The sequence below is a fragment of the Sphingobium sp. LF-16 genome (assembly GCF_003711185.1).
Classification (GTDB): domain Bacteria; phylum Pseudomonadota; class Alphaproteobacteria; order Sphingomonadales; family Sphingomonadaceae; genus Sphingobium; species Sphingobium yanoikuyae_A.
Genome location: NZ_CP029335.1, coordinates 3,435,001 through 3,490,981, shown reverse-complemented (window position 1 = coordinate 3,490,981; position 55,981 = coordinate 3,435,001). Strand labels below are relative to the sequence as shown.

Genomic DNA, 55,981 nt, shown 5'->3' with positions numbered 1-55,981 from the left:
ATCAATGGCGGCTTCGATTTCCATGCCCCCTTTGGCGGTTACAAGCGCAGTGGCAATGGCCGCGAATGGGGCGAGCATGGCTTCCTCGAATATCTCGAAGTGAAGTCGCTGCTGGGCTACGCCTGAGATGGCGGTCCAGTCCGGGCGCTATGGCGCCGCCAGTGCTGCGATCGCTGCCGAGGGCTGGTCCCTCGCGCGATTGACCCCGCCCAGTCGCCTGCACGGCGCCAATGGTCTGGCCACCGGACCGGACGGGCGCCTCTATGTCGCGCAGGTCGGTGGCAGCCAGGTCAGCGCGATCGATGTCGACAGCGGCGCGATCGAGACGATCAGCGCGATGGGCGGCGCCATCGTCGCCCCCGACGATCTGGTGTTCGATGATGCCGGCAACCTCTATCTGACCGAGATTACCGAGGGCCGGGTCGCGATGCGCACGCCATCGGGCGACGTGCGGGTGGTGCGCGGCGACATTCCGGTCGCCAACCCGATCACCTGGCATCAGGGCCGGCTGATCGCGGGCGAATGCCGGATCGGCGCGCGGATCATGGAACTGGATCTGGATGGCGGCGAACCGCGCGTCATCCTCGACAATGTGCCGATGGCGAACGCCTTTCAGGTAGGCCCGGACGGCAAGCTCTATTTTCCCGTGATGGGCGCCAACGAGATATGGCGGGTGGACCTGAATGGCGGCGCACCCGAGGTGGTGGCCGGCGATCTGGGCGTGCCGGATTCGGTGAAGTTCGACAGCAAGGGGCGGATCGTCACGACGCAGGTGGCCAGCGGCCAGGTGCTGCGGCTCGACCTGGTGAGCGGCACGCGCGAAGTGCTGGCCGATCTTGGCCCCGGCCTCGACAATGTCAGCTTCATCGGCGACCGCATCTTCGTGTCGAGCATTCCGGGCGAAATCACCGAATTGCTGGGCGACGGCAAGGTGCGATCGGTGGTGCCGCGCGCACTGCAATGGCCGCTGGGCCTGGCCATGGGTGCGGACGGCGCGCTGTTCGTCGCCGACGGCACCTTCGGTTACACGCTGCAACCCGGCGAGGCACTGACCCTGGCCGGCATGATCTTCTACCCCGGCTGTCCCGGCTATATGCGCGGTGTCGCGGCGGGCGCGCAGGCGGGCGAATGGATCATCAGCACCGGGCTTGGCGCGGTGGCGCGCTATCGGCCGGGGCAGGGGGAAAGCGATTTCCTCGCCACCGGCCTCGACCAGTTGATGGGTGTGGCGGTCGCGCCGGGCGGGGCGGTGGCCGTCGCCGAATATGGCACCGGCCGGCTGCTCTCGATCGAGAATGGCGCGGTCAGCGAACTGGCCACCGGCCTCGATAAGCCGATGGGCGTGGCGCTGGCGCTGGATGGGACAGCCTATGTCGCCGAGGGCGGGGCGGGGCGCGTGCTGCGCATCGCGGGCGGCCGCAGCGAGACAATCATCGACGGGCTCGGCCGGCCGGAAGGGCTGACGATCCATGATGGGAAGCTGTTCGTCGTCGATACGCGGGCCAAGACATTGGTCGCCACCGACCTGTCGGGCGGCGCGCGCGCGACGATCGCCAGCGCCCTGCCGGTGGGGGCGCCGGCTGGCGTCACACCCAAATTCCTGGGGTCGATCGGTGACATGGCCGGGCCGATGATCAATTTCGCCGATGTGACGGCGGGACCGGACGGCACGCTCTATGTGTCGGGCGACGCTGAAGGCAGCGTGCTGGCGTTACGCCGCCGGTAAGGGACGGTCGCCGCTGAGCTGCTCGCTGAGCGCGTCCGCCGCCTCGACCAGCGCCTGTTGCAATGCGCCCAGCCCCTCGCGCTGCAGCGCGGCGCCGATGCCGATCGCCACCAGCGCATGGACCGGGCGGCCCGCGCCCTTCCACACCGGCGCGGAGACGACGGTGACGCCAGCAATATATTGGCCCTCGTCCACCGCGAAGCCCTGCGCGCGGGTCTGGCGCAATTGCTCCATCCAGTCGGCGAAGGGCGGCGGATCGTCCCAGCGCAATGTGTCGAACCGCGCCTTCAGTTCCTTCTCGCCATAATCGCCAAAGGCGGCGATGCAGCGGCCGGTGGCGCTGATGAGGGCAGGAAAGCGGCTGCCGACTTGGGCGCTCAACTGAAAGCCGCTGCCCGACTGCGCCATGGCGACGACGATCATATGATCGAGGCCCACCGCCTGCACCCCCAGCATGGTGAGGCCGAAGCGCTGGGCCAGCCGATCCAGCACCGGCTGGGCAAGGTCGTTGAAGGCGTCGCGGCGCAGCCAGTTGCGCGCCAGCGTCAGCACGCCGGCCTGCAGCGCATAGCGTTTGGTGTCGGGATCGAAGGCGACCAGTTCCTCCTCCACCAGCGCGCGCAGCACATAGAGGCAGGTGCTGGGCACCAGCCCCAGTTCCTTGGCGATCGCCTGTACGCCGAGCGGCCGGTCGCTCTTGCCCAGCAGGCGCAGGATCGCGGCGGCACGGGCGATGGCGGGCGCCTTGCTCTCCTGCACGGCCTTGGCGACCTTGCGGACGGTGGAGGGCGGGCGGGGCGTGGTGCGGCTGTCGGTCATGGCGTCATCCTATCGCGACGCCGATGGCCCGTCATTCGAAATATAGAACATCATTCACCATTTACAACAAATGAGTCGCTGTGACATCGCTTGTTGCAAGCAGCGACGGGCTTCCGACCCGTTCGCCCGGTTGAATACCGGACCGATGGGATGGGATGATGGCGAAGCTAACCGACTATCGCAGCTATGCCGATGCACAGGCGCATGCGACCTCAGCGGCGCTGTGGGATCTGTTCGACGGCGACCGCGAAGACCTGAACATTGCCCATGAATGCATCACCCGCCATGCCGACGGATCGGGCCGCGCCGCCGTGCGCATCGCACATGCCGCCAATGGTGATGATGGCGGCCGCGACGAGATATTGAGCTTCGACGCGATCGCGGCAGGCGCTGCGCGCTTCGCCCATTGGCTGGACGCTGAGGGCATTCAGCCGGGCGAACGCATCGCCTTCATGCTGGAGCCTTCGCTGCCCTTCTATGTCTGCCTGTTCGGGGCGATGCAGACCGGCGCGATCTCGGTGCCGCTCTTCACCCTGTTCGGCCCGGATGCGCTGCGGCTGCGGGTGGATGATTGCAAGCCGACCATCCTCATCACCAATGCGGAAAAGGCGGAACTGGCGCGCAGCATGGACGGCCCGCGCGTGATCGTCGCCGACGACGCATTGCTGGCCGACCTTGCCCGCTTCCCGGCGAGCTACAGCCCGAAGACCAAGGCCAATGACCTGGCCGTCTTCCAATATACATCGGGCACCACGCGCGAACTGCCGGAGGCGGTCAAGCACAGCCACCGCGCGCTGGTGACCTTGATGTTCGCCGCCCTCTACGGCACCGGCATCCGGCCGGGCGACGAATTTTTCTGCCCCTCCTCGCCGGCCTGGGGTCATGGCCTGTGGCATGGCACGCTGGCGCCGCTGGGGCTGGGCGTGACCACCGGCACCTTTGCCGGCCGCTTCGATCCGGTACGGCTGATGCAGGCGCTGGATGCCTATGGCATCACCAACATGTCGGCCGCCGCGACCCATTATCGCATGATGAAGAATAGCGGCCGGGCCGCCGACTTCGCCTTCCATTTCGATAAGCTGTCCTACACCGGCGAGCCGATCGACCCGGCGACGCTGGAGTTCATCGACGCCCATTTCAAGGTGCCGGCCTGTTCCATGTACGGCACGACCGAGATTGGCGTGGTGCTGGTCAATTATCCCGGTGCGCAGGATTTCAAGGTGAAGCCGGGTTCGCTGGGCAAGGCGGTGCCGGGCCAGAAGCTGGAAGTGCAGCGCCCCGATGGCAGCGCCTGCGACCCCGGCGAGATTGGCGAACTGATGCTGTGGCGGCGCGACCGGTGGGAAACCACCAAGGACCGGGCGAAGATCGACGCCGACGGCTATTTTTACCATTGCGGCCGCGCCGACGACGTCATCATCTCGGCCGGCTGGACGATGAGCGCGGTCGAGATCGAGAATACGCTGCTCAAGCATGAGGCGGTGCTGGAATGCGCGGTGATCGGCGTGCCCGACGACAAGCGCGGCCAGGTGGTGAAGGCCTTCATCATCCTCAATCGCGACGGCAGCGACGCGCTGGTCCGCGAATTGCAGGACTTCACCCGCGAAAAGCTCGCCCAGCATGAATTCCCCCGCATCGTGGAATTCGTGACCGACCTGCCCAAGACGCCGGCCGGCAAGGTCCACCGCAAGATTTTGAGAGATCGTGAGGCCGCCAAGGCGGTCGAACTCGCCAACTGAAGTCAGGAGAAGAGAGATGGCAACATTGGCCGAAGCGCCCGTGAACAAATTCCCCAAGATCACCGAGGAGGGGCTGGACGACCTGCGCAAGCGCATTGGCGTCAAGATCGAGAATACGGTCGAACCGTGGAATTACGAAGCCACGCGCGACGCGATCCGCCATTATGCCCATGGTATCGGTGACGATAATCCGCTGTGGTGCGATCCGGCCTATGCCGAAAAGACCAAGCATGGTTCGCTGGTCGCGCTGCCCAGCTTCCTGTTCACCACCAGCCGTATCATCTCGGGCTATTGCGGTGGCCTGTCGGGCGTCCATGCGATGTGGGCGGGCGCCGACTGGACCTGGCACAAGCCGGTGCTGCGCAACGACACCATCCGCACCGAGGCCTATTTGAAGGATCTGATCGAACATCAGACCAAGTTCGCCGGTCGCAGCTTCCAGCAGATCTATCATGTCGATTTCTTCAACCAGTCGGGCGACAAGGTCGCCGAAGGCGACAGCTGGGTGTTCCGCACCGATCGCGACGAAGCGCGCGAGCGTGGCACCAAATATACCGAAGCCCGCGGCCGGGTGGAGCCCTTCACCGACGAACAGCTGGCCGAGATGTACAAGCTGTACGAGAAAGAAGAAATTCGCGGCGCCACGCCCCGTTATTGGGAAGATGTGCAGGTCGGCGACGAGCTGCCGCGCATGATGAAGGGGCCGATGACCGTCACCGGCTTCATCTGCTACGCGCAGGGCTGGGGCGGCCTCTATATCCGCGCCAACAAGCTGGCGTGGAAGATGCAGCAGAAGCATCCCGGCACCGGCATCAAGAACCGCTTCAACGTGCCCGACTGCCCGGAACGCGTCCATTGGGACGAGGCGTTCGCGCTCGAAGTCGGCGCGCCGGGCGCCTATGACTATGGTCCGGAACGCTGCAGCTGGCTGACCCATCAGGTTACCAACTGGATCGGCGACGACGGCTTCCTGCACAAGAGCAAGTGCCAGATCCGCCGCCACAATCCCGATGGCGACGTGATCTTCATCGACGGCAGCGTGATCCGCAAGTTCGAGGAGAACGGCAAGAAATATGTCGAGATCCAGCAGCGCGCGGAAACCCATCGCGGCGAAGTCTCGGCCTTCGGCACCTCGATTGCCGAACTGCCCAGCCGCCCGGCCTGATCCGGGCGCTGCGGGCCGTTCCTTCCCCCCTGGGGAGGATTTGGGATGGGACGGCCCACCGAAAGAGGCATGATGGACAGCCACGAAAAGAGTGAATGGGCAGGGCCGCTGGCCGGGGTGCGGGTGCTGGATTTCACTCGCGTCCTGGCCGGCCCCTCGGCTGCATTGGCGCTCGCGGATCTGGGCGCGGAGGTGATCAAGGTGGAGCCGCCGGGCAGCGGCGATGATACCCGCAGCTTTCCGCCGCTGCGTGAAGGCGAGAGCCATTATTTCCTCAGCGTCAATCGCGGCAAGAAGAGCATCGTGCTCGACCTCAAGGCCCCCGAGGGGCTGGCGATTGCCCGCGATCTGGCGGCGAAGTCCGACATCGTCATCGAAAATTACCGGCCCGGCGTGATGGACCGGCTGGGCCTTGGCTATGAGGCGCTGTCGGCGCTCAACCCAGGCCTCATCTATTGCGCCATTTCCGGCTTCGGCATGACCGGACCGCTCAAGGACCGGCCGTCCTTCGACATCGTGCTCCAGGCCATGTCCGGCGCGCTCAGCGTCAATGGTGAGCCGGGCGGGCTGCCGACCAAGCTCGGCATGCCGCTGGGCGATCTGGTCGGCGGCATCAACGGGCCGATCGCGATCCTCGCCGCCCTGCACGAACGCCATGCGACCGGGCGCGGCCGGCTGATCGACATCAGCCTGATGGACGGGATGATCGGCCTGCTCGGCTATCTGGCACAATTGAGCTTCTTCACCGGGCAGGATCCGGTGCCGCAGGGATCGCAACATCCCAATCTGGTCCCCTATGGCGTCTTCCCGGCCAGCGACGGGTCGATCGTCATCGCCTGCCTCACCAATCATTTCTGGGGCAAAATCTGCGCCGCGCTGGGGCTGGACGCGCTGGCCGACGATCCGCGCTACGACATGCTCGACAAGAGGCGCGAGCGGCGGGGGGAGGTGAACGCCCTGCTGTCGGCGGTGACCCAGACCCGCACCGTGGCCGACCTTGCCGATCTGTTCGCCGCGCATCAGGTGCCCCATGCGCCGATCCTGACCATCAGTGAGGCGCTGGCTCAGCCGCAGACGCTGGCCCGCAACATGGTGGTGGAGACCGAGCATAAGAGTTTGGGCACGATCCCGATCATCAACCGTCCCTTCCGCTTCCCCGGCGCCGAGCAGCCGGTGCCGAGCGCCCCGCCGGTTCTGGGCGAGCATAGCGACGCGGTGCTGGCAGACTTGCTGGGGATGGACGCGGGCACCATCGCCCGACTGCGGGACGCCGGCATCGTCGCCTGAGCGATCATTTCCCCGCCCGCTTGGGGCGACGGCACCGCCCCCGCTAAGCTCCCCGCCAATCATCATCCGGGAGAGAGACTATCATGCTGCGATTTGACGACCGCGTCGCCCTGATCACCGGCGCCGGGCGTGGCCTTGGCCGGGCTTATGCGCTGCTGCTGGCGGCGCGCGGCGCGAAGGTGGTGGTCAATGATCCCGGCGTCAGCATGCAGGGCGAAGGGACCGATGCCGGCCCGGCCCAGTCGGTGGTGGACGAAATCCGCGCCGCCGGGGGCCAGGCGATCGCCTCGACCGACAGCGTCGCCACGCCTGAAGGCGGGCAGGCGATGATCGACCTCGCCCGCGACCATTTCGGCAGCATCGACATCCTCATCCACAATGCCGGCATCGTCCGGCGCGGCGGCCTAGCGGAACTCAGCTATGCCGATTTCGAGACGGTACTCGACGTTCATTTGCGCGGCGCCTTCCATGTCGTGCGCGCCGCCTTCCCACATATGTGCGCGGCGAACTATGGCCGCATCGTCCTGACCGGATCGATCAACGGCCTTTATGGCAATGCCGGCGTGGTCAATTACAGCGTCGCCAAGGCGGGGATGATCGGCCTGGCCAATGTCGCCGCGATCGAAGGCGCGGCCCATGGCGTGAAGAGCAACATCATCCTGCCCGGCGCCGTCACCCGCATGGCTGAAGGGCTCGACACCAGCGCCTATCCGCCGATGGACCCGGAACTGGTCGCGCCCGCCGTCGGCTATCTCGCGCATCAGGATTGCGCGGTCAGCGGTGAGATGCTGATCGCCATGGCCGGGCGCGTCGCGCGGGCCTACACGATGGAAACGGTCGGCGTGTTCCAGCCCGACTGGACGATCGAGCAGATCGCCGATCGGCTGGAGGGGATACGCGACACGCAGGACGCGTTGCTCTTCCCACCGGTCCCGACCGGCCATCTCGACCATCTGCGCTACAGCTTCGCGATGGCCAGCGAGGGCATGAAACAGGGCTGATCGCTCAGCCCTGTTTGGCCGCCATCATCGCCTGGATCAGCGGCTTGATCTGGGCTTCCACCGGCGCCGGGTTGAAATGCTCGGCGACCGACGCGATCCGGCCGTCGCGGATGCGCAGCAGGAAGACATAGCGATTGGCGAAGGGCTCGCCATTCACCAGTGTGCCCGCCGACCGCACCTCGGCCGCGACCCGGTCCGCTTCCGCCGTCAGCGAATCGACGGTGAAGCTCAGCCCGCCCTGGAACAGCGACCCCAGCATCGCCACGCCGCGCTGATAGGATGCGCGCGGTGCATCGACGCCCGATGTCGTCGTCCAGGCGGTCATGTCGTCGGTCAGCAATTCGTCCGGCAGTGCCGCCGCCGACAGGGCGGCGAAGAAGCGGCGGGCGAGATCATGATGTGTCTGCGCCATCGGATCAGGCCTTCACGGGAATCGAGAAGCGGTCGGTATAGGCCTTGAAATGGGCGTGAATCTGCGCCCGATCGAGGCCATAATCGGCCAGGTCATAGCTGTGCTTGCCATGCTTGCCCTGTGGATTGGCGGCCAGCATCGCGCTCATGCCGGCCTGCGCTTCCGCCGTGAACGGTTCGTCGAACCGGGCATAGAGCTTGCGCATCTCGCCGATCGGGTCGCGCAGCTGGTCGTCATACTGGATGTCGTGGATCGCATCCTGGCCATGCTTGGCGCGATAGGCCAGCATCCGCTCGATCATCAGGTCGAAGGTGCGCAGCTGCGAGCGGCCGACCTCGACCGGGTCGACATCGGCGCTGAACATCTTGCGCACCTGATAGACGAGGGAGCAGGCCGAGCCGACGACATCGGCCGGATCGCGATGGGTCATCACCAGCTGGGCGTCGGGATAGACGCTGGTCAGGTCGTCCAGGAACAGCGGATGCCAGGGATTCTTCAGCGTCCAGCGGCCGCCATTTTCCGCCTGCAGCAATTGCAGCAGCCGCTTGTGATAGCGGAAGGCGGGCAGGTAGCTCGTGGCGAACAGCCATTTCTGATAGCTCGGGATGTGCAGGACCGAGTCATAATATTGGGCGCAGAAGGACGGTGCCATGGCGAACTGGCACTCGGTCGGGCTGTCGGCATCCTCATGATGGATGGCCGAGATATGCGGCGCATATTTGAGCGACATGTCGAGCCGCGCCTGTTCCGCGACATAGCGCGGATCGCTGCTGAGCGTGCCGGCGGCGGCGGGCGGCGCCGAATTGAACGCTTCCCAGCGCAGGAAGGACCGGCGGGCCGGATCTGCGTTCAGCAGGTTGATGGTCAAGGTTGTGCCGGTGCGCGGCAGGCCGAAGACGAACATCGGCTTCTCGATCGGGGCGTCGAGCAGGTCTGGATGGCGGGCGAGCCAGTCCTCGACCTGCAGCCGGTTGGCGAGCGTCGCGGTCAGCTGCTGCGCCCAGCGGCCCTGCGCCGCCTCGGTGAGGTTGGCCTCGCGGTTGATCGCATCGACCAGCACGTCCAGACCTTCCAATATGGCGTCGTCGCCCAGATCGGTGAGGCCGGTCTGTGCGCGCGCGGCGGCGACCAGGGCGTCGGCGTCGAGGCCGATGGTGTCGGTGGTCATGATCCTCTTCCCTTCTGTTCTTCAGGCGGCCTGCGCCGCGATCTCGGCCAAGGCCTCCAGCACCGCATCAGCATGTTCATGCCGACAGATGAGGAGGTCGGGCATGTAGGTGTCTTCTTGGTTGTAGATGAGCGGCGATCCGTCGATTCGGGATGCGTGGAGGCCGTGAGCGAGTGCGACGGCGGCGGGCGCGCAGCTGTCCCATTCATATTGGCCGCCGGCATGGAGATAGATGTCGGCCTGGCCCAGGATGACCGCCATGGCCTTGGCGCCGGCGCTGCCCATGGGCACCAGTTCGGCGCCGAGCGCCTCTGCGACCGCGACCGCCTGGGGGGCGGGGCGGGTGCGGGAGACGACCATGCGCAGTTTCTCGGGCGCCGGCGGGATTGCGCGCGGCTGGTCGGTGCGCAGGACGATGCCCTGCTCATGGCCCGGCAGCGCGACCGCACCGATGGTCGGCACGCCGTCGATAGCAAGGCCGACATGGACAGCCCAGTCGGCACGCGCCTCGCCATATTCGCGGGTGCCGTCGACCGGATCGACGATCCACACGCGGCTGCGGGTAAGCCGAGCGCCGTCGCAGGCCATCTCCTCGGAGAGCAACCCATCCTCGGCCCGCTGTTCCCGCAGCGCATGGACGAGGAACTGGTTGGCGGTCTGGTCGCCGGCCTTGCCGAGCGCCTTGGCGCTGAACAGGCCCGAGGCGCGGACCTCCAGCAACAGGCGGCCGGCGGTGTCGGCGAGATGGGCGGCGAGGTCCGCGTCTGTCATGCTGCCCTCTCTCATTTGAGCGGCATGATCTTGCGGATGATATGCTCGGCGGCCTCTTCCGGCGTCATCTCGACGGTGTTGACCCGTATCTCGGGGCTGGTGGGCGCCTCATAGGGACTGTCGATGCCGGTGAAGTTCTTGAGGCTGCCCGAGCGCGCCTTCTTGTAGAGACCCTTGACGTCGCGCGCCTCGGCGACCTCCAGCGGGGTATCGACGAAGATCTCGATGAACTCGCCGTCCGGCAGCATCTCGCGCACCATCTCGCGCTCGGCGCGGAAGGGGGAGATGAAGGCGGTCAGCACGATCAGGCCCGCATCCGCCATCAGCTTGGCAACCTCGCCGACGCGGCGGATATTCTCGATCCGGTCGGCCTCGGTAAAGCCCAGATCCTTGTTGAGGCCATGGCGGATATTGTCGCCATCGAGCAGGAAGGTGTGGCGGTTCATCAGCGCGAGCCGCTTTTCCACCTCATTGGCGATGGTCGACTTGCCCGAGCCCGAGAGACCGGTGAACCAGAGGATGCGGGGAAGCTGGTTCTTGAGCGCGGCATGGGCCTCGCGGCCGATGTCGGTCGCCTGCCAATGGACATTCTGGGCGCGGCGCAGCGAGAAGTGGAGCATGCCCGCCGCCACGGTGCGGTTGCTGATCTTGTCGATCAGAATGAAGCCGCCGAGCGTCCGGTTATCGGCATAGGGCTCGAACGTGATCGGCTTGTCGGTCGCCAGTTCGGCAACGCCAATGGCATTCAAGTCCAGCGTCTTGGCGGCCAGATGCTCCATCGTGTTGACGTTGACGACATATTTGGGCGCCTGGACGGTGGCCGACACGCTCTGCGTGCCGATCTTGAGCCAATAGGGCCGGCCCGGCAGCATCGCCTCGTCATCCATCCACACGATGGTCGCCTCGAACTGGCTGGAGACCTCCGGCGGATTGTCGGCGACGGCGATGACGTCGCCGCGCGAACAGTCGATCTCGTCGGCGAAGCAGAGCGTCACTGACTGGCCGGCAATCGCTTCGTCGAGGTCGCCATCAAGGGTAACGATGCGCGAGATGGTGCTGGTCTTGCCCGAGGGCAGCACCCGCACGGCGTCGCCCGGCTTGACCGATCCGCTGGCGATCAGGCCGGCAAAGCCGCGAAAATCGAGATTGGGGCGATTGACCCACTGGACCGGCATGCGGAACGGCTTGGCCGCCGCAGTGGTGGCATCGACCTCGACGCTTTCGAGATGCGCCATGAGCGTGGGCCCCTGATACCAGGGGGTGTTGTCGGACCGGGCGGTGATATTGTCGCCCTTGAAGCCGGAGATGGGGATCGGCGTGAAGGCGCTGATGCCGATGCTCTGCGCGAACGCGGCATAATCGGCGACGATCTTGTCGAACACGGCCTGGTCATAGCCGACCAGGTCCATCTTGTTGACGGCCAGCACGATGTTGCGGATGCCGATCAGGTGGGCGAGGTAGCTGTGGCGCCGCGTCTGGGTGAGGATGCCCTTGCGCGCGTCGATCAGGATGACGGCCAGGTCGGCGGTGGAGGCACCGGTGACCATGTTGCGGGTATATTGTTCATGGCCGGGCGTATCGGCGACGATGAACTTGCGCTTCTCGGTGGCGAAGAAGCGATAGGCGACGTCGATGGTGATGCCCTGTTCGCGCTCGGCGGCGAGGCCATCGACCAGCAGGGCGAAGTCGATCTCGCCGCCTTGCGTGCCGACGCGCTTGCTATCCGCCTGCAGCGCTTCGAGCTGATCCTCGAAGATCATCTTCGAATCATAGAGCAGCCGCCCGATCAGGGTGGACTTGCCATCATCGACGCTGCCGCAGGTGATGAAGCGCAGCATGGTCTTGTGCTGGTGGACGTCGAGATAGGCGTCGATGTCCTGCGCGATCAGCGCATCGGTCTGGTAGACGGGGTCCTGTGTGATCACGTCGGACATCAGAAATACCCCTCCTGCTTCTTCTTCTCCATGCCGGCGCCGCCGGCATCCTTGTCGATGGCACGGCCCTGGCGCTCGGATGTGGTGGTGAGCAGCATCTCCTGGATCACCTCCGACAGGGTGCTGGCCTCGCTCTCGACCGCGCCGGTGAGGGGATAGCAGCCCAGGGTGCGGAAGCGGATCGATCGCTCGACCGGCACTTCGCCCGGTTCAAGCGGGAAGCGGTCATCATCGACCATCAGCAGCATGCCGTCGCGCTCGACGGTGGGGCGCGGCGCGGCGAAATAGAGCGGCACGATCTCGATGCCCTCGAGCTGGATATATTGCCAGATGTCGAGCTCGGTCCAGTTGCTGATCGGGAAGACGCGGATGCTCTCGCCCTTGGCCTTCTTCGCGTTGTAGAGGTTCCACAGTTCGGGCCGCTGGTTCTTGGGGTCCCAGCCGTGCGACGCGGTGCGGAAGGAGAAGATGCGCTCCTTGGCGCGGCTCTTCTCCTCGTCGCGGCGCGCGCCGCCGAATGCCGCGTCGAAGCCGAACTTGTCGAGCGCCTGCTTCAACCCTTCCGTCTTCCACATGTCGGTATGGAGCGCGCCATGGTCGAACGGGTTGATGCCGCGCGCTTGGGCCTCGGGATTATGATGGACCAGCAGTTCCATCCCTGCGTCACGCGCGGCCTTGTCGCGCAGGTCGTACATCGCGCGGAACTTCCAGGTGGTATCGACATGGAGCAGCGGGAAGGGCGGCGGCGAGGGATAGAAGGCCTTCTTGGCCAGATGCAGCATCACCGCCGAATCCTTGCCCACCGAGTACAGCATCACAGGCCGATCCGCCTCCGACACTACCTCCCGCAATATATGTATACTCTCCGCCTCAAGGCGTTCGAGGTGCGTAAGACTGCGTGCCATGATTATGCTTCCTGAAATGGGGGTCAGGCGGCCGGGAGCCGCTTTTCGGCGTCGGCGATTTCCGCCTTCAGCCACATGGTTTCGGACAGGTTGGTGCCGCCGCTGCGGGCGAGCAATTGTTCGAGCGCCGCCTTCTTGACGGTCAGCGCTGCCTCATGGTCGGGCGCGACGCCCAGCGCGATGTCAAGCAGGTGCAGCGCCTCGAGCGGGCGCCCCGCCGCGGCATGGACATGGGCGCGGGCGGCGAGCGCCCCGGCGCCGCCGGCCAGTTCCACAAGGTCGGGATAGACGGTCGGGCGCGGCACGCCATAAAGGGCAGTGGTGCCATCCTCATAATGGAACCAGCCGGCATTTTCCTCCCAGATGGCGCGCACCACCCAACTGGTCTTGCCATGGAATTCGCCGATGCGGATCTCCTCGGGCAGGACGATCTCGCGCATCAGATCCTGGACATGCCGGCCGGCATTCATGCCGGCGATCGTCTCGCGCTCGATATAGGTGACGGCGGCATGCATCCGGTCGAGATCGGCGCGGATCGTGTCTGCGCCACGGATCGGATCGCCATGGCCGGTGATGACCAGTTCGGGCGCCAGCGACCGGACATGCTCCAGCGACTGGAGATAGGCGCGCACCAGCCGGGGGCGGTCGCCGCGCATCGTCACCAGATTGGGCATGGAGCGCCACACCGGGCCGAACAGATTGCCGGTGAAAATGATCTTTTCCTCGGGCATCCAGACGAACACCGAGCAGAGCGTCTCGCCGCCCGGCGTCTTCACCACCTCGAACTTGCGGCCGCCCTGTTCAAAGGCATGGACGGTCTCGACCATGCGGTCGGGGACGATGCGCGGCGGCTTGGGCGGTGGGCCGTCGCGCCGGGTCATCGACGCCCAGAGCTTGCCCGATCGGATGCCGAGGAACGGGCCGAGCCGGTCGAAATAGTCTTCGGTGTCAACGAAATTGACACCCGTGATCACCTCCGTACCCGGCTCCTGCTGGTCGGGCAGGGCGCCATAATGGTCGGGATGGGCCTGGGTGACGATGATGCGCTTCAGCGCGCCGGTGCGGTGGGGCGCGAACAGCCCCTTGTTGCGCGCGCCATTGCCGAGGAAGCCGGTATTGACCAGCAGGTCGCCATCGCCCGTCGTCACCAGATAGGCGTTGGAAATATCCTTCACCATGAAGATGCTGTCGGTAATGGCTTCGGCGTCGGTCTGGCCCTGTCCGGCCATGACGAGGGCACCCAAAGGTGTCTGCGGCTTCTCTGCAGTGGATTGCGTGCTCATGCGTCGGCTCCCTCGAACTCGATCATGACCTTGGCGGATTGCGGGCGGGCGGCGATTTCCAGCCCCTCCATCACCTGCGCGAAGGGCAGCTTGTGGCTGATCAGCGCCGCGATCTTGTCCTTGAGGCGCGGCATGGCGGCGATCACGTCGGGCATTTCGGTCGGATAGCCGACCGCCGTGGTGATCGTCATTTCCGTCGTCAGCATCGGGCCGGCGGGCAGCTCGATCGGCTTCATATAGGCGGCGGTGATGACATGGCGGGCATGGGTCTTGGCCATGGCGATCACGTCGGACAGGATGGAGGGCGCGCCGGCCGCATCGATATAGGCGTCGGTCTGCGCCTTTTCGCGGCCGAACACGGTGGTGGTGCCATGGATCGCCTTGATCCGGGCGATCACATCTTCCTTGGCCGGATTGATCGTGTGGGCGCCGAGCGCGCGGGCGCGTTCCAGCCGTTCCTCGGCCAGGTCGAGCGCGATCACATCCTGGCATCCCCGGTCGATCGCCCACAGCACCATGCCAAGGCCGATCGGGCCGCAACCGAAGATGACGACCTTGTCGCCGGCCTTGGCCTGCGCCCGGTTGACGCCGTGCATCGCCACCGACAGCGGTTCGCACATGGCGGCGACATCATAGGATATGCCGTCCGGGATCGGCAGCAGGCTGTCGCCCAGCCGCGCGTCGCGGACCAGCAATTCCTCGGTAAAGGCGCCCTCCGGTCCGCCGCTGCCGATGAAGCTGGGCGTCATCATCGGGTTGATGATGACGCTCTGGCCGACGCTGACGCCCGTGACCTCGTCACCCACAATCATGATCTCGCCCGCGCCCTCATGGCCGAGCGCGGTCAGCTTGCCGGGGCCGGGAATGCCGCCATTCTTGATATAGCTGAGGTCGCTGCCGCAAATGCCGCAGGCCTTCATCTTCACGACGACGTCTTTCGGGCCGGGCTCGGGCCGCTGATAGGCGTCGAGCCGGACGTCGTTCACATCATGGATGTTGAGCAGGTGCATCGGGGCGCTCCTTCGATCGGCTCAGAAGGCGTAGGGCGGGTAGACGAGGCTGCCGCCGTCGATGACGATCGTGTCGCCGCTATGATAGCGCGACGCGTCGGAGGCGAGATAGGCGCCGATGCCTTCGAAATCTTCGATCGTGCCGGGGCGATGGATCGGCGTCTTGGCCGAGAAATGCGCGTCGACGGCGGCCATGCGGGCCTTCATCTCCTCGCTCATTTCGCCATCGCCGCCGATGCCGGTCTTGATATAGCCGGGCGCAATGCTGTTGGCGCGGATCTCATATTTGCCCAGCTCGGCCGCCATGCCGCGCACGGCTGCGCCCATGCCGCCCTTCGATGCGGCATAATTGTTGATACCGGCAATGCCATGGAACATCGACAGGCTGCCGCAATAAACCAGGCTGCCGCCCGGTTCGCCGGCCTCGGCGCGGGCGACCATCGCCTTGGCCCCTTCGCGCAGGGTGAAGAAGGCGCCGTGCAGGTTGACCGCCAGCAGATCATGCCATTCCGCCGCATCCAGCGTCAGCACCGAGCGCGAGCGCGAGGCGCGACCCGAATTGGCGAAAACGCAGTCGATGCGGCCGAAATCGGCGAGCAATTTGGCATAGCCGTCGACGATCGCCTCTTCCGACGCGACATCGACCTGATAGGTTTCGACCCGGCCGGCGCCCGCCGCGCGCAGGGCGGCAGCGGCGGCTTCGTTCTTGTCCGCATTGCGCGCCCAGATGGCGATGTCGCCGCCCATCTTGGCGACGCCCATGGCGAAGCCCAGGCCAATGCCGCCATTGCCGCCGGTGACCAGCGTGACCTTGCCCGTGCAGTCGAAAAGACCCTTAGCCATTCATCTCTCTCCATAGGGTGCCGCATCGTTGGCGGCTTGCCTGATGGCCCAAGGATGGGGGCGACTCCGGCGCCGACGCAATTGACCAGACTGTCGAGAATGAGCCATAGTGCAGCGATAGGGCCAAACATGGCCAGAGAGCGGGGGAGCGATGGCGGAATCCTATGCCAGGTCGGTTTTCGAGGCCGAGATTGCAGTGCCGCAGGCGCAGGCGCGGATCATGCGGCTCGACCTGGCGGGGCCGACCGACCGCATTTTCCGGCGCGAGCGCCATTATTGGCTCGACATGTGCCTGACCCCCCGGCCTGAGCGGGTGCGCGGCTGCTATGCCGAGCATTGGGGGCCGCATCGCTATGAGCGGCTGGGCGAGATTTTCCTGGTGCCGCCGGGGCAAGCCTTGCGGTTGCGGACCGAAGGGCAGGGCAGCCAGTCTTCGGTCGTGTGCGAGATCAAGGCGGAGGCGATCGACCGCTGGCTCGACGGCCCGATCGAATGGACCGACAGTCGGCTCGCGGCCTGTCTCGACATCGCCCATCCGCATATGCGCGCCTGCCTGTTCCGCCTGGCGGAGGAGGTGAACCGGCCGGGGCCGGGCAGCATCGTGCTGACCGAACTGATCGCCGGGCAACTGGCGATCGAGGTGGCGCGCTATTGCCAGGCGATCGCCGAGGGACCGGCGACCGGAGGGCTTGCCACCTGGCGGCTGCGGCGGATCGACGAGCGGCTGCAACTGGGCGGCGCGTCGCCCTCGCTGGAGGAGCTGGCGACTCTGTGCAACCTGTCGGTGCGGCAACTGACGCGCGGCTTCCGCGCCAGCCGGGGCTGTTCGATCGGCGACTATATCGTCCAGTGCCGGATCGATGTCGCCAAACGCTATCTGGGGTCGAGCGAGAGCATCAAGGAGATCGCCTTCGCGCTCGGATTCGCCTCGCCTTCCAGCTTCGCCTTCGCCTTTCGCCGCGCCACCGGGGCGACGCCGCGCCAGTTTCGCCAGCATCTGACATCGCGCCCGCGATAGGGGGTGGCTGCGCGCTTCTGATATGGCCCGATGTCGATAGTCCGTCCCGTTCACTTGATCGGGCAGCATTGGCGCGCCTCGCCCGGCTGCCCATGATGGCGGCAAAAGACATCAGGAGAGACATGCCATGGGCGCTGCTTTGGTTGCCGACGCGCTGATCGACCGTGCGATCAAGGCCACCGGCCTCGATCGCTTCGATTCCGACAGTTATCGTGAAGGGCTGGACATATTGCTGGCCGACGCGAACCAGGCCGGCCTGTCGGACAGCGGCCATGCGCGGATGGAGGCCAATGTCGTTGACCTCCTGTCCAATCGCCTCAGGACCACCGACTATCTGGCGCAGCGGCCCGAACTGCTGGAACGGCCGGTCGAACGGCCGGTCTTCGTCTTCGGCATTCCGCGCACCGGCACGACCCTGCTCAGCAATCTGCTGGCCTGCGATCCGGCCCGGCGCTCGCCGCTGACCTGGGAGATTGACGAACCGGTACCGCCAGCGACCAGCGCGACGCTCAAGAGCGACCCGCGTGCCATCGCCCGGCTTGAGCAGGAAAAGGCGATGCTCGCCGCCCGGCCGGAAATGGGCAAATATTATCGCAATTCGGCCGTCTATCCCAATGAATGCATCTTTTTCATGGCGCATGATTTCAAGGCGCTGGCGCTGGAATCGCGGGGGAAGCTGCCCAATTATCGCGACTGGCTGTTCTCGACCGACATGACGTCGGCTTACGCCTATCACAAACGCTTCCTGCAATTGCTGCAGGCCGATGCGCCGGGCGTGTGGAACCTCAAAATGCCGAGCCACAGCCTGTGGATCGAGACGATCCGCAAAATCTATCCCGACGCCCGCTTCATCTGGACCCATCGCGATCCCTACACCGCCATGGGCAGCTTCTGCTCGATCATCAGCCTGGGGCAGATGGCCTTTACCGGCCGGGTCGATCCCGAATGGCTGGCGGAAAATTGCACCTATCAGGCAAAGCTGCATGCCGACCGGATCATGGATGCGCGCGAGCGGCTGGGCGAGGACAGCATGGTCGACGTCCATTATGCCGACCTCACCAGCGATCCGATCGGCACGATGCGCCGGCTCTACGCGGCGCTGGGCGATGCCTTCACGCCGGAAGCAGAGGCGGCGATGCAAGCCTGGCTGGACGATAATCCGCAGGGCAAGTTCGGTCGCCACGACTATAAGCTCGCCCAATATGGCCTGTCGGTGGAGCAATTGGCGCCGCATTTCGAGCGCTATCTTTCGCGCTATGACGTCGCGCGGGAGGGCTGAGCCATGCTGACCGGCCATCATTTCCAGAACGCCTATGTCACCCGCAATGTCGACAAGGCCGTCGCCCAGTTCCGCGATCAGGCGGATGTCCGCTCCCTGTCGGAGATCGAGGTGCCGGTGCAGCTCTGGACGCCGCAGGGCGAGGGGCAGGGGGTGCAGAAGCTCGCCTTCGTCTGGGTCGACGACATGCAGTTCGAACTGATCCAGCCGATCTCGGGCGATGTGCTGGCGCTCTATCGCGATGCGCTGCCCGACGACGACCGGCTGGTGTTCCACCATATCTGCAACCGGGTCGATGACTGGGCGGCCTTCATGGCGCGGGTCGAGGACCAGCCCTATCCGGTTGTGCTCAAGGGCGGGACGCCGGGCATGCTGGAATTCGTCTATCTCGATACGCGGGAATGGCTCGGCCATTATGTCGAATATGTGTGGATGGGGCCGGACCGCTGGCGCGGCATGGGCGGCCTCTAGAGCGCGCAGCGCGCTCCAGGTCTTTGTTGTCGCATCGCTGTTGCGCAAAACCGGTTCCCACTTTTGCGCGCGATGCTTTGAAAGGGAGAGCGAATATGATCAGCATGGCCCGTTTCGGCACTCGCGACCTCGACGGCGCGAAGCGTTTCTATGACGGCATTGCCGGACTGCTGGGCGCGGTGCGCGCCTATGACCGGCCCGACCTGATCGCCTACAAGACCGCCGAGGGCGGCATGCTGCTGATCGGCATTCCGTTCGAGGGGGATGCAACGCCGGGCAATGGCAATCAGGTCGGCATCCAGGCGGACAGTCGGGCACAGGTCGATGCGGTCCATGCCCGCGCGCTCGAACTGGGCGGCAAGTGCGAGGGCAAGCCCGGCATTCGCGGTGATGATCCCAACGGCTTCTACGGTGCCTATTTCCGTGATCTGGACGGCAACAAGATGACGATCTTCCGCTTCGGTCCGCCCGACGCCTGATTCACAGCAGGCTGCCGCCGTCGACCGGATAGACCTGGCCGGTGATGAAGCCGGCCTGGTCCGACGCCAGATAGACGGCGAGTGAGGCGACTTCCTCGGCAAAGGCGACGGGCCGGCCCAGTACCGTCTGGCGCGACCGCTTCTCCATGTCCTTTGGGCTGGTGCTGGCAAAGGCCCGGCCAAAGAAGTTGCGATCGGGGTGGAATCGGCTGCCGCTGGAGAAGGCGGCGGGATCGCGCGACACGGTGCCATAGGGGGCGACGCAATTGACGCGGATGCCGTGCGGCCCGACTTCCTTCGCCAGCACTTTGGTAAAGCCGTGGACTGCCGCCTTGGCCGCCGAATAAACCGGCAGCATATAGTCGCCGACGATGCCCGCGGTGGAGCCGATGTTGACGATCGCGCCCGCCTTGCGCGCGATCATGCCCGGCAACACCGCATGGGTCATGCGCAGCAGCGTGCCGAGGTTGAGGTCGATGTCGCCAGCCCAGCTTGCCGGATCGGAATCGACGAAGAATCCCGCGCCGATATTGCCGCCGACATTGTTGACCAGGGTCGCGACCTCGCCCAGCGCGGAGGCCGCCGCCAGGATCTGCCCCGGCGCGGCCGGATCGCTGAGGTCGGCCGCCACGAAACAGGCGTCCTGCGCGCCGGCGGCGACGGCCTGCTCCACCAGCCGGGCGCCAGCCGCCTGGTCGCGCCCCACCGCGACCAGCTTCACCCCTTCGGCCGCCAGCCCCAGGCTGATGGCGCGGCCGATATTGGCGGTCGCGCCGGTCACGATCGCGACCCTGCCCGTCATTTGCATGTCCATTGCGCTCTCCCCTCTCATGCGCCATCGGCTGGCGATCATGCAGGGGGAATGGGCAGGCGCAAATCGCCTGGGGGATCAGTGACGATCTGGTGGAATCGCGATGGCGATATGTCGCCATCTGCAAGGCGGCCGGGCTTCTCGGGCCACCAATATCAGGCATAACGAGAATCAACCAAAGCAAAAAAGATCACTGCATCAATGGTGACTCAATAGTCAACATGATGTTTATTTGGGGAGGCTTCACTTATGAATCGCATGTCGGCCTATTATTTGATCGGCGCGAGTGTCGCGGCACTCACCATCGCGACGCCGGCTCTTGCCCAGGCGCCCGAGGAACAGGCTGCAACCAGCAACACCGGTTTCGATGCCCAGATCATCATCGTCGAGGCGCGTCGTCGCGGCGAAGACATTCAGGACGTGCCCGCGGTGGTCAACGCGGTCACCGAACAGGCGATCGGCAACCTCAACATCCGCACCTTCAACGAAGTCCAGGCGCTGGCGCCGGGCCTTGAACTGACCAACAATGCCAATGGCATCGGCGGCAATGCGCGCCTGCGCGGCGTGAATTTCGACGCCAATGCCAGCGGCAACAGCGGCACCATCCAATTCTACTTCAACGACGCGCCGCTCTCGCCGGGCGCCGTGCTGCAGCAGATGTACGACATCGGCCAGATCGAAGTGCAGCGCGGGCCGCAGGGCACGCTGCGCGGCCGCGCTTCGCCGTCGGGTTCGATCACCATCACCACGCGCAAGCCCGACCTCAACCAGTTCGGCGGTTTCATCGACTGGACCGGCAACGATATCGGCACGCTCAACTTCAAGGGCGGGCTCAACCTGCCGATCATCGAAGGGATTGCCGGCATCCGCGTGTCGGGCGTCTGGAACGAGGATGATGCCGATCGCGTTCGCCCGATCAGCGGCGGACCGAGCCCCTGGTCGCGCACCAAGAGCACGCGTATCGTCGGTACGATCGAGCCGACCGACTGGCTGAAGCTGGAGGGCACCTATCAATATATGGACCGCGATGCGCGGACCTATGACCAGGCGATTTCCTTCAGCGAGGCCAATCCCGACGCCACGCCCAGCCCGGTGCTGATCACGGCCAAGGATCGCCTGTCGATCCAGGAACAGCCGCGCATCATCAACCAGCGCTTCGACATCTTCAACTGGCGGTCGGAACTGGCCTTTGCCGGCCAGCGCCTGATCTATCAGGGCATGTATACCAAGCAGAAATTCCATTCGACCGACAATGTCGACGATGGCAATTTCTTCATCGGCCGCGACGTCAACCAGATCACCGACACGGTGGCCAAGGAAACCTCGCATGAAATCCGGTTGCAGAATGAAGAGCGTGTCTTCGACATGTTCGACTATGTCATCGGCTTCTTCGACGACCGGCTCAACCCGCCGACGCACCTGACCTCGCCGACCATCGTGCGCCTGCCTGCCGCGCTTGGCGGCGGCATCGCCTCGGTGGTGCAGACCGAGATCGACCGCACCGGCAAGTCGCACGAACAGTCCTTCTTCGGCAACCTGACCGCCCATTTCGGCGAGGCAACCGAATTGTCGGGCGGCCTGCGCCAGATCAAGTACAAGTCGAACAACTATCTGGCGGTCAACGGCAACACCATCGCCGCGGACTCGCAGGATACCGACAAGCTGATCTACAGCGCGTCGATCAAGCATAATTTCACGCCGGACTTCCTGGTCTATGCCGCCACCGGCAGCTCCTTCCGTCCGGGCATCAACGTGGTCGGCGACTTCAACATCGCGCCGTCGGCGCTGGAGCGGTCCTTCCTCGACCTGCCGCCCGAAACCTCCAAATCCTATGAGCTGGGCTTCAAGAGCACGCTGATGGGCGGGCGGATGCGCTTCAACGTCACCGCCTATCACCAGAAGTACAAGAATTTCCCCTATCGCGTGCCCAACAACGGCGTTTATTATGTGAACACCGTCGCCGTCCGCAATGCAGCCGGCCAGGTGACCGGCACCGCGCAGCAGGTCGGCTCGTTCAACTTCGTGGGCGCCGTCCCGGTCGAGGTGAACGGCGTGGAAAGCGAACTGGGCTTCGACATCACCCGCAGCTGGAACGTCAATCTGACCGGCAGCTATTCGCTCGGCAAGATCAAGAACGGCACCATCCCGTGCAACGACCTGAACGGTGACGGCATCCCCGATCCGGTCGGCAATGCGCCGAGCCTGGCGGAGCTGCAGGCGGCCGTGGGTGCCGATAATCTGTCGGCTTGCGCCGTGAGCCAGCGCGCGGCCTTCCTGCCGCCGATCACCGCCACGTTGCAGAGCGAGTTCCACACGACCATTTCGGGCAAGACCGACGGCTTCATCCGTGGCCTCGTCAATTATAACGGCAAGTCGAAGGGCGATCCGGGCAATAATTATGACGATGTCAGCGCCTATGCGCTGGTCAATCTCTATGCCGGTATCCGCGATCCCGATGGCGGCTGGGAAATCTCGCTGTTCGCCAAAAATCTGTTCGACACGACCAAGGTGCTGACGCGGACCACCCCGCTCTTCACCGGCTATCAGCAGATCACCGGCTTCACCGCGACCGGCGCGACCACGGCGGCGGCGACCTATACCAGCACCTATACCGGTGCCACGGTCACCCCGCCGCGCGAATTTGGCGTCAATCTGCGCTTCGCCTTCGGTTCGCGCTGATCCATCCGCGCCAAGGGCCAGACGATCGGCCGGGCAGCCCCAGGGGGTTGCCCGGCCGATCGGCGTTTGGGGCCATGGCCTTCGCGGGAGCGATGAGGGCGCAGCCGCCGGGCCGCAGCGATTGACTCTGGCCCCGGAGCGGGCAGGGATGGAGCCGATCAACAGGGCTGATCATTATAGGCTCTGAACGATCAACCTAGGTGAGGCAGCATGACGGACATTCGGAAAAGGCGCGCCCGCGATCCCGTGGCGACCCGCGAGGCCATATTGGAAGCAGCCCGTGCGCTGCTGGCCAAGGATGGGCCGGATGGCGTCAGCCTGTCGGAAGTCGCCCATCTCGCCGGCGTCAATCGCGGCACCGCCTATCAGCATTTCGAAACCCGCGAGAAGCTGATCGAGGCGACCGCGGACTGGGTGTCGGAGCGCATGTTCCGTTCGGTCTTCGGCGATCCCGAGACGATCGGCGAGCGCCGGGTCGAGGAAGTCGACATTGCCGACACCACCGACCGGCTGGCTTTGTTCGCGATGGACAATCCCGAGCTGTGCCGCATCTGGCTGCTCCAGCTGCTGGCCTCGCCCGATCCGATGGCTGACCCTTTCTGGCGCGAATATGAAGGCTCGCTCCAGCGCTTCGCCAACAGCGATCTCGCCGAGGAGGGGGTCGATGCCGAAGTCCTGTCGGTGCTGATGCTGGCCGGCGCCTTTCTCTGGCCGATCTGGGCGCGCAGCCATGCGCGTGAAGAGGGGGAACGGCGGGCACTTGGCCGTCGCCTCGCCCAGGAATGCCTGCGCCTTTGCATGTTCGGATCGATGCGCAGCGACAAATTCCCCGACATTGCCGAGCGGCTCGGCCGTCCGCTCGCGCCGCTTCCCAGGGTTGCCCAGGGATAGGCAGCCCGATTTCCCTTTCTCTCTTCAAGAAGGACCGACCGCATGTTTTCCGCCATCCTGATCGAAAAGACCGACGACAAGCAGAGCGTGTCGCTCGCCCAGGTCGATGAGGCGCAGCTGCCCGAGGGCGATGTGACCATCGACGTCGATTATTCGACCCTGAACTACAAGGATGGCCTGGCGATCACCGGTGCCTCGCCGGTGGTGCGCAAATTCCCGATGGTGCCCGGCATCGATCTGGTCGGCACCGTCCGCAGTTCCGACCATGGCGACTGGAAGGCCGGCGACAAGGTGGTGCTGAACGGCTGGGGCGTGGGTGAGGGCCATTGGGGCGGCCTCTCCCAGGTTGCCCGGCTGAAGGGTGACTGGCTGGTGCCGCTGCCCAGCGCCTTCACGCCCAGCCAGGCGATGGCGATCGGCACCGCCGGCTACACGGCCGCGCTCTGCGTCGAGGCGCTGGTGAAGGCGGGCGTGACCCCCGACCAGGGCGAAATCCTGGTCACCGGCGCGACCGGCGGCGTCGGCAGCGTTGCGGTTGCCCTGCTCAAGAAGGCGGGCTTCACCGTGATCGGCTCGACCGGCAAGTCGGCCGAAGGCGACTATCTCAAGACGCTGGGCGCCGACGGCGTGATCGACCGCGCCGAACTGTCGGAAAAGGGCAAGCCGCTGCAGAAGGAGCGCTGGGCCGGCGTGGTCGACTCGGTCGGCAGCTTCACCCTCGCCAATGCCTGTGCCCAGACCCGCTATGGCGGCGCGGTGGCGGCCTGCGGCCTGGCGCAAGGCGCCGATTTCCCGGCGACCGTCATGCCCTTCATCCTGCGCGGCGTGCGCCTGCTCGGCGTCGACAGCGTGATGGCGCCCAAGCCCGTGCGCCTCGCCGCCTGGGCGCGGCTGGCCCGCGATCTCGACCCGGCACTGCTGGAGGTGATCGCGCAGGAAATCAGCCTGGGCGATGCGATCGGCGTCGCGGCGGACCTGCTCGCCGGCAAGGTGCGCGGCCGCGTCATCGTCGACGTCAACCGCTAAGCCGATGGCTGCGCTCTCGATCGTCGCCGGCCCGCCTCTGGTTGAAGAGGAGGGCCTTGGCACGCTGACGCTCGGCGGCTGGCTGCGTGAGGTCACGCAGGCCCATGCCGGGCGGGAGGCGCTGGTCTTCCACGGACCCGATGGCGTGGTCCGCTGGAGCCATGACGATTTGTGGGCGCAGGCCAATGCGGTCGCCCGGTCGCTGGTCGCCTGTGGCGTGGGCAAGGGCACGCGCGTCGGCGTGCTGATGACCAATCGGCCGGAATTTCTCTCGGCCGTGTTCGGCGTCGCGCTGGCGGGCGGCGTCGCCGCCACGCTCAGCACCTTCTCGACCCCGGCCGAACTCGACCATCTGGTCCAGTCCTCGGCCTGCTCCGTGCTATTGCTCGAACGCGCGGTACTGAAGAAGGACTTCGGCGCGATCCTCGCCGATCTGGAACCCGCGATCAGCGTCGCGGGCGACGGCCGGCTGGTCTCCACCCGCTTCCCCTTCCTGCGCCATCTCGCCGCCGTCGACGGAGCGATGGGCCGGATCGAGGGCTGGAACGACTTTCTGGCACGCGGTGACGCGGTCGATCAGGCGCTGGTCGATGCGACTGCCGCCACCGTCATGCCGGCCGATCCGGGCGTGCTCTTCTTCTCCTCCGGTTCCACCGCCAAGCCCAAGGGCATCATCAGCGCCCATCGCGGCCCGACCTTGCAGCTCTGGCGCTGGAAACGCTTCCTGCAAGCGAAGCCCGATGCCCGCGCCTGGTCGGCGAACGGCTTTTTCTGGTCGGGCAATTTCTGCATGGCGATCGGCGGCGCGCTGACCGGCGGCGGCAGCCTGATCCTGCAACAGACCTTCCAGCCGGCGGAAGCGCTGAGCCTGATGGAAGCGGAAAAGGCGACCATGGCCTTTGCCTGGCCGCATCAATGGGCGCAGCTGGAAGCCGCGCCCAATTGGGGCGATGTCGACCTGTCCTCGCTCTATTATGTCAATCCGGCCAATCCGCTCGGCCGCCATCCGACCGTCAGCACCGACTGGCAGGAACCGATGGCCGCCTATGGCAATACCGAAACCTTCACCATCAGTTCGATCTTCCCGTCGGGCACGCCGGAAGAGCGGATCGCCGGCAGCCATGGCGCGCCGCTGCCCGGCAATATCTTCAAGATCGTCGATCCGCTGACCGGCGCGGTCGTGCCGCTCGGTGAACGGGGCGAGATCGCGGTCAAGGGACCGACCTTGATGCTGGGCTATGTCGGCATCCCGCTCGATGATTCGGTCGATGGCGAGGGCTTCTTCCGCACCGGCGACGGCGGATGGTTCGACGCGGAAGGACGGCTGCACTGGGAAGGGCGGCTCAATGACATTATCAAGACCGGCGGCGCCAATGTCTCGCCGATCGAGATCGACAGCGTCATCAAGACCTGTCCGGGGGTGAAGGTGACCCAGACCGTGGGCGTGCCGCATGAGACGCTGGGCGAACTGGTGGTCACCTGCATCGTCCCGCATGCGGATGCCGCGCTGGACGAGGACGGCATTCGTGGCTTCGCCAGGGAGCAGCTGGCCAGCTTCAAGGTGCCCCGCCGCGTCCTCTTCTTTGCCGAAAGCGATCTGGAACTGACTGGCAGCGCCAAGATCAAGACCGCTGATCTCAAGGCATTGGTGGTCAAGCGGCTGGAGGTCGAGGCGGCGTGACCGACCCGGCCGGGCCATTGCGGGCGCCGCAATGCCTTGGTCGCCGGTCGCTGCTGCTGGGCGGTGGCGCGGCCTTGGTGCTGCCGCGCCAGGCGGCGGCGAGGCGCGGCGCATCGACGCTGGGTCTGGCCGACACGACCGTGCGCAAGGAACTGGCGCGCGACTATGCGGGCACGCTGCGCGCCGTGGCGGCAATGGGCTATGGCCGGTTCGGCTTCCGCCTCGCTTCCTATGTCGCCAACGACCCGTCCGAACCCACGGCTCAGGACAAGGCCCGCATGGTGCGCGACGCCGGCATGACGGTGGGCGTGGTCCGGCTCGGCGTGCGCGGTGCGGACTATGACCGGCAGTTCGATCAGGCGGCGGCGATCGGCGCGAACATCGTCGCGCTGACCACCGCGCCGATCTTCATCGCCAGCCGCACCCTCGGCCAGACAACCCGCGCTGCGCTCGACGCCTATATCCCGCAGCTTGCGGCGCTGGGAGAAAAGGCGAAGGCGGCCGGCCTGACGCTCGCCTATCATAATCACTGGTATGATCTGATGCCGATCGACGGCGACCGGCCGCTCGACCTGATGGCCAGCCGGATCGCGCCGGACCTGCTCTCGTTCGAAATCGACCTGGCCTGGGCCTGGTATGCCGGCGTGGCGCCGCTCGATCTGCTGGCGGCGCTGGGACCGCGCGTGGTGTCGATGCATCTGAAGGATATCGACCGGAACCATGGCACGGCGATCACCGACCATGCGGTCACGCCCGGCAGTGGCGAGATGGGCTATGCCGCGCTGATGCCGCGGATCGCCCGGCTGACCCGCGTGACCGGCTATGTCGAGGTCGACAATCCCGAGGATGGGCTGGCGGCTGCACGCGCCGCCATGGCCTATCTGCGCGGGCGATAGGGTTTCAACCAGAATAGGAGGCAGAGGATGGCGGGACGTTTCGCGGGCAAGACCGTGCTGGTGACGGGCGGCGCGGCGGGGCTTGGCCGCGCTTATGCGCTCGCCTTTGGCGGCGAGGGCGCGCACCTGATCCTGGCCGACATCAACGAAGCGGGGCTGGCCGAGAGCAAGGCGCTGGTCGAACAGCTTGGCGCGACTGCCACCGTCCATCGCGTCGACATGAGCGATGAAGCCGATATCCAGGCCTTCGCCGCCGACGTGCTGGCCGTCCATGACCGGCTCGACGTGCTGATCAACAATGCCGGCCTGCATCTGGGCGAGATTGCGCGCGGCTTCTTCGGCCTGGGCCAGGCCAAGTGGCAGCATTATTTCGCGGTCAACACCATCGGCCCGCTGCTGCTGGCCGAAGCATTGCGGCCGGCATTGGCGAAGGCGAAGGGCGTCATCATCAACAAGTCGTCGATGGCCAGCTACAACCCGGCCACCGCCTATGGCATCACCAAGGCCGCGCTCAACATCTTCACCCATGCGATGGCGATGCAGTTCGGCCAGGACGAAATACGCTGCGTCGGCATCGCGCCGGGCCTGATGGCGACCGAGGCGGCGCAGGACGGCGTCGCCGCCGACAATTGGGAACGGCTGAAGGGCATGCAGTCGGTCAAGCGCCAGGGCACGGCCGAGGATATCGCCAATCTCGGCCTGTTCCTCGCCTCCGACGAGGGCAGCTTCATCAATAATCAGGTGATATTGTGCGACGGCGGCAACCAGATGCGCGGTTTCCGTTTCTGATGGCCGCGCCGGATTTTGCCGACTGGCTGGCCATCGCCAATGTGAAGGCGCGCTATTGCCGCCTGCTCGATACCAAGGATTGGGACGGATTCGCCGCGCTGTTCACGCCCGACTTCCGGCTCGATGCGACCGGATCGGGCGGCCCGCTGCTGGAGGGGCGCGACGTCGCGATCGCCAGCGTCCGCGGCTCGATCGACGCGGCGCGCACCGTCCATCATGTCCATTCGCCCGAAATCGCCATAGACGGCGATGAGGCGACCGCCATCTGGGCGATGCAGGACCATCTGGTCTGGCCCGATGGGCGTATGCTCACCGGCTACGGCCATTATCATGAAGATTATCGCCGGGAAGACGGCCAATGGCGCATCGCCCGATCCCGCCTCACCCGGCTGGCGATCGACGTGAAGGCGCCACCGGCCTGAACGGGAAGGCGGGCACCATGTCGTCATGTGTGGGGGATGTTGCCTTGTCCGCGCCACATATCTCCTCGATAAGGGATCATGACAGATCAAAGACATGATGCGGCCACGACGCTGGACCGCATCCAGCAAAATTTCCTGGCACGCTCCGAACGCCAGCTTCTCACCTGGCTGTGCGCGCATATGCCGCGACAGGTCACGCCGGACCTTTTGACCCTGCTGGGGCTGATCGGCGCGCTGATGACCTTCATCGGTTATACCGCCAGCAATGTCGGTGCATCCTGGCTGCTGCTCGCGATCCTGGGCTATGTCATCCAGTGGTTCGGCGATTCCATGGATGGCAGCCTGGCGCGCTACCGCCGGATCGAACGGCCCTCCTATGGCTATTTCATCGACCATAGCTGCGATGGACTGGTGACCTTGCTGATCCTCGCCGGCATCGGCCTCAGCCCCTATGTCACCATGGATGTCGCCCTGGTGGCGCTCGCCGGCTATCTGCTGCTGTCGATCCACGCCTATCTGTCCGCCCGCGTGCTGGGGGAGTTCAAGCTCTCCTATCTGTCGGCCGGCCCGACCGAATTGCGGCTGATGCTGATCGCGCTGACGGTGATGATGATGGTGCTGGGCGACAAGCCCGGCCTGTTCGGGCGCTGGTCTGGCTTCGACATTTTCGTCGGCACGGTTGGGGTGATCCTGATCATCCTGTTCGTCGGCCAGACGCTGGTGACCGGGCGCCGCCTGGCCGCGCATGAGGCGGCAAACGGCCGGGGCTGATCGCCCCTATCCGCCGTCGGCTTCGGGTCCGAAGGACAGGCCCGACGGCGGCGTCTCGCCTGTCCAATGGGCGCGCTGCGCCGTGACCTGCGCCACCGCCCGGTCCCAATAGGCGCGGTTGTTGGCGAGCATCCTGATGTCGAAGCTGTCGGAACCGCGAAATTCCAGCACCTCGACGCCCTGGTCGCCGGGCACATAGGTGTAGGGGACGTTGGCGCCGACGAAGAAGCCGTCGCCGGCGCCCAGTTCCTCCGTGCCGATGCGCAATGATCCGGCGAGGATGAAATAGAGGCAGTCGACATCATGGCTGTGGCGGGGCAGCGGGAAGCCGCTGCGGAACCAGGCATGGGTGAGGCTGAGGCCCGGCATGGAAAAGAGCAGCTTCACCCGCGTGCCTTCCAGCATGCCGGCCTCGACCACGGCGATCGATCCTGCCATCTCGATCGGCGTCGGCGGCACCGTCGCCATCAGCCCGCTTTCCTCGAAATCGGTCGCATCCTTCGCGCGGAACAGGGCGAAGCGGGGCGCGGCTACGGGGTCGGTCATCACGCGTCCTTCCGGCATGATTGCCGCGCCAGGATGGGGAGCGCTGCCGACAGGGTCAATTCGCGCCCGCTTCTCAATGCCCCGGCGATCATTGGCCGGCCGCTCTGGCATGTGCGGGGCATCCATGCTGGATTGCCGCCGCACACAGGGTCGGGACCAGCCGGCCGGGCAGCCGGGGACGAGGAATGAGCCTGTACACCACCATCCATCTGCACAATGTCGCGGCCGGCCGGGCGGAGGATTATGCCCGCTGGTTCGACGGCGCGCATCAGCAGGATCTGGCCCGGCTGCGCGGCTTTCGTTCGGCCGATCGCTATGAAGTCACGCCGCAGCAGATCATGCCCGACATTCCCCAGCCCTGGCGCTTCCTGTCGGTCTATGAGTTCGATTATGCCATGCCGGAGATCGACCTGCCCGCGCTCGCGCCGCTGCTGGCCGATGCGCGCGACGCGGGGCTGATCGACGACAGCGACGAAAGCGAGCGCATCCACAGCTATGCGATGTATTCCGATTGGGTTTCCAGCCCCAATCACCAGGCCGACCAGCCCTTTTCCGGGGTGTCGATCATCCTCGCCAATTTCGTCGCCGGGCGGGAGGCGGAATATCATCACTGGTATGACACGGTTCATGGCCCCGAAGTGACCCGCGTGCCGGGCAAGGTGGCGATGAAGCGTGGCCGGCTGTCGCCACTGCAGGTCGAACCGCGCCGCTATTGTCCCGGCAGCGACCTGGTCTTCTGCGCCCAGCAGACCGACGACTTGCTGTTCACGGTCAAGGATTTCAGCGCCCGCGCGCGCGGCGTCAGCCCCAGCGGCGTCGCCTTCCAGCCGCGCTCATCGGCCGGCTCCTTCGCCCGCACGGTCCATTATTTCGCCAGGGTCAGCGGCACCCGCTTCTGGCCCGGCGGCATCGCCTATGATGGCGACCTGTCCGTCTATCCGGCCGATTTTGCCCGGCCGGCAGGCTGAGGCGGGGAACCATCGCAAGCGCGATGCGGCATGGCCTTGCCCGGCCGAAGAAGCCATGCGCTATTAGCATGAAGTTTGAAAAGAACAGGTGGAGCGAGAGGTGAGCAAGGTCATCGTCATTACCGGTGCGGGCGACGGGCTGGGACGCGCATTGGCGCGGCGGTTCGCGCGCGATGGCGAAACCGTCATCCTGCTGGGCCGCACCCTGTCGAAGGTCGAGGCGGTCGCGCAGGAACTGGGCGAACCCCATTTCGCGGTGGCATGCGATGTCGGCAATCCCGATTCCGTCCGCGCCGCCTTTGCCGCGATCGCGCAGCGTCATCCCAGGATCGACGTGCTGATCAACAATGCCGCCATCTACGAACCCTTCACCCTGGCCGAGGTGCGCGACGAGCAGATCGCAGCATCGCTCGCCACCAATGTCGCGGGCCCGATCCATTGCGCGCGTGAGGCGCTGCCGCTGCTGCGCGGGGGTGGCCATATCATCAATGTCACCAGCGAATCCGTACCGTTGAAAATGCCGATGCTGTGGCTCTATGCCGGCGGCAAGGCGGGGCTGGAACTGATGTCGGACATGTGGGCGCGCGAACTGGAGCCCGAGGGCGTGCGCGTCACCGTGGTCCAGGCCGGCATGATGATGGACGAGACCAAGACCGGCAGCAGCTGGCCGATGGATGTCGCGATCCGCTTCGCCCAGGAAAATGCCAAGGTCGGCCTCAACCTGCGCGAGCGCGGCATCAGCCATTATAATTCGGTCACCGACGTCTTCCGCGCCGTGCTCGACATGCCGGCGGACCTGCACATCGGATCGGTCGCCCTGAGCGCGCGCAAGCGCTGACCGGGCGACTTATCCACAACATCCACAGAAGTTATCCACAGGAAGGCGATCATGGCCACTCTTCCCGAAGCCAAGCTCTATATCGACGGCGTGCTGCGCGGTGCCGAAGGCGGCAAGACTTTTGACGTGATCGGCCCCTGGACCGGTGAGCCGGTCGGCACCGCCGCCGATGCCTCGCCCGCCGATGTCGAGGCCGCGATCGTCGCCGCTCGCCGCGCCTTTGACGAAACCGACTGGTCGACCAATGTCGACCTGCGCGTCGCGCTGGTGACGAAGCTGCGCGACCTGTTCCAGGCGAACAAGGAACGGCTGTCGGATCTGGCCCGGCATGAGGCTGGCGCCGCCATGGGCGCGGTCGGCCGTGCCCATGTCGACATGGCGCTCGACGGCTGGGACGATTATCTCGCCGTCTTTCCCAAGCTGGAATGGGAAAAGGATTATGGCGGCCGCACCGGCTATGGCTTCGAAAGCCTGCGCAAGGCGGTCTATGAGCCGGTCGGCGTGGTCGCGGCGATCACGCCGTGGAACGTGCCGCTCTATGTGAATGTCGGCAAGGTCGTGGCCGCGCTGCTGGCTGGCTGCACCGTGATCCTGAAGCCCGCCCCCAACACGCCGGGCATGGGCGCCATCTTCGGCGAACTGGCGGCGGAGGCGGGCTTCCCCGCCGGCGTCATCAACGTCGTGTTCGGCAGCGACCCGGCGCTGGCTGGCGAGATGCTGGTCACCGATCCGCGTGTCGACCTTGTCTCCTTCACCGGATCGACGGGCGTGGGCAAGCGCATCATGGAACAGGGTGCCGCCACGCTGAAGCGCGTCTTCCTGGAACTGGGCGGCAAGTCGGCCAAGATCGTGCTCGACGATTCCGCCAATTTCGCGATGGACGTCGCCCAGACCATGCTGGTCTTCCATGCCGGCCAGGGCTGCGCCGTCCATTCGCGCCTGCTGGTGCCGCGCAGCCGCTATGAGGAGGCGAAGGCGATCCTGAAGCATGCCTATGCCAGCTTCGGCGACAATTGGGGCGATTTCGACAATCCCCAGCACATCATGGGGCCGGTCATTTCCAAGCGGCAGATGGAGCGGGTGCTGTCCTATGTCGATATTGGCCAGGCCGAGGGCGCGACCCTGCTGGCGGGCGGCAAGGCGCGGCCGGACAAGGGCGGCGGCTATTTCATCGAGCCGACCTGCTTCGTCGACGTCACCAACGACATGCGCATCGCCCAGGAAGAGATTTTCGGACCGGTGCTGGTGGTCATCCCGTTCGAGGATGATGCCGACGCGGTGCGCATCGCCAATGAAAGCAGCTATGGCCTGTCGGGCGGCGTCAGTTCGGGCAATCTTGACCGGGCGATCAATGTCGCCAAGCAGATCCGCAGCGGATCGATCAGCGTCAATGGCGGCATGTGCATCGCCGGCGACTTGCCTTTCGGTGGCTACAAGGCCAGTGGTGTAGGCCGCGAATGGGGCCTCGAAGGGATCGAGGAGTTCCTGGAAACCAAGCTGATCGCCTGGCGCGCCGCCTGAGGCGCGCGACGGGGCATGGATAGGACGGGTTTTGACGGCAAAGGCATCGATTGCGGCGGACGGGCCGTCGGAACCCAAGGGCCGGGGACGGGCCACCAAGGCGCTGAGCCATAATCTCAATGGCCAGCGCCTGGGTCGCAAGGGGCGGGACACGCGCGAGCGTATCCTGGCGGCGACCAATGAATTGCTGGCCGGGCCGGTGGATGTCGAAATTTCGCTGAGCGCGGTCGCGCGCCAGGCCTCGCTCGGCATGACTTCGCTCTATAATTATTTCTCCGACCTCACCGAATTGCTGCTCGCCGTGCTGGAGCCGGTGATGGCCACGGCCGAGGCCGACTATGTCGGCCTGCTGCGGACCCGATGGAGCGAGGAGGAACTGGGCGAGAAGGCGCTGGCCTTCGTCACCGCCTATCATGGCTTTTGGGTCAAGCACTCCCGCCTGCTCCACCTCCGCAACAATATGGCCGATCGCCAGAATGAGCGGATGATGCTGCATCGCGTCCATGCCGCCCAGCCGGTGATGCGGCTGCTGGTCGACCAGATGGATGGCGGCAGCGAAGAGGCCGGATCGCCGGTGTTCAGCATGGGCACCGCGCTGATGACCGGGCTGGAGCGTGTCGTCACCGTCACCACCGACATGGCGCTGCAGAATATTCTCCATTCTCCCCATCCGCTGGCGCGCACTCATTTGCTGCGGGCCGAGGCGCGGCTGATGGAACTGGGCATCCGCGACTATCGCGCGATGCTGCGGGACGCGCGCGCCTGAGAGCGGTGCGCGTTCGACTTATCCACAGGCTTATCGACAGAAGTTATCCACAGCTTTTCCTACGCCAATCTGTGGGAAAAGCTGTGGATAAGTTTGTGGACAGATGAAGGCGCTTGGCATGTGTTGGAAAATCCGGCCGTAGCCGGATTGCCGCACCAGCCCACACCCCCACCCGATCGCCCAGACAGGGTATCCTGATGGGAGGCCGGGTGGGGGTGTGGGCTGGTGCCGATGCGCCGGAGGCGCATTTCTCCAAACGAACTCCTATTCCTTCTTGCCGCCAATGCCCTTCAGATAGCGTTCCATCCCCTCCAGATAGGCGGGGTTCAGCATCAGTGCGCTGTTGGCCATGCGTTCGACATGGCGCCCCATGGACGGGCCGACTTCGGCGGCCAGCTCGATCGCGATCTTGGCGGCGCCCATCTGCTCGCCATTCTGCTTGGTGAGGTGACGGCAGAAGGCCAGGGCCGCGTCCTCGAACCCTTCGTCCGGCATCACGTCATGCACCAGGCCCATGATCAGCGCGCGGTCGGCATCGGCCTTCTGGTTGCCCATGATCAGCCAGCGCGCCCAGTGCGGACCGCAGATGCGGGTCAGGCGGCTGACCCCGTTGGAGGCCGGCAGCACGCCGAACAGCCCTTCGGGGAAGGAGAAGGCGGCCGATTTGGCCGCCAGGCGGAAATCGCAGGACAAGGCCATTTCCAGCCCGCCGCCGACACAGGTGGCGTGGATGGCGCAGACGATCGGCTTTTCCACATGCTCCATCTCGTCATAGATGCGCTGCATCCCGTTGAGCTGGAGCCGGTGATTTTCGCGGATGCCGCTGGGCGTGCGGGGATATTCCCTGGGCGACCCGCCGCTCTTCATGTCCGCGCCGGAACAGAAATAGCGGCCGGTCGACCGGACCAGCATCACCTTCAGGTCCGGCGTGTCGCGAAAGCGGATCAGCGCCGCCTCGAACAGTGCCATCGTTTCGGCCGACAGGGCATTGAGCTTGTCCGGCCGGTTCAGCGTAGCGATGAGGATGCCATCCTGTTCCTGCGTCAGAAGATGGGGCGCGTCGTCCGTCATGCGATCTTCCTCAGGCGCGGGTGCGCGGCAGGCCCAGGCCCTTTTCCGCGATCATGCTGCGATGCACCTCGCTGGTGCCGCCATAGATGGTCGATCCCTGGGCGTGGCGATAGAACATGTTGATCTCCTCCGCCGGGCCCTTGCGCTTGGAGAGCGAGGCCGGGGCGGTGAGATCGAGCAGGTCGCGCGCATCGGTCAGGAACTTCTCCGAACTGAACATCTTGGCCATCGGGCCATAGGCATGGTTCGGCTTCTTTTCCGACATCACCCATTGGGCGCGATAGGTGATCAGTTCCGACGCCCACAGATTGGCGGCGGTGCGGGCCAGCCGCGCCTGTGCGCCGCCATCCTCGATCAACGGCCTGCCCCTGTGGATAAGTTCGCGACAAAGGGCTTCGCCGGCCTGCAGCATCTTGCGCTGATATTTGGCGAAGCCGCCGCCATGTTCCAGTTCCAGGCTGGCGCTCATGGTGCGCACGCCGCCATCAATCTCGCCCAGTCGCCAGCTGTCGGGGATGCGCACGCCATCATAGAAGGTGATGTTGGTGCGCTCATCCTGGAAGGTGTGGACCGGCTGCACCGTCACGCCATCGGCCTTCAGCGGCACGATGAACATGGTGAGGCCCTTATGCTTGGCCACGTCCGGGTTGGTGCGACAGAGCATCAGCACATAGGTGGACAGGTTGGCGCCCGACGTGAACATCTTGGTGCCGTCGATCCGCCAGCTGCCATCCGCCTCCTGCGTCGCGCGGCATTGCGCCGCGAACACGTCGGAGCCCGATCCGGGTTCGGAATAGCCGAGCGAGCAGATCACCTCGCCGCGCATGATTTCCGGCAGCACCGCCTGCTTCAGCTCCTCGGTGCCGAAGCGGTGAATGATGAGCGACACCATCTGCGTCACATTGGCGGCGGGGTTGTTATATCCCTGCTCCTCGAACGCATCCATCGCCGCCGTCTTCTCATAGGCGGACAGGCCCCGGCCGCCTACATCCTTGGGCAGGCCGAGATAGAGGAGATTCTGCGCCGCCAGCTTGCGGTTGAGTTCGGGGTTATAGCCCTCCCAGCTATAGTGGAAGGTCGCCCGCATCTCGGGCGTCACATTGGCCGCGAAGAAGGCGTTGATCTCGTCCTTGATCGCCTGCGCCGCTTCGCCCAGGTCGAAATCGACCGGCATAGGCCCGGCATCGGGCAGCGCGGCGGCCTCATCGGCGTAGAGCCGGCGTCCGGCCTCATCGAGCCAGCGCTGCGGATCGCCGCCGATCAGCGGCCAGGCCTTGGCGCGCAGATTATAGAGGAAGATGTCATATTCGGTGGTGAGGCCATAGCCGCCGAAGGTGTGGAGCGATTGCGCCACCGCCTTGGTCGCGCTGTTGGCGTTCCACCAGGCGGCGATCGAGATCGCGCCCCCGGCTTCGGGTGCGCCATCGGCCAGGTCGCGGATCGCCTTCCACACCAGGAACTTGCCGCCGTCGATCTCGCAGAGAATATCGGCCAGCGGATGGGAAATGGCCTGGAACTGGCCGATATATTGGTCGAACTGCTTGCGCTCGCAGGCATAAGCGGCGGCAAGCTTCAATGCCTCGCGGCCGATGCCGGCCAGACCGGCGGCGATCAGCAGCTTCCATTCCTCGATCCCGGCGGCGAAGATCGCGAGCGCCTCGGCCCCCGATGCCAGCACGGTGCGCGGATGCGCCGACAGGTCGATCTCTGCGATCGGCGTGGAGGCCAGATTATCCTCCGCCTTGCGTGCCTCTGCCGGCACGGTGACGAGGATGATGTCTTCGCCCGACCGGGCCAGCACCGCTTCGGCCACCAGGCCACCGCCAATCCACTGGACGGGCGTGTCCGCGATATCGTCGAAGGCGAAGCTGGCGACCGCATCACCCGCCAGCACCCGGCCGAGCAGATCGGCCGCCGCCTCGCCGCCCAGTTGCGCCAGCAATCGCGCCGCGACCAGCGCTTCGGCCAGCGGCCCCGATGCCAATGTCCGTCCCGCTTCCTCCATCAGGATGGTCGCGTCGAACAGGCCGAGGCCCAGGCCCCCGGCCTCTTCGGGCACGCGGATCGACAGCGCGCCCAGTTCCGCCAGCCCCTGCCACAAAGCGGGGTCGAAGCCGCTCGGCGCGGCGGCGCGCACCCGCGCCATGCTGCTATGTTCGTCCAGGAAGCGCGCGAACATGTCGCGCATCATCTCCTGATCGTCGGTCAGGTCGAAATTCATGGGGTTCAGGCCTCGGCGGGCGCCGAACGCCGCATCATGACGCTGAGGTCCACCTGTCCGGTGGCGACGCCGCCCATGAAGCCGCCATCGACCGGGAAGACCACGCCATTGACGATGCCGGCCAGATCGCTGTTCAGCAGGACGATGCCGCCCGCCTGTTCGGCCGGGGTCGAGTAACGGCCCATCGGTTCGGCGGCGGCGGCGACCACATCCTTGCCGGACGCGGCCTCGAACGTCGCCATCATCGGCGTCTGGGTGGGCGAGGGCAGGGTGCAGTTGATGCGAATGCCCTTCTTGATGAGATGCGCGCCCATATACTGGGTCCAGACGATCACATTCTCCTTGGAGAAGCTGTAGCCTTCCTTGACCACATCATCGAGATGCGCCTCGCACCAGGCGACGGCGGCGTCATAACCCTTGGTGGTGACGAATTCCATGTTGGTCGGGATGCGGCGGCTCCAGCCCAGCCCGCCGGTGGAGGCGATGCTGGCGATCGCGCCGCCCGGTCCCATCAGCGGCAATACCTGTTCGGTCAGGTGGCGCAGGCCGATGAAGTTCACCTTCATGACGTCGAGCGGCGGGAAGGACTGGGGCAGGCCGGCGCAGTTGAACAGCGCATCCACCTTGCCGCCGATGCCGGCCACCGCCGCCTCGATCGAGGCCGGATCGCGCAGGTCGACATTGGTGAAGGAGGCGAGCGGCAGGCTGCTGTCCCTGAAGTCCAGGCCATGAACCTCGGCGCCCAGTTCCAGCAGCAGCTTGGCGGTCGCCTCCCCCATGCCGGAGAAGCAGCCGCTCACGATCACGCGCTTGCCCTTATAGCCCAAAATGTCGCTCATCTCGCTCTCCCGGATTCTCTGATTATGCCTTGGCCTTGGGCGGCCAGTTGATGCTGCCATCATCTTCCTCGACGACGATGATGCGTTCGGGGCAGGCGCGCGCGCCGCGCTTGGCGGTCTGCTGTTCACCGTCTGCCACGTCGAAACCCTCGGTCGCGATATAGCCGTCCTCGTCCAGCGGATACATGTCCTCGGACACGGCGGCGCAGCGGGCATTGCCCACGCAGCCTGACTTTTCGATGCGGATTCTCATCTGCCCTCTCCGGCTATTCTGACCTTCCTTAGAAAGGAGATTACGGCCCCGATCAACGTGGCGCCCGGCACAATCGCCATCGCGATACGGAGCTGCGGCGCGGATCGTCGGGGCGTTATCTGGCATTGCCGCACCCAGCCCCTTTGCCTTTGCCGGGCCGCCGGGCAAAACGGGTCCGACAAGAAGGGACGCATCCTGCACGCGCCCGCCCCAGCAGGGAAGACGGAGAGAATCATGGCCCACGCCACCTTGAGCCCCGCCGCGCCACAGCCGGCCCATGTGCCCGACGCGCTCGTCTATGATTTCGATGTCCATGCCGATCCGGGCCTGCTGGCCGATCCGCATGCGCGCATCCTCGACCTGCTGAAGACGGCGCCGCCGGTCTTCTGGACGCCGCGCAATGGCGGCGGCTGGGTCGCGCTGACCCACGCCGCCAATTATGAAGCGTCGCGCGATACCGAAACCTATTCCAGCGAGTTCGTGCCGGCCGACAAGATGAAGGCGCTGCTCGCCTCGCTGCCGCCGGGCGCGCCGCATATTCCGCAGCCGATCCCGATCACGCTCGATCCGCCCGAACATACCAAATATCGCCAGCCGCTGCAGAAGGTCTTCTCGCCCAAGACGATCGCGGCCTTGAAGGACAGCATTCGCGAATTGGCCGGCGAGCTGATCGACGCGATCAAGGCCGATGGCCAGTGCGAGTTCATGAGCACGGTGGCCGAGCCGTTGCCGGTGCAGGTCTTCCTCAAGATGCTGGGCCTGCCGCTGGAACGGCTGCCGGAATATCGCCAGATCGTGAAGGAGCATATGGAGGCGATCGATACCGATCGCGAAGGCTCCATGCGCCGCTTGCAACGCATTGCCGCGGCGATGCGCGATACCGTGCTGGAGCGCAGGGATAATCCGAAGGACGATATCATTTCCATGCTGTGGAAGCTGGAGGTGGACGGCCAGCCGAGCACGCTTGCCGATATGGAGAATTATGGTGTGCTGCTGTTCATCGCCGGCCTCGACACGGTGATGAACGGCATGGGCCTGGCCATGCGCGGCCTGGCGCTCGACCTGCCATTGCAGGCAAAGTTGCGGGCCGAGCCCAAGCTGGTGGCCGAAGCCGCCGAGGAAATGCTGCGCCGCTATACCTTCACCGTGCCGATGCGGGTCATCAAGAAGCCGGCCGAACTGGCCGGGGCTAAGATGATGCCCGGCGACATGCTCAAGCTGTTCCTGCCCGCCGCCGATCTGGATGCGAAAGAATTCCCGCAGCCCGACAGCTATGATCTTGATCGCGAGAACAATGTTCACATTGCCTTCGGTGTCGGCCCGCATCGCTGCCTGGGCTCCCACCTGGCGCGCGTCGAATTGCAGGTTCTTTATGAGGAGATGCTGGCCCGCCTGCCCGAATTCCGGCTCGATCCGGCCAAGCCCACGGTCTTCCATGGCGGCCATGTGATCGGCATCGAAAGCCTGAACCTGGTCTGGGATGTCTGATGGTCTGGCAACGTTCGCGCCCGCGCCTCGATCGGGAAAACCGCGCCTTCTGGACCGGCGGGGCGGAGGGGAAGCTCAACATCACCCGCTGCGACGATTGCGGCCAGTTCACCCATCCGCCGCGCGAGATCTGCCGTCATTGCCAGTCGGAAAATGTCGGCCCCCATGCGGTCGCCGGCACCGGCGCGGTCGACACCTATACGATCAACTATCAGGCCTGGGCCAAGGATATGGAGGTGCCCTTCGTCATCGCCCGTGTCCGGCTCGACGACGTACCCGGCGTCTATCTGACCAGCAATATCGTCAATTGCCCGGTCGATGCCGTCGACATGGATGACCGCGTCCGCGTCACCTTCGAGGAGCAGGACGGCATCTGGTTCCCCCTGTTCGAGAAGGTCGCATGAGCATGGCGCGCGAAGCCTATATCACCGGCATCGGCATGTCGGAGGTCGGCGTGCGGCTGACCCGGTCGCCGCTCGGCCTGACGCTCGACGCCGTGCGCGAGGCGATTGCCAACGCCGGCCTGACTCTCGATCAGATTGACGGCGTCGCCACCTATCCCGGCAAGATGTCGACCTTCCTCGGCTTCTCGCCGGTCAGTTCGGACGATGTGATCGAGATATTGGGGCTCAACACACGCTGGCATATCGGCGCGGCGGAGGCGACGGCGCAGCTGGGCGCGATCGCCGAGGCGGCAATGGCGGTGAAGGCCGGCCTTGCCCGCCATGTCCTGTGCTTCCGCACCGTTTATGAGGCGGCAGCGCTGGCTCGCCCCGAAGAATTCCCGCCGATGGAACGGCGCAAGGATGTGTCGGGCAATTCGCAATGGGTCTCGCCCTTCGGCGCCTTTTCGGCCGCCAACTGGACCGCGCAATTCGCGATGCGCCACATGAAGCGCTATGGCCTGACCCGCGAACAGCTCGCCCAGGTGGCGCTGAACGATCATGCCAATGCCGCGCGCAACCCGCGCGCGATCGTCAAGAAGCCGCTGAGCATGGACGAGTATATGGCGGCGCGGATGATCAGTTCGCCCTTCTGCCTCTATGATTGCGATCGTTTCACCGATGCCTCGACCGTACTGATCGTGTCGGCCGGCGATGCGCTGGACGAGGTGAAGACGACGCCTATCCGCATCGCCGCCAGCGCCGGATCGGTCGAGCGCTACAGCTGGGACCAGGCCGAATGGGCGAGCGCCTATCCGACCGGGCGCGACCTGTGGAAGAACACGGACTACACCGCCAAGGATGTCGATACCGTCCAATTCTATGACGGCTTCGCTTTCCAGCCGATCACCTGGCTCGAAGGGCTGGGCTTCTGCGATGTGGGCGAGGGCGGCCAGTTCCTCGAAGGCGGCAAGCGCATCGCGCTCGACGGCGAATTGCCGATGAACACCGGCGGCGGCCAGCTTGGCTGGGGACGGCTGCACGGCTTTGGATTCGCCTATGAATCGGTGGTGCAGTTGCGCGGAGAGGGCGGCGCGCGCCAGATCGCTGGCGACCCGAAGGTGGCTGTGGCGACATCGGGTGGCGGCCCCATGGCGGCGGCGCTGCTGCTGGCGAAGGACTGATCGCGATGGACAGCGGCATGCTGGACATGCTGCCCGGCTTTCGCCGTCGCTTCCTGGTGACGCCGCTGCCCGGCCGGGTGACGGCGGCAGTCGAGGATGACTATCACAGCATGGCCGTCATCCTGCACCATGACGGCGCGCGCATCAGCGGCGTCGACGCGATCATGGAGCGGGTGCCCTGGACCACCTGTCCGGGCGCGCCGGCGGTGCTTCAGGCGACCTTCACGGGTGTCGTGCTGGCTGAGGCGGCCGCGCGCGGCGAGAAGAAGGCGAACTGCACCCATTTGCACGACCTGGCCGTGCTGGCGGCGGCGCACGCTGGCGAGGCGGCGCCGACCCGCTATGAGATTCTCGCCTGCGATCCGATCGAGGAGGATCTGGCCGTGGCGGAGATCCGGCGCGACGGCGTACCGCTGCTGCAGGTCGCGCATCGCCGCCATGTCATGGTCGCGCCCGCCGAGATTGCCGGCCAGTCGCTGATGAAGCTGCGCCCGTGGATCGACGCGCTGGATGAGCCCCGGCGTGAGGCCGCCCGGCTGCTGCAATGGGGCACGATCCTCGCCAATGGCCGGCTGATTCCGATGGAGCGGCAATCGACCGCGACCCGCGTGCCGCCCAATTGCTTCACCTTCCAGCCGGAAAATGCGGTCCATGCGATCCGCGTCGGCCGGGTGATCGACTTCACCGCCGAACCCCTGGTGCCGCTCGACCATTTCGATGGCGCCGCCTATGACCGGCCGCGCGACGCTCAATAGAGGAACGGGACGATGGACGAGGCGCGGCAACTGGTGGCCCCCGAATTGCGCGCGGCGCTCGACCTCTTCCCGCCGCTCGACCTCAGCGATCAGACGATCGCCGCCTTCCGCCAGCCCTTTGCCGCCCGCCCGGCCGAGCCGATGCCCGAAGCGCTGGCCGCCGTGCAGCGGGAAGAAGTCTTCCTGCCCGGCGCGCCCGGATCGCCCGATGTCCGCTGCCTGCTCTATCGCCCGGCCGAGGCGATTGGCGACGCGCGGCGGCCGGCCTATCTCCATATTCATGGCGGTGGCTTCGTGCTCGGCATGGCCGATATGAGCGACCTGTCCAACCGGGCCTGGGTGGCGCAGCTGGGTTGTGTCGTCCTGTCGGTCGATTATCGGCTGGCGCCCGAGACGCCGTTCCCCGGCGCGCGCGACGATTGCTACGCGGCGCTCGGCTGGCTGCATGAACAGGCCGACGCGCTGGGCATCGACCCCAGCCGCATCGCGGTCGGCGGCGAGAGCGCGGGCGGCGGCCATGCCGTGGCGCTGGCGATCCATGCCCGCGACCTGGGCGCCTATCCGATCCGTTTCATGCTGCTCGACGCGCCGATGCTCGACGATCGCACCGGCAGCAGCGCGCCGCTCCATCCGGTCACCGGCCGGTTCGTCTGGACCCCGGCGCAGAACCGCTATGGCTGGGGGGCACTGCTCGGGCAGGAAGCGGGGACCGAGCATGTCCCGACCGACGCCGTGCCGGCCCGCTGTCCCGACCTGTCCGACCTGCCGCCCGCCTTCATCAGTGTCGGCGCGCTCGACCTGTTCCTGGAGGAGGATATCGACTTCGCCCGCCGGTTGCTGGCCCTCGGCATCTCGGTCGAACTCCATGTGACGCCCGGCGCCTATCATGGCTTCGGCCTGGCCGGCCCCGATACGCCGCAGATGCAGTCACTTCAGGCGATGCGCTTCGCGGCGCTGCGCCGCGCCTTGCAGGGGAACTGACGCCGCCCTTCAGAAGGCGGGCATCACCCTGTCGGCGAACAGCTGGGCATAGGGTTGGAATTTTGCCGGCGGCAGGCCGGGGGGCATCATCATCATGATATGCTCGACATTGATGCGCTGCTGCATTGCGCGGAAATGGTCGATCGCCGCGGCGGGGGTCAGGATCTGCAGGATGCCGCTGCGCTGGAAGGCGTCGAGCGACATGGGTTTCAGCGCCACCTTGTCGATGCCCGACGCCTGATCCTCGGCCAGCCATGCGCCATAGGTTTCGTTCACATGGTGGAAATAGGGGGCCATCTCCGCCATCGCCGCCTCGGGGTCTTCGGCGACCAGGGTGAACAGGCTCTGGATGCGGATGCGCGCGGCGGCCGGGTCTTTCCCCTCGGCGCGCAGCTTGTCGGCATAGAGGCCGCACACCTCCTCATTGCCGAAATAGCCGTCGGCATATCTGGCCACCCGCGCCAGCGCCTTTTCGGCAAAGCCGCCAATATAGAGGGGGATGCGGCCGCGCGGCGCGGCCGGGCGCAGGGTTGCGCCGGCGATGCTGTAATGTTGCCCGGCAAAATCGACCGTCTCGCCCGCCCAGAGTTGCTGGACGATCGCGAGGAATTCGTCGAAGCGCGCGCCGCGCTTGCCGAAATCGACGCCATAGGCCTGGGTCTCGCGGCAGCGGTAGCCGATTGCCAGCGCCATCTCCAGCCGGCCGTCGGACAGGATATCCAGCACCGCGCATTCCTCGGCAAAACGGACCGGATGATAGAGCGGGGCGAGCGCGATCGCCGATCCGAGCCTGATCCGGCTGGTGCGCGCCGCGATCGCCGCCAGTGCGACATTGGGCGCGGGCATATAGCCATCCTGCGCGCCATGATGTTCGGGTACCCAGGCGCCGGCAAACCCGGCCGTTTCGCTCCACGCGACGAAGTCCAGTATCTCGGCATAGAGATCGGCCGGGCGCCGTTCCCATTGGGGCGGGTTCCGGAAATCATAAAGATAGCCGAAGGTCAGCGGATTGCTCATGACGATGCTCCGGGGGCAGGGCAAAACGCCCGCCAACCCGGTTGGGCGGCGGGCGTGGAAAGGCCGTGGGGCCGATCCTTATTCGAAGGGTTCTTCGCCCTGCAGCTTGGTGCGGTGCATCATGCGATTGCAGTCGGGATCATATTTCTCGGCCCGGTGCATGGTGCCGGTATTGTCCCAGATGACCAGGTCGCCGACGCTCCATTCATGGCTGTAGCTGAATTCCTCGCGGGTCGCCCATTCGCGCAGCCCAACCAGGATTTCGGCGCTGTCATAGGGATCGAGATCCTTGACCCGCTGGGCGGTACAGCCCAGCACCAGCGACTTGCGGCCCGACTTGTGGTTCCACACCAGCGGCAGCTCATTCTCGCCGACCTGGCGCATCCCCTTCAGCTTGGCGAGGCTGGGTTCGGGTTCATAATAGAAGACCGTCGCCCAAACCGAGTGGATCACGCGCAGCGTCTCATATTCGGCCTTCTGCTCGTCGGTCAGCGCCTCATAGGCGGCATAGGTGTTGCAGAAGCCGGTATTGCCGCCCCAGGTGGCCGGCACCTTGCACGACAGCAAGGAGGCGAGGATCGGCACATCGTTCATCGTGCCGTCGATATGCCAGTAGAGCGAGCCCTTGAGATATTCGGCGCTCTGCGGATTTTCCTTCACGTCGAGGGTGATCTTGTGGATTTCCTCGCCACCGCGATGCTCGGGGGCAAAGGCGCCCAGCGTCTTGGTGAAGGCGATCTGTTCCTCGTCGGTGAAGTCGATCTTCGGGAAGACCAGCACGCCGCGCTGCTCCAGCAGCTCGCGGATCTGCGGCGCCAGTTCGCCGGCCAGCAGTTCCTCCTTGCTGTTGAGGATGCGGCTGCCGATGCTCGGCTTGATATCTTCATGCACGAAACGGGTAATGGTGGTGGCGGACATGCCTTGCTCTCCTATGCATCCCTGCGCGTTTGAACACATGTTCAACATGCTTGCATGGAAAAGTCAATGCCTCTCATTTTTCGGGCAGCAGCAATTCGTCCAATAGCGCCTCGACCGAAGCGCGCGCGTCGGCATGTCCGCTCGCGACCCCCATGTCGGCTTCCATCACCAGGGTGCGGCCGACGGCGGCCAGCAACAGGCTGAGGCCCGCCGCCGTCACCTTGTGATCGGCGAGTCGATCGCCCAGCAGCTGCTCCATCAACTGCGCCTGGCGATCCCGCATCGCTTCGCTGTGGCGGGCGATCTCGGCACGGATCGCCTTGCGATGATTGGCCATGGCGACAAATTCCATCGCCAGCGCGTTGCGGCTGGGGTCGGAGAAGAAGCGCCACAGTGCCCGCACCGGATCGGCGCTGGTCAGCGCCGCCTCGATCATCGCGTCGCTCTGTTCGGCGCCGCGGCGGAACACCGCCAGCAGCAGGTCGTCGGTGGTCGGGAAATAATAATGGACCAGCGATGGCGGCAGTTCGGCGCGCAGCGCCACCCGGCGCGAACTGGCGGCGGCATAGCCTTCGTCGCGGATCACCTGTTCGGTGGCCTCCACGATCCGGGCGCGGGTTTCGGAGCTTTCGGCGCCGACGCGACGTTTCTGGACCATGGCTGGAGCATAAATGGCCGGGCCGCCCATGCAAGCGTCTGCGCTTTCGTCTGGCGCCTTCGGCGCGTCTGCACCGGCCCACACCCCCACCCGACCGCCCATCAGGATATCATAGCTGGGTGGTCGGGTGGGGGTGTGGGCCGGTGCGGCCTCTTGAAAATGCGTTTTTCCGCGCATTTTCCAGCAAACTCTTAATGCGACCCCATATAGCGGCCGCCATTGGTGCTGATCGTCTGGCCGGTGATGTAGCTGGCCTCTTCCGACGCCAGATAGGCGCAAGCAGCGGCGATATCTTCCGGCTTGCCGATCCGCTTCATCGGCAGCGTCTGGGCAAAGGCGTCGGCGTCGATCGGCGCGGCGCGCAGCATCGGCGTATCGATGAAGCCGGGCGGCACCATGTTGAAGGTCACGCCGCTCGGCGCGAATTCCAGCGCCAGCGCTTTGGTCATGCCCATCAGGCCACCCTTGGACGAGACATAATGGCCCTGGGCGAAGGAGCCCGACTGGACCGAGGAGGAGGTGATGTTGATCACCCGACCCCAGCCGGCGGCCAGCATGTCGGGCAGCACTTCCTTGGTCAGCAGATAGGGGCCGCGCAGGTTGATGTGGATGACCTTGTCGAACAGATCGTCGTCAATGTCCATGAACGGGGTGAAGGGGGCGATGCCGGCATTGTTCACCAGGATGGCGATCGGCCCCAGCTTCGCCCGCGTCTCTTCTGCCGCCGCATGGATCGCCGCCTTGTCCGAACAATCGGCGGTGATGGCGATGGCGGTGCCGCCGGCCGCCTCGATCAGCTTGACCGTCTCGGCCGCGCCGTCGCCATTAATGTCCCACACCGCGATCTTCGCCGTATCTTCGGCCAGGCGCAGCGCGATCGCGCGACCAATGCCCGAACCCGAACCCGTGACCACGGCCGTGCGGCCGTTGAGAGACCTCGTCATCGCAATTCCTTCCTATATGTCAATTTCGGTGTCGCTTTCAGGCGCCGACTAGTTGCTCGATCGCCTCGATCGTCGTGCGGTGCATCATGCGATTTTCTTCCAGCGGATAGGGATCGACCCGGTGCATCGTGCCGCTATTGTCCCAGATCAGCAGGTCGCCCTCCGTCCAGTCATGGCGATAGACGAATTGCGGCTGGATCGCCCATTCGCGCAGCCGGGACAGCAGCACGCGGCCCTGCGCCGGGTCCATCCCCTCGATATGGTCGGCGGTCGACCCCAGCACCAGCGACTTGCGGCCGGTCTCATGGGTCCAGACCAAAGGATGGACCTTGGGCGTGCGCATCTGCCAGAAATTCAGCTCCGCCACGGTGGGTTCGGGGTTCACATAGCGCTGCGATGTCTCGAAGCTGTGGACCACGCGCAGCCCGTCATAGGCCGTCTTCTCCTCTTCGGGCAGGTCGTCCCAGGCGGCATAGGTATTGGCGAAATAGGTGCTGCCGCCGGTCCTGGACAGCGACTTGGCGTTCAGCGTTGCGGCGAAATTGGGCACGTCGTCGCTTGCCCCGTCGATATGCCAGAAGAAGGCGCCCTTGATATATTCGGCGCCCGGATTTTCCTTCGGATCGATCGTCACCTTGAAGATGCCGCCTTCGCCCTGCGGCTGGACCCGGCCCAGCGTGTGGGAAAAGGCCAGCTGATCTTCGCGACTCATGTGCAGCCCGCGCACGATCAGCACGCCGCGTTGCTGCAACAGCGCCCGGATCGTGTCGGCATGGGCGCCCGACACCAGGGTTGCCGCGTCGGTCCGGATCTCGGTGCCGATGCGCGCGGTCAGGTCGATCGTCGAAAAGGCCATCATCCGCTCCAGCGGGCGCCTGTCGCGCCGCTCTTCTTGACTATCATCAACAGGATTGTTGATTTGACTGTCAAGGAAGCGGCGGCGACATCGCTGCGGCGAAGCGGCTAGCGGCCCGCCCCACGTGCAAATAGCGGCGCCAGCAGCGCATAGCTGGGATCATCCACCGGCACCGGCTTGTCGCCATGGTCGGCGGCGGGTTGCAGCAGCTTCATGTCGAAGCTCACCACCCGCTTGGCAAAGCGCCACTGGCCATCGACGCGGCGATAGCTGTCGATATAGCGCACCCCCTGGATATCGTGCAGCAGCCCGCCCTTGCCGTCGGGGATCAGGTGCCAGGCAATGGCATAAACCTCGCCTTCGCCGGTATCGCCGTCGACCTTGACCAGATGGTTGCAGACGAAATGATTGCCGATATGCATGTGCGGCAGCGACGCTTCGAGAAAGGCGACATAGCCGTCGACCGGCCCGTCATAATAGGCGCCATGGCTGTCGGTCGCGTCGGCGGTATAGAGCGACCGGATCAGCGCGAAATCCTGCCGGTCGACCCCGCGCGAATAGAGCTGGGCCAGTTCCCTGATCTCTTCCCTGGCGATCAGCGTCTCGATCCGGTTGTCCATGGCGTGCTTCCTCTCCTGTCGGGCCGGACCCTAGTCGGGCAGGGGCGCCGGGCAATGGGGCGGGGGCGGATCATCGGCCGGGCGATCCTCCCCTCTGTTCAGGCGGGTGCGAAGGCCCTAAGCCATGGCCCCGATGGATAATCTGCCGACCGACGCGCGCCAGCTGCGCTCCCGCCGCCAGCTGCTCGACGCGATGCTCCACCTGCTGGAAACCCGCCCCTATGATCAGGTGACGATCCGCGAGGTCGCGCGCGAGGCGGAGGTCGGCTACGCCACCTTCTTCCGCCATTATCCGTCCAAGGATGCGCTGCTGCACGATCTCGCTGCCGGACAGATCGCCGATCTGCTGCAGCGCGCGCTGCCGATCCTGTTCGCCGACGATGCCCGCCAGTCCTGCATGACCCTGTTCGCTTATGTCGCCGAACGGCGCGCGCTCTGGTCGGCCTTCCTGACCGGCGGCGCGGCGACCATGCTCAAGCAGGAATTTACCGATCAGGCGCGCCAGCTGGCGCAGCAGAGGCCGCATGATGCCGGCTGGCTGCCCGATGAACTGCGCATCGTCTTCGCGGTCAGCGCCACGGTCGAGATTCTCGCCTGGTGGCTGCAGCAGGAACCCGATTATCCGCTCGATCGCATGGCGGAAATTCTCGACCGGCTGGTCGTCACCCCGTCGATGCAGCCCTGATCGGGCAGGGGCATCGCCCCGCCGCTATCTCCGCCCCGTGCGTTGGCGCCTCACCCGGCGCCGCCTAGCATCTTCGCCGCAAGACGGGAGGCGCGGCATGGACGGATTGACGGTGACGACGACGGCTGGGCCGGTGCGCGGCACCCTGGCGAACGGCGTGCGATGCTGGCGCGGCATTCCCTATGCACGGGCCGACCGCTTTGCTGCCCCGGAGGCGCCGGTCGCGTGGAATGATGTGCGCGACGCATCACGTCCCGGTCCGCAATGTCCGCAAATGTATGGCAATCAGGCGAAGCGGGCGCGGCTGTCGATGCCCGACTTTGCCGAGGATTGCCTGTCGCTCAACATCCATGTGCCCGACGACGCGACCGGCCCGCTGCCGGTCTATGTCTGGATTCACGGCGGCGCCTTCGTCGCGGGTGGCGGCCATAGCTATGACGGCAGCGACTTTGCCCGCGACGGTGACATCATCGTCGTCACCATCAATTATCGGCTGGGCGTACTCGGCTTCGTCAATTTCGGCGCGGTCGTGCCGGGCATCCCTTCCAATCTCGGCCTGCGCGATCAGATTGCGGCGCTCGCCTGGGTGCGCGACAATATTGCGGCCTTCGGCGGCGATCCGGCGCGGGTGACGGTCGGCGGCCAGTCGGCCGGCTCCATGTCGGTCTCGCTATTGCTCCATGCCCCGGCTGCCCGCGACCTCTTTGCCGGCGCGATCATGCAGAGCGGTGCCGTCAGCCTGATTCATGGCCGCGATCGCAGCGAACAGGTGGCGCGCGATTATATGGCGGCGCTCGGCAACCCCGATCTCGCCGCGCTGCGCGGCATGGACCTCATGCGCCTGTTCGAGGCGCAGGGCGCGGCCGGTGCCGCCAATCCCGGCACCATTCCTTCTGCCCCCTGGTTCGACGGCGACCTGCTGCCCGCCTCGCTGGCGCAGGCGGTGGCTGAGCCGGCCGCGCCGGTGCCGCTGCTCGCCGGCGCCACGCGTGAGGAAATCCGCCTGTTCGAACTGATGCCCGGCGATATCCTGCCGACCGACTGGCCGGCACTCGAAGCATTGCTCCATGCCCAATTGCCGGCCGATCACGCCGCGCGCATCCTCGACGCCTATCCCCGCGACAAGGCGGGGCGCCGCGCGCTCGCCACCGATCTCACCTTCCTGATGCCGACGCGCCATTTCGCGGATCGCCAGTCGAGGCAGGCGCCGACCTGGTTCTATCGCTTCGACTATCGCCATCCGATCGCCGGCGCCGCCCATGGGCTCGACCTGACCCTGACCTGGCCGATGCGCGGGCTGCGCGCCGCCTTTGCGCGGGGCGGGCCGATGCGCGGACGCCGCGCGGCGCTCGGCCGGCGGATGACCGATCATATCGCCCATTTCGTTCGCCATGGCGCGCCTGAGCCGGACTGGCTGGCCTATCATGTCGATCGACCGGCGGTGAAGATCTTCGACCTGACCGACCGGGTGGACATCGACCCCGACGGTGATCGCTGGCGCGCCTGGGCGGGCGCCGATGTCGGTGCCGGACTGGCGACCCGCGCCTAGGGGCAATCGACATTCAGCCCTGACGGCCTGCAAATGGCGGTTCTCCGCGCTTCCGGTGCTCACGTACTTTAAGTACGCTGCGTTGAAACGAGGCACGTGACTCGTTTCAAGGGTCACGGAAAACCACCATTTTCGTCACGTCATCATCTGAATGTCGATCGCCCCTAGCCCTTCAGTGCCCCCAGCACGCTGTCGGCATGTTCATGCCGACAGATGAGGAGGTCGGGCATGTATGTGTCTTGCTGGTTGTAGGTCAGCGGCGATCCGTCGATGCGGGATGCGTGGAGGCCGTGGGCGAGCGCGACGGCGGCGGGTGCGCAGCTGTCCCATTCATATTGGCCGCCGGCATGGAGATAGATGTCGGCCTGGCCCAGGATCACGGCCATGGCCTTGGCGCCGGCCGATCCCATGGGCACCAGCTCGGCGCCCAGCGCCTCTGCGACCGCGACCGCCTGGGGTGCGGGGCGGGTGCGGGAGACGACCATGCGGAGCTTTTCGGGCGCGGGCGGGATGGCGCGCGGCTGGTCGGTGCGCAGGACGATGCCGTCTTCATGGCCCGGCAGGGCCACCGCACCGATGGTCGGCACGCCGTTTATGGCAAGACCGACATGGACGGCCCAGTCGGCGCGCGCCTCGCCATATTCGCGGGTGCCGTCGACCGGATCGACGATCCACACGCGGCTGTGCTGGAGCCGCGCGCCGTCACAGGCCATCTCCTCGGAGAGCAACCCGTCGTCAGCCCGCTGTTCCCGCAGCGCATGGACGAGGAACTGGTTGGCGGTCTGGTCGCCGGCCTTGCCGAGCGCCTTGGCGCTGAACAGGCCCGAGGCGCGGACCTCCAGCAGCAGGCGGCCGGCGGTGTCGGCGAGATGGGCGGCGAGGTCCGCGTCGGTCATGCTGCCCTCTCTCATTTGAGCGGCATGATCTTGCGGATGATATGCTCGGCGGCCTCTTCCGGCGTCATCTCGACGGTGTTGACCCGTATCTCGGGGCTGGTGGGCGCCTCATAGGGACTGTCGATGCCGGTGAAGTTCTTGAGGCTGCCCGAGCGCGCCTTCTTGTAGAGACCCTTGACGTCGCGCGCCTCGGCGACCTCCAGCGGGGTATCGACGAAGATCTCGATGAACTCGCCGTCCGGCAGCATCTCGCGCACCATCTCGCGCTCGGCGCGGAAGGGGGAGATGAAGGCGGTCAGCACGATCAGGCCCGCATCCGCCATCAGCTTGGCAACCTCGCCGACGCGGCGGATATTCTCGATCCGGTCGGCCTCGGTAAAGCCCAGATCCTTGTTGAGGCCATGGCGGATATTGTCGCCATCGAGCAGGAAGGTGTGGCGGTTCATCAGCGCGAGCCGCTTTTCCACCTCATTGGCGATGGTCGACTTGCCCGAGCCCGAGAGACCGGTGAACCAGAGGATGCGGGGAAGCTGGTTCTTGAGCGCGGCATGGGCCTCGCGGCCGATGTCGGTCGCCTGCCAATGGACATTCTGGGCGCGGCGCAGCGAGAAGTGGAGCATGCCCGCCGCCACGGTGCGGTTGCTGATCTTGTCGATCAGAATGAAGCCGCCGAGCGTCCGGTTATCGGCATAGGGCTCGAACGTGATCGGCTTGTCGGTCGCCAGTTCGGCAACGCCAATGGCATTCAAGTCCAGCGTCTTGGCGGCCAGATGCTCCATCGTGTTGACGTTGACGACATATTTGGGCGCCTGGACGGTGGCCGACACGCTCTGCGTGCCGATCTTGAGCCAATAGGGCCGGCCCGGCAGCATCGCCTCGTCATCCATCCACACGATGGTCGCCTCGAACTGGCTGGAGACCTCCGGCGGATTGTCGGCGACGGCGATGACGTCGCCGCGCGAACAGTCGATCTCGTCGGCGAAGCAGAGCGTCACTGACTGGCCGGCAATCGCTTCGTCGAGGTCGCCATCAAGGGTAACGATGCGCGAGATGGTGCTGGTCTTGCCCGAGGGCAGCACCCGCACGGCGTCGCCCGGCTTGACCGATCCGCTGGCGATCAGGCCGGCAAAGCCGCGAAAATCGAGATTGGGGCGATTGACCCACTGGACCGGCATGCGGAACGGCTTGGCCGCCGCAGTGGTGGCATCGACCTCGACGCTTTCGAGATGCGCCATGAGCGTGGGCCCCTGATACCAGGGGGTGTTGTCGGACCGGGCGGTGATATTGTCGCCCTTGAAGCCGGAGATGGGGATCGGCGTGAAGGCGCTGATGCCGATGCTCTGCGCGAACGCGGCATAATCGGCGACGATCTTGTCGAACACGGCCTGGTCATAGCCGACCAGGTCCATCTTGTTGACGGCCAGCACGATGTTGCGGATGCCGATCAGGTGGGCGAGGTAGCTGTGGCGCCGCGTCTGGGTGAGGATGCCCTTGCGCGCGTCGATCAGGATGACGGCCAGGTCGGCGGTGGAGGCACCGGTGACCATGTTGCGGGTATATTGTTCATGGCCGGGCGTATCGGCGACGATGAACTTGCGCTTCTCGGTGGCGAAGAAGCGATAGGCGACGTCGATGGTGATGCCCTGTTCGCGCTCGGCGGCGAGGCCATCGACCAGCAGGGCGAAGTCGATCTCGCCGCCTTGCGTGCCGACGCGCTTGCTATCCGCCTGCAGCGCTTCGAGCTGATCCTCGAAGATCATCTTCGAATCATAGAGCAGCCGCCCGATCAGGGTGGACTTGCCATCATCGACGCTGCCGCAGGTGATGAAGCGCAGCATGGTCTTGTGCTGGTGGACGTCGAGATAGGCGTCGATGTCCTGCGCGATCAGCGCATCGGTCTGGTAGACGGGGTCCTGTGTGATCACGTCGGACATCAGAAATACCCCTCCTGCTTCTTCTTCTCCATGCCGGCGCCGCCGGCATCCTTGTCGATGGCACGGCCCTGGCGCTCGGATGTGGTGGTGAGCAGCATCTCCTGGATCACCTCCGACAGGGTGCTGGCCTCGCTCTCGACCGCGCCGGTGAGGGGATAGCAGCCCAGGGTGCGGAAGCGGATCGATCGCTCGACCGGCACTTCGCCCGGTTCAAGCGGGAAGCGGTCATCATCGACCATCAGCAGCATGCCGTCGCGCTCGACGGTGGGGCGCGGCGCGGCGAAATAGAGCGGCACGATCTCGATGCCCTCGAGCTGGATATATTGCCAGATGTCGAGCTCGGTCCAGTTGCTGATCGGGAAGACGCGGATGCTCTCGCCCTTGGCCTTCTTCGCGTTGTAGAGGTTCCACAGTTCGGGCCGCTGGTTCTTGGGGTCCCAGCCGTGCGACGCGGTGCGGAAGGAGAAGATGCGCTCCTTGGCGCGGCTCTTCTCCTCGTCGCGGCGCGCGCCGCCGAATGCCGCGTCGAAGCCGAACTTGTCGAGCGCCTGCTTCAACCCTTCCGTCTTCCACATGTCGGTATGGAGCGCGCCATGGTCGAACGGGTTGATGCCGCGCGCTTGGGCCTCGGGATTATGATGGACCAGCAGTTCCATCCCTGCGTCACGCGCGGCCTTGTCGCGCAGGTCGTACATCGCGCGGAACTTCCAGGTGGTATCGACATGGAGCAGCGGGAAGGGCGGCGGCGAGGGATAGAAGGCCTTCTTGGCCAGATGCAGCATCACCGCCGAATCCTTGCCCACCGAGTACAGCATCACAGGCCGATCCGCCTCCGACACTACCTCCCGCAATATATGTATACTCTCCGCCTCAAGGCGCTCCAAATGGGTAAGGTTCCGGGTCATGGGCTCGCTCGCGCCGCAGGGCGGCATAAGGGTCTATAATGTGCCGTCGAAATGACCCCGCTGCGCCCGCCGGGCAAGATTGGCTTTATTAAGCCGGGTAAACCCCATCTTCTTTCGTCCTGCCGGGTGAAGGCATGACCAAGGGCATGACAGAGCGGAGAGGCAGACCTATCTCTTGCGTCATGGACGGCCTCAACCGACAGGATGTTTCCCACCCCATGACGACCGCTCTTCCCACCCGCCGCCTGGGCGCGCTCACCGTTTCCGCCATCGGCCTTGGCTGCATGAACCTCTCCCATGCCTATCTGCCGCGCCCGTCGACGGATGAGGCCGAACGGTTGCTGCGCCATGCGCTCGATGTCGGCGTGACCTTCTTCGACACCGCCGCGCTCTATGGCTTTGGCGCCAATGAGGAATTGCTTGGCCGCACCATCATGGACCGGCGCGCCGATTTCACCCTCGCCAGCAAATGCGTGCTGGCGGAGATTGACGGCAAGCGCGGCCTCGACGGCTCGCCCCGGGCGATCACCCGCGTGCTGGAGGATTCGCTGCGTCGGCTCAGGACCGACCATATCGATCTCTATTATCTGCATCGCCTAGACCCCAAGGTGCCGATCGAGGAGTCGGTCGGCGCGCTGGTGCGCGGCGTGGAGGATGGCAAGATCGGCGCGATCGGCCTGTCGGAAATGTCAGCGGCGATGATTCGCCGCGCCCATGCGGTCCATCCGATCACCGCGGTGCAGACCGAATATTCGCCCTGGAGTCGCAACCCGGAGGTCGCCGTGCTCGACGCCTGCGCGGAACTCGGCATCGGCTTCGTCGCCTTTTCGCCGGTCGGCCGCGGCCTGCTCGCCGGCGGGGTTGGGCCACAGGGCGTGCCCGAGGGGGATATTCGCGGCACCATGCCGCGTTTCCAGCCGCCCCACCTTGCCCATAATCTGGTGTTGGCAACGAAGCTCAAGGGGCTCGCCGACGAAGCGGGCTGCACCATGGCGCAGCTTTGCCTGGCCTGGCTGCTGTCCCGTCGCGATTTCATCGTGCCGATTCCCGGCACGACCAACATGGCCCATCTCGACGAGGACCTGGCGGCGGCCAGGCTAGATCTGCCGCGTCCGCTGCTCGATCGCGTCGACAGTCTGTTCGATTTCAGGGCGGTGTCGGGTCCGCGTTACCCGCGCGATGCGCAGGCGCAGATCGATACCGAATTGTGGGAAGGCGAGCCGCTGGCCTGATTCTCGTACCGATTCTCCCCTGATTCCCGATTCTTGCCGCAACAGGATCGGGATTCGGATGGAGAAGCGCGGAACTCGGCGCCCAATCCGGTTCCGGAAACGCATTTTTATTACAAGCGCGTGAAATCTCCGAAATGCCCGAAAGACCGGGCTTTTTACGCGACCGGGAGGGGCCGCATTCTCAACTTTCGGAGGGGAAATTCAAAAAGGGCGGAATTTCGCGGTTGACCGAATCAAATGCCCCATCTAGAGGGCTTTTCACCGGACAGGGCGGCGCTGCTGAGGCGCTTGACTGACCCGGTCGCCCACATAGACGGACACTGGTCCTCTGAACGAGAGTTTAGGGAACACTGGTTGTCCGGTTTTGATGTCGGTGCGGCTCTTTGACATTGTGATTTAGATGAAGGGACATGTGGGCGGCGGCCCTGGGTTCTTACGGCTTTCAGGCGTAGGAGTTCAGATAAATTTAGGCCGTTCCTATATGTCTCGATATATTCCACTAGAATATATTGTGCAGGAATGGCTCCTGAAAATGAGCGGTTTCTGATCGGGCTTATTCCGCCTGGTTAGAGATCGGACATCAAACTTGAGAGTTTGATCCTGGCTCAGAACGAACGCTGGCGGCATGCCTAATACATGCAAGTCGAACGAGATCTTCGGATCTAGTGGCGCACGGG

At 65.4% G+C, this 55,981-nt stretch carries 54 protein-coding genes and 1 rRNA gene (2 of these 55 running past the window's edge); 31 read left to right on the top strand and 24 right to left on the bottom strand.

From position 1 onward, the window contains the following. Positions 1–126: the final stretch of an aldehyde dehydrogenase family protein gene (locus DIZ22_RS16390; RefSeq protein ID WP_048939199.1), read on the top strand. Its footprint begins 1,290 nt before the window's first position; 126 of the gene's 1,416 nt are visible here — the last part of the coding sequence; the start codon falls outside the window, past its left edge; its stop codon occupies positions 124–126. Position 127: 1 nt separating this feature from the next. Further along, positions 128–1,726: an SMP-30/gluconolactonase/LRE family protein gene (locus tag DIZ22_RS16385; protein ID WP_048939198.1), complete on the top strand. Its 1,599-nt coding sequence runs from the start codon at positions 128–130 to the stop codon at positions 1,724–1,726. On the opposite strand, the gene DIZ22_RS16380 is transcribed toward DIZ22_RS16385, so the two are convergent. Continuing rightward, entirely contained in the window at positions 1,712–2,545 is an 834-nt protein-coding gene (locus DIZ22_RS16380; protein WP_037521968.1) for an IclR family transcriptional regulator, read from the bottom strand. The genes DIZ22_RS16385 and DIZ22_RS16380 overlap by 15 nt on opposite strands. Positions 2,546–2,703: 158 nt before the next feature. Here DIZ22_RS16380 and DIZ22_RS16375 point away from each other — a divergent pair, with 158 nt between their 5' ends. From DIZ22_RS16375 to DIZ22_RS16360, 4 genes are all read left to right on the top strand, one after another. Continuing rightward, positions 2,704–4,284 (top strand): AMP-binding protein, encoded by a 1,581-nt coding sequence (locus DIZ22_RS16375; protein ID WP_048939216.1) that lies wholly within the window; start codon positions 2,704–2,706, stop codon positions 4,282–4,284. Positions 4,285–4,300: 16 nt separating this feature from the next. Next, positions 4,301–5,449 (top strand): MaoC family dehydratase N-terminal domain-containing protein, encoded by a 1,149-nt coding sequence (locus DIZ22_RS16370; protein ID WP_048939197.1) that lies wholly within the window; start codon positions 4,301–4,303, stop codon positions 5,447–5,449. A gap of 69 nt (positions 5,450–5,518) precedes the next feature. Then, on the top strand, positions 5,519–6,736 hold the full coding sequence (locus DIZ22_RS16365; RefSeq protein WP_234415704.1) for a CoA transferase: 1,218 nt from the start codon (positions 5,519–5,521) through the stop codon (positions 6,734–6,736). An 83-nt stretch (positions 6,737–6,819) separates the two neighbouring features. Continuing rightward, on the top strand, positions 6,820–7,737 hold the full coding sequence (locus tag DIZ22_RS16360; RefSeq protein WP_048939195.1) for an SDR family NAD(P)-dependent oxidoreductase: 918 nt from the start codon (positions 6,820–6,822) through the stop codon (positions 7,735–7,737). Between the two features lie 4 nt (positions 7,738–7,741). On the opposite strand, the gene DIZ22_RS16355 is transcribed toward DIZ22_RS16360, so the two are convergent. Genes DIZ22_RS16355 through DIZ22_RS16320 form a run of 8 tightly spaced genes read right to left on the bottom strand, consistent with a single transcriptional unit; the run spans position 7,742 to position 16,063 of the window. Next, complete coding sequence (locus tag DIZ22_RS16355) at positions 7,742–8,149, bottom strand: nuclear transport factor 2 family protein (protein WP_048939194.1); 408 nt, start codon at positions 8,147–8,149, stop codon at positions 7,742–7,744. Between the two features lie 4 nt (positions 8,150–8,153). Next, positions 8,154–9,317: a sulfotransferase gene (locus tag DIZ22_RS16350; RefSeq protein ID WP_048939193.1), complete on the bottom strand. Its 1,164-nt coding sequence runs from the start codon at positions 9,315–9,317 to the stop codon at positions 8,154–8,156. A 21-nt stretch (positions 9,318–9,338) separates the two neighbouring features. Next, a complete protein-coding gene (locus DIZ22_RS16345) occupies positions 9,339–10,088 on the bottom strand; it encodes a 3'(2'),5'-bisphosphate nucleotidase CysQ (protein WP_199909689.1) in 750 nt (249 codons plus the stop codon). An 11-nt stretch (positions 10,089–10,099) separates the two neighbouring features. Continuing rightward, positions 10,100–12,022: a sulfate adenylyltransferase subunit CysN gene (gene cysN / locus DIZ22_RS16340; protein ID WP_048939672.1), complete on the bottom strand. Its 1,923-nt coding sequence runs from the start codon at positions 12,020–12,022 to the stop codon at positions 10,100–10,102. Then, positions 12,022–12,927 carry a sulfate adenylyltransferase subunit CysD gene (gene cysD / locus DIZ22_RS16335; RefSeq protein WP_107917538.1) on the bottom strand — a complete coding sequence of 302 codons (906 nt, stop codon included), beginning with the start codon at positions 12,925–12,927 and terminating at the stop codon, positions 12,022–12,024. The genes cysN (DIZ22_RS16340) and cysD (DIZ22_RS16335) overlap by 1 nt, the downstream gene beginning before the upstream one ends. Before the next feature lie 23 nt (positions 12,928–12,950). Continuing rightward, positions 12,951–14,210: an alkyl sulfatase dimerization domain-containing protein gene (locus tag DIZ22_RS16330; RefSeq protein WP_048939248.1), complete on the bottom strand. Its 1,260-nt coding sequence runs from the start codon at positions 14,208–14,210 to the stop codon at positions 12,951–12,953. Further along, the gene (locus DIZ22_RS16325) at positions 14,207–15,220 is read right to left on the bottom strand and encodes a zinc-binding dehydrogenase (protein WP_048939247.1); all 1,014 of its coding nucleotides are present in this window, start codon (positions 15,218–15,220) and stop codon (positions 14,207–14,209) included. Before DIZ22_RS16325 ends, DIZ22_RS16330 begins: the two co-directional genes overlap by 4 nt. Before the next feature lie 21 nt (positions 15,221–15,241). Continuing rightward, on the bottom strand, positions 15,242–16,063 hold the full coding sequence (locus tag DIZ22_RS16320; RefSeq protein ID WP_048939246.1) for an SDR family oxidoreductase: 822 nt from the start codon (positions 16,061–16,063) through the stop codon (positions 15,242–15,244). A 151-nt stretch (positions 16,064–16,214) separates the two neighbouring features. Here DIZ22_RS16320 and DIZ22_RS16315 point away from each other — a divergent pair, with 151 nt between their 5' ends. The 4 genes from DIZ22_RS16315 (at position 16,215) to DIZ22_RS16300 (ending at position 19,310) form a co-directional block, all read left to right on the top strand. After that, positions 16,215–17,081, top strand: coding sequence for an AraC family transcriptional regulator (locus tag DIZ22_RS16315; RefSeq protein ID WP_048939245.1), 867 nt, complete (start codon positions 16,215–16,217; stop codon positions 17,079–17,081). A gap of 127 nt (positions 17,082–17,208) precedes the next feature. After that, positions 17,209–18,360 carry a sulfotransferase gene (locus DIZ22_RS16310; protein ID WP_048939244.1) on the top strand — a complete coding sequence of 384 codons (1,152 nt, stop codon included), beginning with the start codon at positions 17,209–17,211 and terminating at the stop codon, positions 18,358–18,360. Positions 18,361–18,363: 3 nt separating this feature from the next. Next, positions 18,364–18,831, top strand: a complete 468-nt coding sequence (locus DIZ22_RS16305; RefSeq protein WP_048939243.1) for a VOC family protein — start codon at positions 18,364–18,366, stop codon at positions 18,829–18,831. A 95-nt stretch (positions 18,832–18,926) separates the two neighbouring features. Further along, positions 18,927–19,310, top strand: coding sequence for a VOC family protein (locus DIZ22_RS16300; RefSeq protein WP_037518825.1), 384 nt, complete (start codon positions 18,927–18,929; stop codon positions 19,308–19,310). A 1-nt stretch (position 19,311) separates the two neighbouring features. On the opposite strand, the gene DIZ22_RS16295 is transcribed toward DIZ22_RS16300, so the two are convergent. Further along, entirely contained in the window at positions 19,312–20,112 is an 801-nt protein-coding gene (locus tag DIZ22_RS16295; protein WP_234415705.1) for an SDR family NAD(P)-dependent oxidoreductase, read from the bottom strand. A gap of 258 nt (positions 20,113–20,370) precedes the next feature. Here DIZ22_RS16295 and DIZ22_RS16290 point away from each other — a divergent pair, with 258 nt between their 5' ends. From DIZ22_RS16290 to DIZ22_RS16255, 8 genes are all read left to right on the top strand, one after another. Further along, positions 20,371–22,800, top strand: a complete 2,430-nt coding sequence (locus tag DIZ22_RS16290) for a TonB-dependent receptor (RefSeq protein ID WP_048939241.1) — start codon at positions 20,371–20,373, stop codon at positions 22,798–22,800. Positions 22,801–23,010: 210 nt separating this feature from the next. After that, positions 23,011–23,691, top strand: coding sequence for a TetR/AcrR family transcriptional regulator (locus DIZ22_RS16285; RefSeq protein ID WP_048939240.1), 681 nt, complete (start codon positions 23,011–23,013; stop codon positions 23,689–23,691). A gap of 42 nt (positions 23,692–23,733) precedes the next feature. Next, positions 23,734–24,717 (top strand): MDR family oxidoreductase, encoded by a 984-nt coding sequence (locus DIZ22_RS16280; RefSeq protein WP_017501844.1) that lies wholly within the window; start codon positions 23,734–23,736, stop codon positions 24,715–24,717. Between the two features lie 4 nt (positions 24,718–24,721). Continuing rightward, positions 24,722–26,398: a class I adenylate-forming enzyme family protein gene (locus tag DIZ22_RS16275; RefSeq protein WP_048939238.1), complete on the top strand. Its 1,677-nt coding sequence runs from the start codon at positions 24,722–24,724 to the stop codon at positions 26,396–26,398. Next, positions 26,395–27,294 (top strand): TIM barrel protein, encoded by a 900-nt coding sequence (locus DIZ22_RS16270; RefSeq protein ID WP_048939237.1) that lies wholly within the window; start codon positions 26,395–26,397, stop codon positions 27,292–27,294. The genes DIZ22_RS16275 and DIZ22_RS16270 overlap by 4 nt, the downstream gene beginning before the upstream one ends. Before the next feature lie 27 nt (positions 27,295–27,321). Next, on the top strand, positions 27,322–28,083 hold the full coding sequence (locus DIZ22_RS16265; protein ID WP_017501847.1) for an SDR family oxidoreductase: 762 nt from the start codon (positions 27,322–27,324) through the stop codon (positions 28,081–28,083). Next, positions 28,083–28,505: a nuclear transport factor 2 family protein gene (locus DIZ22_RS16260; RefSeq protein WP_048939236.1), complete on the top strand. Its 423-nt coding sequence runs from the start codon at positions 28,083–28,085 to the stop codon at positions 28,503–28,505. Before DIZ22_RS16265 ends, DIZ22_RS16260 begins: the two co-directional genes overlap by 1 nt. Positions 28,506–28,583: 78 nt before the next feature. Then, positions 28,584–29,276: a CDP-alcohol phosphatidyltransferase family protein gene (locus DIZ22_RS16255; RefSeq protein WP_017501849.1), complete on the top strand. Its 693-nt coding sequence runs from the start codon at positions 28,584–28,586 to the stop codon at positions 29,274–29,276. A 6-nt stretch (positions 29,277–29,282) separates the two neighbouring features. Here the strand turns inward: DIZ22_RS16255 and DIZ22_RS16250 are convergent, their stop codons facing one another. Continuing rightward, entirely contained in the window at positions 29,283–29,822 is a 540-nt protein-coding gene (locus DIZ22_RS16250) for a cupin domain-containing protein (protein ID WP_048939235.1), read from the bottom strand. A 185-nt stretch (positions 29,823–30,007) separates the two neighbouring features. On the opposite strand from DIZ22_RS16250, the gene DIZ22_RS16245 reads away from it, so the two are divergent. From DIZ22_RS16245 to DIZ22_RS16230, 4 genes are all read left to right on the top strand, one after another. Beyond that, on the top strand, positions 30,008–30,790 hold the full coding sequence (locus tag DIZ22_RS16245) for a hypothetical protein (protein WP_048939234.1): 783 nt from the start codon (positions 30,008–30,010) through the stop codon (positions 30,788–30,790). 100 nt (positions 30,791–30,890) lie between these two features. Then, a complete protein-coding gene (locus DIZ22_RS16240) occupies positions 30,891–31,628 on the top strand; it encodes an SDR family oxidoreductase (RefSeq protein WP_048939233.1) in 738 nt (245 codons plus the stop codon). A 51-nt stretch (positions 31,629–31,679) separates the two neighbouring features. Continuing rightward, positions 31,680–33,149, top strand: coding sequence for an aldehyde dehydrogenase family protein (locus DIZ22_RS16235; protein WP_048939232.1), 1,470 nt, complete (start codon positions 31,680–31,682; stop codon positions 33,147–33,149). A 31-nt stretch (positions 33,150–33,180) separates the two neighbouring features. Further along, on the top strand, positions 33,181–33,915 hold the full coding sequence (locus DIZ22_RS16230; RefSeq protein WP_010336464.1) for a transcriptional regulator: 735 nt from the start codon (positions 33,181–33,183) through the stop codon (positions 33,913–33,915). Positions 33,916–34,179: 264 nt separating this feature from the next. Here the strand turns inward: DIZ22_RS16230 and DIZ22_RS16225 are convergent, their stop codons facing one another. Genes DIZ22_RS16225 through DIZ22_RS16210 form a run of 4 tightly spaced genes read right to left on the bottom strand, consistent with a single transcriptional unit; the run spans position 34,180 to position 38,299 of the window. Beyond that, a complete protein-coding gene (locus tag DIZ22_RS16225) occupies positions 34,180–34,986 on the bottom strand; it encodes an enoyl-CoA hydratase/isomerase family protein (RefSeq protein ID WP_010336463.1) in 807 nt (268 codons plus the stop codon). A gap of 10 nt (positions 34,987–34,996) precedes the next feature. After that, complete coding sequence (locus DIZ22_RS16220) at positions 34,997–37,207, bottom strand: acyl-CoA dehydrogenase (RefSeq protein WP_048939231.1); 2,211 nt, start codon at positions 37,205–37,207, stop codon at positions 34,997–34,999. Positions 37,208–37,212: 5 nt separating this feature from the next. Then, on the bottom strand, positions 37,213–38,046 hold the full coding sequence (locus DIZ22_RS16215; RefSeq protein WP_010336461.1) for a coniferyl-alcohol dehydrogenase: 834 nt from the start codon (positions 38,044–38,046) through the stop codon (positions 37,213–37,215). Between the two features lie 22 nt (positions 38,047–38,068). Continuing rightward, positions 38,069–38,299, bottom strand: coding sequence for a ferredoxin (locus DIZ22_RS16210; protein ID WP_048939230.1), 231 nt, complete (start codon positions 38,297–38,299; stop codon positions 38,069–38,071). Between the two features lie 234 nt (positions 38,300–38,533). Between DIZ22_RS16210 and DIZ22_RS16200 the strand changes: the two genes are divergently transcribed. The 5 genes from DIZ22_RS16200 to DIZ22_RS16180 are packed head-to-tail and all read left to right on the top strand — an operon-like array spanning position 38,534 to position 43,090. After that, positions 38,534–39,787 carry a cytochrome P450 gene (locus DIZ22_RS16200; protein WP_010336460.1) on the top strand — a complete coding sequence of 418 codons (1,254 nt, stop codon included), beginning with the start codon at positions 38,534–38,536 and terminating at the stop codon, positions 39,785–39,787. Next, a complete protein-coding gene (locus DIZ22_RS16195; RefSeq protein ID WP_048939228.1) occupies positions 39,787–40,191 on the top strand; it encodes an OB-fold domain-containing protein in 405 nt (134 codons plus the stop codon). Before DIZ22_RS16200 ends, DIZ22_RS16195 begins: the two co-directional genes overlap by 1 nt. After that, a complete protein-coding gene (locus DIZ22_RS16190) occupies positions 40,188–41,354 on the top strand; it encodes a thiolase family protein (RefSeq protein WP_048939227.1) in 1,167 nt (388 codons plus the stop codon). The genes DIZ22_RS16195 and DIZ22_RS16190 overlap by 4 nt, the downstream gene beginning before the upstream one ends. Before the next feature lie 5 nt (positions 41,355–41,359). Then, entirely contained in the window at positions 41,360–42,109 is a 750-nt protein-coding gene (locus tag DIZ22_RS16185; RefSeq protein ID WP_048939226.1) for a DUF2889 domain-containing protein, read from the top strand. A 12-nt stretch (positions 42,110–42,121) separates the two neighbouring features. Next, a complete protein-coding gene (locus DIZ22_RS16180) occupies positions 42,122–43,090 on the top strand; it encodes an alpha/beta hydrolase (protein ID WP_048939225.1) in 969 nt (322 codons plus the stop codon). Positions 43,091–43,099: 9 nt separating this feature from the next. Here the strand turns inward: DIZ22_RS16180 and DIZ22_RS16175 are convergent, their stop codons facing one another. From DIZ22_RS16175 to DIZ22_RS16150, 6 genes are all read right to left on the bottom strand, one after another. After that, on the bottom strand, positions 43,100–44,107 hold the full coding sequence (locus DIZ22_RS16175) for an LLM class flavin-dependent oxidoreductase (RefSeq protein ID WP_122928410.1): 1,008 nt from the start codon (positions 44,105–44,107) through the stop codon (positions 43,100–43,102). A 78-nt stretch (positions 44,108–44,185) separates the two neighbouring features. Beyond that, complete coding sequence (locus DIZ22_RS16170; RefSeq protein ID WP_037512962.1) at positions 44,186–45,025, bottom strand: TauD/TfdA family dioxygenase; 840 nt, start codon at positions 45,023–45,025, stop codon at positions 44,186–44,188. A gap of 73 nt (positions 45,026–45,098) precedes the next feature. After that, positions 45,099–45,683, bottom strand: a complete 585-nt coding sequence (locus DIZ22_RS16165; protein WP_234415706.1) for a TetR family transcriptional regulator — start codon at positions 45,681–45,683, stop codon at positions 45,099–45,101. 191 nt (positions 45,684–45,874) lie between these two features. Further along, positions 45,875–46,627: a 3-oxoacyl-ACP reductase family protein gene (locus tag DIZ22_RS16160; RefSeq protein ID WP_048939222.1), complete on the bottom strand. Its 753-nt coding sequence runs from the start codon at positions 46,625–46,627 to the stop codon at positions 45,875–45,877. Between the two features lie 37 nt (positions 46,628–46,664). After that, entirely contained in the window at positions 46,665–47,486 is an 822-nt protein-coding gene (locus DIZ22_RS16155) for a TauD/TfdA family dioxygenase (RefSeq protein WP_170978420.1), read from the bottom strand. A 104-nt stretch (positions 47,487–47,590) separates the two neighbouring features. Further along, positions 47,591–48,103 carry a nuclear transport factor 2 family protein gene (locus DIZ22_RS16150; RefSeq protein ID WP_122928409.1) on the bottom strand — a complete coding sequence of 171 codons (513 nt, stop codon included), beginning with the start codon at positions 48,101–48,103 and terminating at the stop codon, positions 47,591–47,593. Positions 48,104–48,227: 124 nt separating this feature from the next. On the opposite strand from DIZ22_RS16150, the gene DIZ22_RS16145 reads away from it, so the two are divergent. Together DIZ22_RS16145 and DIZ22_RS16140 are read left to right on the top strand one after the other, a co-directional pair. Further along, positions 48,228–48,788, top strand: coding sequence for a TetR/AcrR family transcriptional regulator (locus DIZ22_RS16145; RefSeq protein WP_037512969.1), 561 nt, complete (start codon positions 48,228–48,230; stop codon positions 48,786–48,788). A gap of 97 nt (positions 48,789–48,885) precedes the next feature. Next, positions 48,886–50,337: a carboxylesterase family protein gene (locus DIZ22_RS16140; RefSeq protein ID WP_048939220.1), complete on the top strand. Its 1,452-nt coding sequence runs from the start codon at positions 48,886–48,888 to the stop codon at positions 50,335–50,337. Positions 50,338–50,501: 164 nt separating this feature from the next. Here DIZ22_RS16140 and DIZ22_RS16135 read toward each other — a convergent pair whose 3' ends face one another. From DIZ22_RS16135 to cysD (DIZ22_RS16125), 3 genes are read right to left on the bottom strand one after another with little or no spacing between them, the layout of a single operon-like run. Beyond that, entirely contained in the window at positions 50,502–51,233 is a 732-nt protein-coding gene (locus DIZ22_RS16135) for a 3'(2'),5'-bisphosphate nucleotidase CysQ (RefSeq protein WP_206364607.1), read from the bottom strand. An 11-nt stretch (positions 51,234–51,244) separates the two neighbouring features. Then, on the bottom strand, positions 51,245–53,167 hold the full coding sequence (gene cysN, locus DIZ22_RS16130) for a sulfate adenylyltransferase subunit CysN (RefSeq protein ID WP_048939672.1): 1,923 nt from the start codon (positions 53,165–53,167) through the stop codon (positions 51,245–51,247). Next, entirely contained in the window at positions 53,167–54,099 is a 933-nt protein-coding gene (gene cysD / locus DIZ22_RS16125; protein WP_276309018.1) for a sulfate adenylyltransferase subunit CysD, read from the bottom strand. The genes cysN (DIZ22_RS16130) and cysD (DIZ22_RS16125) overlap by 1 nt, the downstream gene beginning before the upstream one ends. A 191-nt stretch (positions 54,100–54,290) precedes the next feature. Between cysD (DIZ22_RS16125) and DIZ22_RS16120 the strand changes: the two genes are divergently transcribed. Further along, entirely contained in the window at positions 54,291–55,304 is a 1,014-nt protein-coding gene (locus tag DIZ22_RS16120) for an aldo/keto reductase (protein ID WP_122928407.1), read from the top strand. A 582-nt stretch (positions 55,305–55,886) separates the two neighbouring features. Next, positions 55,887–55,981, top strand: a 16S ribosomal RNA gene (locus tag DIZ22_RS16115); it runs 1,392 nt beyond the window's last position.

Excerpts from the sequence above, each read along its gene's own strand:
- DIZ22_RS16140 (WP_048939220.1), top strand. The coding sequence starts at position 48,886 with ATGGACGGATTGACGGTGACGACGACGGCTGGGCCGGTGCGCGGCACC.
- DIZ22_RS16300 (WP_037518825.1), top strand. The coding sequence starts at position 18,927 with ATGATCAGCATGGCCCGTTTCGGCACTCGCGACCTCGACGGCGCGAAG.
- DIZ22_RS16225 (WP_010336463.1), bottom strand. The coding sequence starts at position 34,986 with ATGACGGACGACGCGCCCCATCTTCTGACGCAGGAACAGGATGGCATC.
- DIZ22_RS16190 (WP_048939227.1), top strand. The coding sequence starts at position 40,188 with ATGAGCATGGCGCGCGAAGCCTATATCACCGGCATCGGCATGTCGGAG.
- DIZ22_RS16305 (WP_048939243.1), top strand. The coding sequence starts at position 18,364 with ATGCTGACCGGCCATCATTTCCAGAACGCCTATGTCACCCGCAATGTC.
- DIZ22_RS16310 (WP_048939244.1), top strand. The coding sequence starts at position 17,209 with ATGGGCGCTGCTTTGGTTGCCGACGCGCTGATCGACCGTGCGATCAAG.
- DIZ22_RS16180 (WP_048939225.1), top strand. The coding sequence starts at position 42,122 with ATGGACGAGGCGCGGCAACTGGTGGCCCCCGAATTGCGCGCGGCGCTC.
- DIZ22_RS16360 (WP_048939195.1), top strand. The coding sequence starts at position 6,820 with ATGCTGCGATTTGACGACCGCGTCGCCCTGATCACCGGCGCCGGGCGT.
- DIZ22_RS16135 (WP_206364607.1), bottom strand. The coding sequence starts at position 51,233 with ATGACCGACGCGGACCTCGCCGCCCATCTCGCCGACACCGCCGGCCGC.
- cysD (WP_107917538.1), bottom strand. The coding sequence starts at position 12,927 with ATGGCACGCAGTCTTACGCACCTCGAACGCCTTGAGGCGGAGAGTATA.
- DIZ22_RS16165 (WP_234415706.1), bottom strand. The coding sequence starts at position 45,683 with ATGGTCCAGAAACGTCGCGTCGGCGCCGAAAGCTCCGAAACCCGCGCC.
- DIZ22_RS16355 (WP_048939194.1), bottom strand. The coding sequence starts at position 8,149 with ATGGCGCAGACACATCATGATCTCGCCCGCCGCTTCTTCGCCGCCCTG.
- DIZ22_RS16175 (WP_122928410.1), bottom strand. The coding sequence starts at position 44,107 with ATGAGCAATCCGCTGACCTTCGGCTATCTTTATGATTTCCGGAACCCG.
- DIZ22_RS16385 (WP_048939198.1), top strand. The coding sequence starts at position 128 with ATGGCGGTCCAGTCCGGGCGCTATGGCGCCGCCAGTGCTGCGATCGCT.
- DIZ22_RS16245 (WP_048939234.1), top strand. The coding sequence starts at position 30,008 with ATGAGCCTGTACACCACCATCCATCTGCACAATGTCGCGGCCGGCCGG.
- DIZ22_RS16185 (WP_048939226.1), top strand. The coding sequence starts at position 41,360 with ATGGACAGCGGCATGCTGGACATGCTGCCCGGCTTTCGCCGTCGCTTC.
- DIZ22_RS16260 (WP_048939236.1), top strand. The coding sequence starts at position 28,083 with ATGGCCGCGCCGGATTTTGCCGACTGGCTGGCCATCGCCAATGTGAAG.
- DIZ22_RS16380 (WP_037521968.1), bottom strand. The coding sequence starts at position 2,545 with ATGACCGACAGCCGCACCACGCCCCGCCCGCCCTCCACCGTCCGCAAG.
- DIZ22_RS16220 (WP_048939231.1), bottom strand. The coding sequence starts at position 37,207 with ATGAATTTCGACCTGACCGACGATCAGGAGATGATGCGCGACATGTTC.
- DIZ22_RS16275 (WP_048939238.1), top strand. The coding sequence starts at position 24,722 with ATGGCTGCGCTCTCGATCGTCGCCGGCCCGCCTCTGGTTGAAGAGGAG.
- DIZ22_RS16315 (WP_048939245.1), top strand. The coding sequence starts at position 16,215 with ATGGCGGAATCCTATGCCAGGTCGGTTTTCGAGGCCGAGATTGCAGTG.
- DIZ22_RS16330 (WP_048939248.1), bottom strand. The coding sequence starts at position 14,210 with ATGAGCACGCAATCCACTGCAGAGAAGCCGCAGACACCTTTGGGTGCC.
- DIZ22_RS16265 (WP_017501847.1), top strand. The coding sequence starts at position 27,322 with ATGGCGGGACGTTTCGCGGGCAAGACCGTGCTGGTGACGGGCGGCGCG.
- DIZ22_RS16120 (WP_122928407.1), top strand. The coding sequence starts at position 54,291 with ATGACGACCGCTCTTCCCACCCGCCGCCTGGGCGCGCTCACCGTTTCC.
- DIZ22_RS16215 (WP_010336461.1), bottom strand. The coding sequence starts at position 38,046 with ATGAGCGACATTTTGGGCTATAAGGGCAAGCGCGTGATCGTGAGCGGC.
- DIZ22_RS16325 (WP_048939247.1), bottom strand. The coding sequence starts at position 15,220 with ATGCACCTGCTCAACATCCATGATGTGAACGACGTCCGGCTCGACGCC.
- DIZ22_RS16255 (WP_017501849.1), top strand. The coding sequence starts at position 28,584 with ATGACAGATCAAAGACATGATGCGGCCACGACGCTGGACCGCATCCAG.
- DIZ22_RS16290 (WP_048939241.1), top strand. The coding sequence starts at position 20,371 with ATGAATCGCATGTCGGCCTATTATTTGATCGGCGCGAGTGTCGCGGCA.
- cysN (WP_048939672.1), bottom strand. The coding sequence starts at position 12,022 with ATGTCCGACGTGATCACACAGGACCCCGTCTACCAGACCGATGCGCTG.
- DIZ22_RS16285 (WP_048939240.1), top strand. The coding sequence starts at position 23,011 with ATGACGGACATTCGGAAAAGGCGCGCCCGCGATCCCGTGGCGACCCGC.
- DIZ22_RS16320 (WP_048939246.1), bottom strand. The coding sequence starts at position 16,063 with ATGGCTAAGGGTCTTTTCGACTGCACGGGCAAGGTCACGCTGGTCACC.
- DIZ22_RS16170 (WP_037512962.1), bottom strand. The coding sequence starts at position 45,025 with ATGTCCGCCACCACCATTACCCGTTTCGTGCATGAAGATATCAAGCCG.
- cysD (WP_276309018.1), bottom strand. The coding sequence starts at position 54,099 with ATGCCGCCCTGCGGCGCGAGCGAGCCCATGACCCGGAACCTTACCCAT.
- DIZ22_RS16235 (WP_048939232.1), top strand. The coding sequence starts at position 31,680 with ATGGCCACTCTTCCCGAAGCCAAGCTCTATATCGACGGCGTGCTGCGC.
- DIZ22_RS16370 (WP_048939197.1), top strand. The coding sequence starts at position 4,301 with ATGGCAACATTGGCCGAAGCGCCCGTGAACAAATTCCCCAAGATCACC.
- DIZ22_RS16200 (WP_010336460.1), top strand. The coding sequence starts at position 38,534 with ATGGCCCACGCCACCTTGAGCCCCGCCGCGCCACAGCCGGCCCATGTG.
- DIZ22_RS16195 (WP_048939228.1), top strand. The coding sequence starts at position 39,787 with ATGGTCTGGCAACGTTCGCGCCCGCGCCTCGATCGGGAAAACCGCGCC.
- DIZ22_RS16160 (WP_048939222.1), bottom strand. The coding sequence starts at position 46,627 with ATGACGAGGTCTCTCAACGGCCGCACGGCCGTGGTCACGGGTTCGGGT.
- DIZ22_RS16295 (WP_234415705.1), bottom strand. The coding sequence starts at position 20,112 with ATGACGGGCAGGGTCGCGATCGTGACCGGCGCGACCGCCAATATCGGC.
- DIZ22_RS16345 (WP_199909689.1), bottom strand. The coding sequence starts at position 10,088 with ATGACAGACGCGGACCTCGCCGCCCATCTCGCCGACACCGCCGGCCGC.
- DIZ22_RS16250 (WP_048939235.1), bottom strand. The coding sequence starts at position 29,822 with ATGACCGACCCCGTAGCCGCGCCCCGCTTCGCCCTGTTCCGCGCGAAG.
- DIZ22_RS16280 (WP_017501844.1), top strand. The coding sequence starts at position 23,734 with ATGTTTTCCGCCATCCTGATCGAAAAGACCGACGACAAGCAGAGCGTG.
- DIZ22_RS16210 (WP_048939230.1), bottom strand. The coding sequence starts at position 38,299 with ATGAGAATCCGCATCGAAAAGTCAGGCTGCGTGGGCAATGCCCGCTGC.
- DIZ22_RS16365 (WP_234415704.1), top strand. The coding sequence starts at position 5,519 with ATGATGGACAGCCACGAAAAGAGTGAATGGGCAGGGCCGCTGGCCGGG.
- DIZ22_RS16155 (WP_170978420.1), bottom strand. The coding sequence starts at position 47,486 with ATGATGGCCTTTTCGACGATCGACCTGACCGCGCGCATCGGCACCGAG.
- DIZ22_RS16375 (WP_048939216.1), top strand. The coding sequence starts at position 2,704 with ATGGCGAAGCTAACCGACTATCGCAGCTATGCCGATGCACAGGCGCAT.
- DIZ22_RS16150 (WP_122928409.1), bottom strand. The coding sequence starts at position 48,103 with ATGGACAACCGGATCGAGACGCTGATCGCCAGGGAAGAGATCAGGGAA.
- cysN (WP_048939672.1), bottom strand. The coding sequence starts at position 53,167 with ATGTCCGACGTGATCACACAGGACCCCGTCTACCAGACCGATGCGCTG.
- DIZ22_RS16350 (WP_048939193.1), bottom strand. The coding sequence starts at position 9,317 with ATGACCACCGACACCATCGGCCTCGACGCCGACGCCCTGGTCGCCGCC.
- DIZ22_RS16145 (WP_037512969.1), top strand. The coding sequence starts at position 48,228 with ATGGCCCCGATGGATAATCTGCCGACCGACGCGCGCCAGCTGCGCTCC.